The organism is Companilactobacillus mishanensis (assembly GCF_003946505.1).
GTDB classification, from domain to species: domain Bacteria; phylum Bacillota; class Bacilli; order Lactobacillales; family Lactobacillaceae; genus Companilactobacillus; species Companilactobacillus mishanensis.
The window spans coordinates 57,672-104,110 of sequence record NZ_RHON01000007.1; the positions used below are offsets into that span (position 1 = coordinate 57,672).

Annotated in this window: 36 protein-coding genes (1 of these 36 only partly in view); 5 read left to right on the forward strand and 31 right to left on the reverse strand. The window is 36.9% G+C overall.

Going from position 1 to position 46,439, the window contains the following annotated elements; translation table 11 throughout:
• The 25 genes from EKM63_RS08695 to EKM63_RS08815 form a co-directional block, all read right to left on the reverse strand.
• A protein-coding gene (locus tag EKM63_RS08695; protein ID WP_125705737.1) for a VOC family protein crosses the window boundary here: on the reverse strand, positions 1-344 show its 5' portion. Its footprint begins 121 nt before the window's first position; only the first 344 of its 465 coding nucleotides appear in the window; its start codon is at positions 342-344; its stop codon lies off the left edge, out of view.
• Between the two features lie 75 nt (positions 345-419).
• The gene (locus EKM63_RS08700) at positions 420-2,054 is read right to left on the reverse strand and encodes an SWIM zinc finger family protein (RefSeq protein WP_164504937.1); all 1,635 of its coding nucleotides are present in this window, start codon (positions 2,052-2,054) and stop codon (positions 420-422) included.
• A gap of 33 nt (positions 2,055-2,087) precedes the next feature.
• Complete coding sequence (locus EKM63_RS08705) at positions 2,088-2,417, reverse strand: helix-turn-helix transcriptional regulator (RefSeq protein ID WP_125705741.1); 330 nt, start codon at positions 2,415-2,417, stop codon at positions 2,088-2,090.
• Positions 2,418-2,537: 120 nt separating this feature from the next.
• Entirely contained in the window at positions 2,538-2,771 is a 234-nt protein-coding gene (locus EKM63_RS08710; RefSeq protein ID WP_318530637.1) for a type II toxin-antitoxin system HicA family toxin, read from the reverse strand.
• An 84-nt stretch (positions 2,772-2,855) separates the two neighbouring features.
• Complete coding sequence (gene ppsA / locus EKM63_RS08715) at positions 2,856-5,258, reverse strand: phosphoenolpyruvate synthase (protein ID WP_125705743.1); 2,403 nt, start codon at positions 5,256-5,258, stop codon at positions 2,856-2,858.
• 481 nt (positions 5,259-5,739) lie between these two features.
• Positions 5,740-6,429 carry a 2,3-diphosphoglycerate-dependent phosphoglycerate mutase gene (locus EKM63_RS08720; RefSeq protein ID WP_125705745.1) on the reverse strand — a complete coding sequence of 230 codons (690 nt, stop codon included), beginning with the start codon at positions 6,427-6,429 and terminating at the stop codon, positions 5,740-5,742.
• A 162-nt stretch (positions 6,430-6,591) separates the two neighbouring features.
• Entirely contained in the window at positions 6,592-8,076 is a 1,485-nt protein-coding gene (locus EKM63_RS08725; RefSeq protein WP_125705747.1) for a hypothetical protein, read from the reverse strand.
• 80 nt (positions 8,077-8,156) lie between these two features.
• A complete protein-coding gene (locus EKM63_RS08730; protein ID WP_125705749.1) occupies positions 8,157-9,209 on the reverse strand; it encodes an AI-2E family transporter in 1,053 nt (350 codons plus the stop codon).
• A gap of 12 nt (positions 9,210-9,221) precedes the next feature.
• On the reverse strand, positions 9,222-10,037 hold the full coding sequence (locus EKM63_RS08735) for a YdcF family protein (RefSeq protein WP_125705751.1): 816 nt from the start codon (positions 10,035-10,037) through the stop codon (positions 9,222-9,224).
• Positions 10,038-10,243: 206 nt separating this feature from the next.
• On the reverse strand, positions 10,244-11,194 hold the full coding sequence (locus tag EKM63_RS08740; RefSeq protein ID WP_125705753.1) for a peptidoglycan recognition protein family protein: 951 nt from the start codon (positions 11,192-11,194) through the stop codon (positions 10,244-10,246).
• Positions 11,195-11,515: 321 nt separating this feature from the next.
• Positions 11,516-12,466 (reverse strand): peptidoglycan recognition protein family protein, encoded by a 951-nt coding sequence (locus EKM63_RS08745; protein ID WP_125705755.1) that lies wholly within the window; start codon positions 12,464-12,466, stop codon positions 11,516-11,518.
• A gap of 416 nt (positions 12,467-12,882) precedes the next feature.
• The gene (locus tag EKM63_RS08750; protein WP_125705757.1) at positions 12,883-13,869 is read right to left on the reverse strand and encodes a peptidoglycan recognition protein family protein; all 987 of its coding nucleotides are present in this window, start codon (positions 13,867-13,869) and stop codon (positions 12,883-12,885) included.
• A gap of 115 nt (positions 13,870-13,984) precedes the next feature.
• Entirely contained in the window at positions 13,985-14,473 is a 489-nt protein-coding gene (locus EKM63_RS08755; protein WP_125705759.1) for a sigma-70 RNA polymerase sigma factor region 4 domain-containing protein, read from the reverse strand.
• Positions 14,474-14,912: 439 nt separating this feature from the next.
• On the reverse strand, positions 14,913-15,368 hold the full coding sequence (locus tag EKM63_RS08760; protein WP_164504938.1) for a competence protein ComK: 456 nt from the start codon (positions 15,366-15,368) through the stop codon (positions 14,913-14,915).
• Between the two features lie 152 nt (positions 15,369-15,520).
• Positions 15,521-17,572: a glucosaminidase domain-containing protein gene (locus tag EKM63_RS08765; protein ID WP_125705763.1), complete on the reverse strand. Its 2,052-nt coding sequence runs from the start codon at positions 17,570-17,572 to the stop codon at positions 15,521-15,523.
• Positions 17,573-17,754: 182 nt separating this feature from the next.
• A complete protein-coding gene (locus EKM63_RS08770) occupies positions 17,755-17,994 on the reverse strand; it encodes a hypothetical protein (RefSeq protein WP_125705765.1) in 240 nt (79 codons plus the stop codon).
• 101 nt (positions 17,995-18,095) lie between these two features.
• Positions 18,096-19,694, reverse strand: a complete 1,599-nt coding sequence (locus EKM63_RS08775) for a hypothetical protein (protein ID WP_125705767.1) — start codon at positions 19,692-19,694, stop codon at positions 18,096-18,098.
• 144 nt (positions 19,695-19,838) lie between these two features.
• Complete coding sequence (locus EKM63_RS08780) at positions 19,839-21,443, reverse strand: hypothetical protein (RefSeq protein WP_125705769.1); 1,605 nt, start codon at positions 21,441-21,443, stop codon at positions 19,839-19,841.
• A gap of 157 nt (positions 21,444-21,600) precedes the next feature.
• Entirely contained in the window at positions 21,601-22,266 is a 666-nt protein-coding gene (locus tag EKM63_RS08785; protein WP_125705771.1) for a Fic family protein, read from the reverse strand.
• A gap of 141 nt (positions 22,267-22,407) precedes the next feature.
• Positions 22,408-23,970 (reverse strand): hypothetical protein, encoded by a 1,563-nt coding sequence (locus EKM63_RS08790; RefSeq protein WP_125705773.1) that lies wholly within the window; start codon positions 23,968-23,970, stop codon positions 22,408-22,410.
• Between the two features lie 191 nt (positions 23,971-24,161).
• A complete protein-coding gene (locus tag EKM63_RS08795; protein ID WP_125705775.1) occupies positions 24,162-25,613 on the reverse strand; it encodes a hypothetical protein in 1,452 nt (483 codons plus the stop codon).
• A 228-nt stretch (positions 25,614-25,841) separates the two neighbouring features.
• On the reverse strand, positions 25,842-27,254 hold the full coding sequence (locus tag EKM63_RS08800; protein ID WP_125705777.1) for a hypothetical protein: 1,413 nt from the start codon (positions 27,252-27,254) through the stop codon (positions 25,842-25,844).
• Between the two features lie 42 nt (positions 27,255-27,296).
• Positions 27,297-27,644 carry a hypothetical protein gene (locus EKM63_RS08805; protein ID WP_125705779.1) on the reverse strand — a complete coding sequence of 116 codons (348 nt, stop codon included), beginning with the start codon at positions 27,642-27,644 and terminating at the stop codon, positions 27,297-27,299.
• 380 nt (positions 27,645-28,024) lie between these two features.
• Positions 28,025-28,237, reverse strand: a complete 213-nt coding sequence (locus EKM63_RS08810; protein ID WP_125705781.1) for a DUF2922 domain-containing protein — start codon at positions 28,235-28,237, stop codon at positions 28,025-28,027.
• A gap of 18 nt (positions 28,238-28,255) precedes the next feature.
• Positions 28,256-28,465: a DUF1659 domain-containing protein gene (locus EKM63_RS08815; protein WP_125705783.1), complete on the reverse strand. Its 210-nt coding sequence runs from the start codon at positions 28,463-28,465 to the stop codon at positions 28,256-28,258.
• 312 nt (positions 28,466-28,777) lie between these two features.
• On the opposite strand from EKM63_RS08815, the gene EKM63_RS08820 reads away from it, so the two are divergent.
• Positions 28,778-29,638 carry an outer membrane protein assembly factor BamD gene (locus EKM63_RS08820; protein ID WP_125705785.1) on the forward strand — a complete coding sequence of 287 codons (861 nt, stop codon included), beginning with the start codon at positions 28,778-28,780 and terminating at the stop codon, positions 29,636-29,638.
• Positions 29,639-29,775: 137 nt separating this feature from the next.
• Positions 29,776-30,555, forward strand: a complete 780-nt coding sequence (locus tag EKM63_RS08825) for a hypothetical protein (protein WP_125705787.1) — start codon at positions 29,776-29,778, stop codon at positions 30,553-30,555.
• A 1,050-nt stretch (positions 30,556-31,605) separates the two neighbouring features.
• Here EKM63_RS08825 and EKM63_RS08830 read toward each other — a convergent pair.
• The 3 genes from EKM63_RS08830 to EKM63_RS08840 all read right to left on the reverse strand — a co-directional run bounded on the left by EKM63_RS08830 (position 31,606) and on the right by EKM63_RS08840 (position 36,435).
• Positions 31,606-33,114 carry an APC family permease gene (locus EKM63_RS08830; protein ID WP_125705790.1) on the reverse strand — a complete coding sequence of 503 codons (1,509 nt, stop codon included), beginning with the start codon at positions 33,112-33,114 and terminating at the stop codon, positions 31,606-31,608.
• Between the two features lie 45 nt (positions 33,115-33,159).
• Positions 33,160-34,530 (reverse strand): aspartate aminotransferase family protein, encoded by a 1,371-nt coding sequence (locus EKM63_RS08835; RefSeq protein WP_125705792.1) that lies wholly within the window; start codon positions 34,528-34,530, stop codon positions 33,160-33,162.
• A 180-nt stretch (positions 34,531-34,710) separates the two neighbouring features.
• Complete coding sequence (locus EKM63_RS08840; RefSeq protein ID WP_125705795.1) at positions 34,711-36,435, reverse strand: pyruvate oxidase; 1,725 nt, start codon at positions 36,433-36,435, stop codon at positions 34,711-34,713.
• Positions 36,436-36,634: 199 nt separating this feature from the next.
• Between EKM63_RS08840 and EKM63_RS08845 the strand changes: the two genes are divergently transcribed.
• On the forward strand, positions 36,635-37,162 hold the full coding sequence (locus EKM63_RS08845; protein ID WP_125705797.1) for a DUF308 domain-containing protein: 528 nt from the start codon (positions 36,635-36,637) through the stop codon (positions 37,160-37,162).
• A gap of 6 nt (positions 37,163-37,168) precedes the next feature.
• On the opposite strand, the gene EKM63_RS08850 is transcribed toward EKM63_RS08845, so the two are convergent.
• Positions 37,169-37,543 carry a PaaI family thioesterase gene (locus tag EKM63_RS08850; RefSeq protein ID WP_125705798.1) on the reverse strand — a complete coding sequence of 125 codons (375 nt, stop codon included), beginning with the start codon at positions 37,541-37,543 and terminating at the stop codon, positions 37,169-37,171.
• A gap of 25 nt (positions 37,544-37,568) precedes the next feature.
• Between EKM63_RS08850 and menB the strand changes: the two genes are divergently transcribed.
• Complete coding sequence (gene menB, locus EKM63_RS08855) at positions 37,569-38,384, forward strand: 1,4-dihydroxy-2-naphthoyl-CoA synthase (protein WP_125705800.1); 816 nt, start codon at positions 37,569-37,571, stop codon at positions 38,382-38,384.
• Between the two features lie 34 nt (positions 38,385-38,418).
• Positions 38,419-39,876 carry an o-succinylbenzoate--CoA ligase gene (locus EKM63_RS08860; protein WP_125705802.1) on the forward strand — a complete coding sequence of 486 codons (1,458 nt, stop codon included), beginning with the start codon at positions 38,419-38,421 and terminating at the stop codon, positions 39,874-39,876.
• 1,588 nt (positions 39,877-41,464) lie between these two features.
• On the opposite strand, the gene EKM63_RS08865 is transcribed toward EKM63_RS08860, so the two are convergent.
• Both EKM63_RS08865 and EKM63_RS08870 read right to left on the reverse strand, forming a co-directional pair.
• The gene (locus EKM63_RS08865; protein WP_125705804.1) at positions 41,465-42,217 is read right to left on the reverse strand and encodes an alpha/beta fold hydrolase; all 753 of its coding nucleotides are present in this window, start codon (positions 42,215-42,217) and stop codon (positions 41,465-41,467) included.
• A gap of 950 nt (positions 42,218-43,167) precedes the next feature.
• On the reverse strand, positions 43,168-45,432 hold the full coding sequence (locus EKM63_RS08870) for a M13-type metalloendopeptidase (RefSeq protein ID WP_164504939.1): 2,265 nt from the start codon (positions 45,430-45,432) through the stop codon (positions 43,168-43,170).
• Between the last annotated feature and the right edge of the window lie 1,007 nt (positions 45,433-46,439).

Here is a 46,439-nt window from a genome sequence, read left to right on the forward strand (position 1 = left end):
AATCTATCTTTAGCCCAACCACATTGTTCAGATTCAGCGACGTGAGAAAGTTTTTCCCAGTAATAGTCGATTTCATCTTGATCTGCGCATTCGATCGTAAATGAAATAGCTTCGTTGAAGCGGAAATATGGTCCACCATCAAGTGCCATGAATTTTTGACCATTCAAATGGAAAACAGCAGTCAAAATCTTGCCAGCCATCTCTTCAAAATGTTCATCTAATTTTTCATCAGGATAGTAATTAATTTCATCAATCTTTGAGTTTGGAAATACATCAATATAGTAGTTAATAGCTTCCTCACAGTTGTTATCAGCAAACCAAAGACTAGGTACGATTTTGTTCATAATGAAAGCCCTCCTGTTTTTATGAAATAATCATAACTCAAAACAAAAAAATAACTACACAAATTTGTGTAGTCACTAAAATTTATTCAATTCATCCATCATAGCCGGGCGCATCTTGTACTCCTCTCGCCACTTTTCAATCAATTTTTCAGCGGCAGCATTACCACCGGGATAATTAAGCATTTCTTTTAATACTTTCACAATCTTTCGATAATGTTGTCTCGTACCAGAATCGGTCGCCATATCAGATGCAACCTGAACATACTTTTGAAGCAGCTTGGCAGAATACAGTGGCCTCAGTGTTGAACCATATCTTTGTACTCCATATAGCCCTCGCTCTGATAAAACCGATTCCAACAACTTATCAAGTAACTTGTCTTCTAAATATATCTCCTGAAGGTCAGATCCTTTCGGCATATCAGCAAGAAGCTTTTCTCGTACTGATGGCCACTTCTTATCAGTAAATACTGATTTAAGCTCTCGGTACAATTTAATATCAGGGGAACTAGTTTTGGTCAATAATTCCCAAAGCTCGTTTCGATAATCTTCATCATATCCAATTTTTTTATACAAATCTTTTAATTGAATACTGAATTGATTAACAATACCACTCAAATCACTAAACAATCTTTTACCTTCAATCAATGATCGGATTGCTTCCGAATAATCTTCATGCTCAATACAATATGTTACATAGGACCTACGTATATCCCAATCATCACTATTTTCAAATAGAAAATCACGTATCATATCCGTAGGATAATTTAATTTCTTGAGCATATCAACGTAATGCAATGCCATTGATTTTGCTCGATACTCATCTGTATACGAATCATGATTATCTTTTAACTCGACGAACCTTTGTTTAGTCCAAGTTAGTTTTTTCTCCAGAAATTCTTGTTCATTAAATTCTGAAAATAAAATATTATCAATTGTATCATCGAAAGGTTCCAACTTATCGATTTTCGTTTGGAACCACTTAAACATTTTTCGCTTTAACTTCATATCAGCTGTCAAAGAAATAATTTGTGTCCAAATATCATCACAACATTCCATTAATTCTATGATTTCACCATCAGAATCATCAATATTGAGTTTTGAAATTTTAACAGCAATATAGTTTATCAATTTATAAGCAATTTCTAACTGACCACTGTCGACAAGCGATTGAACTGTTTCGTTAATGAATATTTCTAAATCGTTTTCAAATCCACCAGCATTATAGTAATCAATGTAGCCATATCTATCTTTATAGGCATTAAAAATATTGTTAATATTGCTTTTCAAAGAAGCAAATTCATCCTTAGACATTTTAGAATATCGTATCTTAAATAGATTAAATAAAGTTGAATCTAGTTTAAGTGTTTCAATTACAAACTCACGAATGTCTTTATCGGAAACTTCCTCAACAATATTTTCTACATTTTGATTATCACTTTCTGACTCAGTTGCGACTTTCTCATCATTGACAGCAAAATAGACGGCAGCCATATGCTTACAAAGTCTATTACCGCTTGCATATGAGCAATCACAACTAGCAGATATAGGTTGACCATCTTTTATCTTCATTGAAACTCTATAAATACTTGAACCACTGACGTCCGCTTTGATTATATTTCCAGATTTTTTAATATTGCTGACCAACCCACGCTGAAAATAATCGTATCCTCGATCCAATATTGTTTCATCAAATTTATTTTCCCAGTCCATATGTTGACTCTCCATATTGTATTTCATTATTGATCAATCATTCCAGAATCCATAATCTATACTCTTTTGCTTTGATTTCCCTTCTTCTAGTCTAGAATCTTTCTCAATTTCTTCTTTTGTTTTTAAGAATTTATCATTAAGATTTTTCCACAAACTGTTAGAGGTTCCTAAAGCTAAAGAAAGTTTTTCAATTAATTGATTATCCAACTCAATTCTTCCATTAAGCAGAAGACTTATTTGCTTTTCATTGGTATTCATTCGGTCAGCCAATTCTCGTTGATTCATATTTTCCTCTTCAAGATATTCTTTAATGTAATATCCCGGATGAATCGCAAGCAAACTATCATTACTAATTTTAAGCATAATTATTAAATACCTCCTCAATATCACGGTTTTAATGCCATTATAAAAACTACTCAAATTTGAATTATTATCAATGGAAATTACTTCATGATTGATACCTTATTAAGAGCTGTTTACCCATTATTTTTGTCGAATCCCGGCTTGCTTCAAAATCTTACTCTCAATACCATGTTCCAATTCTTTATCATTATGAATCGGCACTGGTACGGTAACGTTAGTCTTAGGATTATACATTTTCAAATGTGAGCCGTTCTGTGATTTACGAACGAATCCATTTTGCTTTAACAACTTAACTAACCTATGTGGTTTCAATGCCATAATTTTTACTAGCTTCTTCCCTTTTCTACTATACATAAGTATCTCATAGATTAACTCTGCAACAAAAAATAACCTCCGCATATTACGGAGGTTATTTTCTTTTAAAAATTCTATAATAATTTATTCCCAATCGTAGTCTGTTGGATCTTCCAAACCACGACCTGTTGCTTTATCTAACATGATTCTTTGCTCAAAGTGTGCAACATTACGTTTTGTTTCTTTGACCATATCTGGGTTAACAGATACATAGTCGATACCACTTTGAATCAAGAAGTTTGTAAAGTCAGGGAACTCTGATGGTGCTTGTCCGCAAATTGAAACTGTCTTTCCATCTTTGTGTGCAGCTTTGATCAAATGACGAATTGCACGTTTAACTGCAAGGTTACGTTCGTCAAACAATCCTGAAACTGTATCATTGTTACGATCACAACCAAGAAGTAGCATTGTTAAATCGTTTGATCCAATTGAGTATCCATCAATATACTCATTAAATTTATCTGCCAAAATAATATTTGAAGGAATTTCTGCCATCATGTAAACTTTGAAGTCTGCACCTCTTTCAAGACCTTGTGCTCTCATGATTTCAGTAACTTTTTTAGCTTCATCAACTTTACGTACGAATGGAATCATTACGTTCAAGTTCTTCAATCCAAATTCATTACGTACTTTCTTAACAGCTTCCAATTCAAGCTTGAAGGCATTGATGTATTTAGGATCGTAGTAACGTGAAGCACCACGCCAACCTAGTAAATCAGCTGGTTCATGTGGCTCGTAGTCTTCACCACCTTTAAGGTTACGATATTCGCTTGACTTGAAGTCTGATAGACGTAGAACAACTGGACGAGGAGCCATTGCACGGGCAACTTTAGAAACACCGTCAGCTAACATATCAACAACTTTTTCTGGATGTCCTTGGTCGATCAAGTATAGAGGATGTTCATGGATATATGATGTCCAGATGAACTCTTCACGCATTAAACCAATTCCGTCTGCTGGAAGTGATGAGTATTTGTCAGCTAAGTCTGGATCACCTAAGTTCATCATGACACCTGTTCCTGTTGGAGCAAATGTTTCAGCAGCAACAACTTGTCCTGCAACTGGTGCTTCAGCAGCTGGTTTCTTCAAAAGACTTTCAACCTTACCTGCATATACAACACCATTCTTAGAATCAACAGTTACTACATCACCATCTTTAAGTGCATCTGTAGCAGCAACTTGGCGGCTTTCTGTACCAACGATACATGGAATCTGCATTTCACGAGAAACGATAGCAGCGTGACAAGTCATACCACCATTATTTGTAACGATGGCTGCAGCCTTCTTCATAGCTGGAACCCAGTCAGGAGAAGTCATCAATGTAACTAGAACTTCGCCGGCTTTAAATTGATCAATATCTTTCGGATCATCAATAACGTGAACTGTACCACTTGCTATACCAGGGCTGGCTGGTAATCCACGAACAACGACCTTAGCATCTGATTGAGCAACCACGTTATCATCTCCTGAGTCATTTTTATGTTCTTTATTATGTTGTGACCATACAGTTTCTGGACGAGCCTGAACGATCCATAGACGATCTGTGTTGACGTCCAAAGCATATTCCATATCCATGTAACAGCCGTAATGCTCTTCAATTTTCTTAGCATAACCGGCCAATTCGAGAATCTGGTCATCTGTTAAAACTTGTTTCTCTTGTAAGTCTGCTGGCACAGCATCTTCAACCGTTCCACCATCAGAAATACGATTTAATTGAATAGTTTGTTTAACAACAGTTTTATCAACGATCTTCATTGTTTTCTTATCGATGATAAAGTGATTTGGAGTAACTTTACCTAAAACAATATACTCTCCTAAACCACGAATTCCATCAATAGTAATCTTAGTATCATCACCATTGGCAACATCAACTGAGAACATGATTCCTGATGCCTTTGAAAAGACCATCATTTGAACCGCAGCTGATAGAGCAACTTTTTCATAAGGGAATTGTTGCTTGTGACGGTAATATGTAGCACGATCAGTAAATAGTGAAGAATAACATTCTTGAACTCTATTAACTACGTCGTCAGCACCCTTGATGTTGAGGTATGATTCCTGTTGACCAGCAAATGATGCATCTGGTAAATCTTCAGCAGTAGCAGAAGATCTAATAGCAACAAATGGATCCTTTTGACCAACCTTTTCTGAGAGTTCAGCGTAAGATTTTTTAATGTTCTCTGCTAAATCGTCTGGCATTTTAGCGCCAACAATCAAATCACGGATCTTCTTGCACATAACTCGAAGTTCATCGGAATCCTCGTAATCTTTCATTCCGTTAAGCAAGTCATTTACTTTATCATTTAGACCCGTTGCATCCATAAAATAACGATATGCATGGGCAGTGGTTGCAAAACCATAAGGTACAGGGACATCCATTGACGATGTCATTTCACCTAATGATGAAGACTTCCCACCAACCAAATTCACATCTTCTCGATGTAATTCGTTAAACCATAAAACATTTGCTTCGTCGCGACTACTCATGATGCTACCTCCTGAAATGTTAAATAAAATAAACAGATTTGTGAAAACGTTTCCACTCACAACTTAATTGTAGAGCATATACTCGTTAAGTGTAAAGATGTAATTTGGTTATTATGTATTATTTATTATATATAACGTGTTATATCAATAAAGTAAACGGCAATGATTTGGTTAACGATAATCAGGAGTAAAAAAGTGTAGATTTCTTATGAAAAAATTAAGAATTAGAATTCGATTCTAATGTAAATTTAATTAAAATTGCCCCCAATATTCTTCGTTAGATTTAACAAATTGATCAGTCTCAGATTCCACAATATCGTCCTCCATTCTGCTAACTCCTTGTATTCCTATTTATACTAAAAAAAGTCGTTGAATGAAATATATTTCATTCAACGACTTTTATGTTTGAAGTGCTTTAAGGAATACGGTCGCCTAGGTGACCCCATAAATTATTCTAAGTGGCGGTAGCCACGAAGAATAATTAGTTAAGCTTCTTCTTACTTACAACATTCAAATTGTCATCCATGTCATAAACAACTGGTTCACCAGTTGCCATTTCAACGTCCATGATGTCAGCATCTGAAATGTTTTCGATGTATTTTGTTAGGGCACGTAGTGAGTTACCATGTGCTGCAATGATAACGTTCTTGCCGTCTAACAATTTAGGAGCGATTTCGTCTTCCCAGAAAGGAATAACACGTTCCAAAGTAACTTTAAGGTTTTCTCCACCTGGAATGATCTTTGGATCCAAGTTTGCGTAACGACGGTCTTTTGCTGCTGAACCTTCGTCTGTAGCTTTCAATAATGGTGGCAATGTATCGTATGAACGTCTCCAAATATGTACTTGTTCATCACCATATTTTTCAGCTGTTTCCGCTTTGTTCAAGCCTTGGAGTGCGCCATAATGACGTTCGTTCAATCTCCATGTCTTTGTTTCTGGAATCCAAAGTTGGTCACAGCCTTCAAGAGCATAGTGCAATGTCTTGATAGCACGTGTCAATACTGAAGTATAAGCTTGGTCAAAAAGGATACCTTCTTCTTTAAGAAGTTTACCAGCGTTTTGAGCTTGCTTTACGCCTTCTTCACTAAGGTCAACGTCGACCCATCCAGTAAATTGGTTAGATAAATTCCATTGACTTTGTCCGTGACGAATGAAAACTAATTTTGCCATTTGATTTCCTCTTTTCATATCTTTAACAAGTTACATTTTACACGAATTCCCAGCGAAAAAAAAGTGAATAGAGTCACTCATTACGCTAACCTGTCAATTGACATACGCTTTCATTAAAAAAATCCATATGCAGCTGAATCAAATTCAGTCACATAAGGATTTTTAGTGTTTATAAATTGGAGTTTCGACATCGTTCAATGTTGAAATATCCATCTTAACTTTGGCATTCTTGTTCAAATAGCCATTAACATTTTTGTTACCAGCAAATACTGCAGTAACCTTGTCGGTACCATCAAGTAAGTTCGTTACAACACCGGCATTTTGATCCTGTGTCATAACTATTGGAATTATTTCGACACTATATTTTCTCAAACCTAATAGTCGTTTGTAGAAATGAGAATCGATCGATACGAAGATTGTAGCTTGCATATTACGCAGGGCTTGGTTCTTCAACCACCAGAAAATCAAATCTTCATCACTGGCAAATGTACTGATCAAGACGTTTCCACGTGAAAATAATTGGATAAATGGTTCATCCTCTGTATAACTCTTGATCAGAACTAATGTACCGTCTTGGCGATAAAAGTTTTCACGGATTACTCGATTAGGATTTTGTGGATCATAGAATTGTGTGGCCGAGTTAACACCGTTAACGTCAAAAATATCACGACTCAATAACTTACGGTCATCATAATGACGAATGATCTTAAGTTGATTCTTGTTATCACGAGCAACTTCCATAATCAAATTGTCATCATCATAAACTTTGTCGATATTCTTTTCGTTATCATGCTCAATACGATAGTTATCTTCAAAAGGAATTTCAGCTGGTGAGACTGCCACGTTTTGATTGCGGCCTTGCAAATCATTGTACATATTTAATAAGTAAGAATTAGGATTTACCAGACCAGAATTCTGATAATCAGCCCAAGTTTGGTTTGCCATATCATCATATGAAACAGTGATTGTATTTGCTAAAAATCCGTGGTCATTGAAAGTATCTGTCAATTGGCGCCACATTTGGCTTTCGCCATCATCAGGATTGATATCAAGATGGTCGTGGAAAATAAAGTAATTACGATTTGGATCTAAGAAAATCTCATTTGCCATCTCATCAGAATCAAACCACTTCTTCAAGGAAGTATTGATCTTGTCGATTTGGTCGTTAGTTTGGGCACGTGCATTATCTTGATCATCGCCCAAACTACGCAAGACGTAATTATAATAACTACGTGATGAAAGCAATTCATGACGTAATTGATTCTTCAAAGTTGTTTCCTGACTCTTTAAACTGTCTAACTGGCTTTCAGTACCTTCCCAGTCGTTATTGTTCTTAGCTGGAACAGTTTGTTCCTCGTAATAATAACCGTTCAGCTCAGGACCGTCAGGACGAACAGAAGCATTATCATCAGGCATATCTGCATCAGTAATATGATCAACAGGTGGTGTAGCTTGTGCTGACATATGTACATCTGGATCAGCTTGTTGCTGTTGCTGAAGGTGATCCGGAGTCGAATTATCATCCTGCGGATAAGGTGGCACACTACTAAAGTGGCTTTGATCATTATTTAGCTGTGATGCATTATTAAAATTAGATTGATTACCAGCAGTTTCACTGGACTTTTTATCTCTATCAAAAAATGACATACCCTAATCTCCTCTATTTAACAAATCAATTACTAACATTATATAAAACAAAAGCACCCAATAGGGTACTTTTTTATTTTTTAAGATTTTTTCAGTCTAAATTTGTGCCTCTTCGGTTTCTTTGGTCCTCCAATTTGATGCACCCCTAATATATCTAATAGGAAGACAAAAATTGGAATACCGATGATCAATCCCCAAGTTCCAATTAATTCTTCAGAAACAATCAAAACAACAAAGGTGAAGAATATTGGTAAATGAGTCATGCTGGACATAAATTGTGGATTCAAGAAATATGTTTCGATCAAGTGAATCACGATGACCATGATAATTATGTAGATAACGTATTTCAACCCATCAACTGAATATGCGACGAAACTCAACGGTATCAACGAAATAATTACACCAGCAACTGGAATCAACGAAAGTATAAAGACCATCGCGGCTAGTGCGATAACACCAGGCATCTTCATGAATATCAGAGTTATTGTTGTCAAAACAGTATTTACTACGGCAATCATCAATTGTGCTTCAATTACAACACCAAAAGTATTGATGAACTTTTGACCATAGTATCTAACATCATCGAATAACCAGCTGAAGTTACTATTCAAGAATTGACGTCCAAATGAGTTCATATCCTCGATTTGAGTCGTATAAAAGAAACTCAATAGGAAGGAAATGAAGATATTGAATCCGACCGCACCAACACTAGTGATGTAATTTACCACCTGACTGGCAGCAGTTTTGATTTGGTTATCCAAATTGATCTGTTGCAAGTATTGATAAATGTAGTTCAAATATTGATTATCTCGAACTTCTTTACTGTGATAAAACTTAGTCAACGAATCGAATATTTTGACAGATTGACTGACGAGCTGTGGAACATAATTGGTAATTGCAAAAACCAATAAAGCAATAATCAATATGTAAACAGGTGCGATTATCCAAATCGGCTTGACGTTAAAGTGTTTCTGCACTGCACGAACCAATTGAACAGACAAAAAAGTAAATATGAAAGTCAGCAAGAAGAGACTTAACATACTGCGCAATAGATAGAACAATAAAATCACTACAAGTAGTAAGACTGCCCTTCTCAAGCGTTTGTTAGCAACGAACTTATCGTATACGCTCATACAAAATACTCCTTAGGGAACAAAAGTACATATCAAGATAACTATTATCATCATCATAACAGTTTCGATAGTGTATCTATAATACCAGATTATAGCCGTGAACTCACGAAACATAGCAGGCCATTTAAAAATCGGCATCGTGATAGATGGAATAAAGTTAGCTTTCACCCCAATGCTTTGAGCAAAACGTTTTGCCCTGGGGATATGAAACTCACTCGTCACTATCAAAATCTTAGGTAACTTATTTTCCCGCCAATGTTTCTTGATTTTAATAGAGCAAAACTCCAAATTCTCCGTCGTGTTTATTGATTTATCTTCTATAATAATTCTTTCGTCGGGGATCCCCGCTTCCACAAGGTATCGATGCATAATGCTGGCTTCAGTCCGGTCAGTTCCGATACTCTTTCCCCCACTTACTATAATGAAAGGTTTATCTTTTAATTCGTTGTAAGTTTGGACAGTTTTTTCCAACCTGGACATCATAATTGGAGGAATCCTGTCAGTCATGAATTTGGATCCAAGCACAATAATATAATCGGCTTGAGATTGTTTTTCATCACGAGAGTAATAACGGACATAAAAATAATAAATTCCCATGATAATTAAAAACATTAAGTCGACTGAAAAAATAAACGCTGTATAAATTGTGAAAAAGTGCGATAGATGAGGCTCGCTGTGCATTTTTATAATTGGTGGAATAAGACAGAACAAAAAAATTATAACTGCTACTAAAGTTGGCAATGGATGTTTGCTGAACAAATAACGAACATTCAAAACCAAAGCGATCTCAAGTAAAGTGATGATAATAACGTATATATAGTACGGCATTTGAAATCCCTCACTCAATAAAACTAAGTTTAGTTTATTGATTACTTCAAAATCTTTAAATAATTATCCCTATTTATTAACATTATAACCCGAAATAATAAATTGCGAATAGAAACCTTTAGGGCACACGTAAGAAAAGACCAGTCATACGACTGATCTTTTTAATATTTATTTTTTAATTTATATGTAGTATATAAATTAATTTATTATTTAGCTGTGTATGTTGCGTAACTATCCATTACCCATTCGTTTGTAGAAACACGATAGTAAGTATGACCGTTGTAAGTCTTTTGTTGATCAGTATACCAACCAGAGTTGTTTGCTAAACCACGGTTAGATTTCTTGGTAGAACCGTCATTTTGGAAAGCAACAAGTGGAGTTGCATAGCTAGAAGGATTGTTAACAAGAACAGATCCCACAGCGCCGTTGTCTACGCCACCATTATTACCAGTGTTATTACCACCAGCATTTGTACCGCTCTTCATCTGGTTGTAATAAGTATTAACTAAAGCAACAAATTGATCCATACCATAGTTCCATTTAGCAAAGTAGCCAGTTGGATCAGTATGGTTTGTTTCACCGTACATCTTAGATGTTTGATCATGTGATACAACAGTCTTTCCATATTCAACTGGAAGACCATATTGAATCAACTTAGATGCAACATAGTAGGCATCATTTGAAACCGAACGTGCAAATTGATCAGTTGTACTTACTTCGCAAAGCTCAACTTGGATGTATTTTGCGTTAGCAGTTGGACCAGCACCCCATACACCATAGTCAGCACTATGAATATTCAAAATTTGTGTATCATCAACAAAGGCGTGAACGTAAGTTTGAATCGTTGGCCAGTTGTTATTGAAATATGATACTTCATCAGCAGCGGTTGCTCCTGGTGTGGCAGTTTCGTGAACAACAACACCTTCTGGTTTACCAACACCATTTTCATAAGGGATCCATTTGTTGAATGTACCTTCTGTATAAGTGATTGATACCGGTTTGATGTTATTATCAGCTATATAATTGTTGATCCATGAGTCAGCTTTTGCTTCTTGGATGAATGTCTGAGGTGTAGCTTGTGTTGTAGCAACAAAGCCAACTCCAGTCAAAGCAGCCGCAGTAGCAAGGCTAGCTATAAATTTTTTATTTAAAAACATAAATAAACCCTTCCCACAGTTAATTTTCCTAACTAATTCAGTTTAACAAGTTTTTTTCTATTTATGCTAAAAGTAATTAAATTGTAATAATAAGGTAACTTGGAGGTATCACAACGCCGAGTAACTTAATCAAAAGTCGTTAGGCAACTAACCATAGTCAACAAAAGCCGTAATAGTGGGGTTTAAAAAAATCAAATCAGGATTATCTTAATCAATATTTCAATACGATATATTATGATTGAATCGCCGTAACGGTTGTAAACGTATACACCTAGATGAAAACGCAAAAAAAAAAGACAGCCAAATCGGCTGTCAAATTTTTTAATATCCTGCAAATGTTGAATAAGTATCTTCAACCCATTCGTTAGTAGAAACACGATAGTAAGTGTGACCATTGTATGATTTTTGTTGATCAGTATACCAACCAGAATTGTTAGCCAATCCACGGTTAGATCTCTTAGTAGTTCCATCATTTTGGAAAGCAACAAGAGGAACAGCATAACTATTAGGATTCTTAACAGTAACAGAACCCTCACTACCAGATACTCCACCGTTATTGTTAGTGCCAGGAGTACTATTAGTAGCACCACCATCATTCTTCAATTGATTGTAATACTTAGCAACCAAATCGTTGAACTGGTTCATGTCATAACCCCATTTAGCAAAATAGCCATCAGGATCAACGTGATCAGTACCACCAAATTTTTGACTAACTTGATGATGAGAAATTACAGTTTCGCCAGGAATATCAGGCAAACCATATTGAACCAAACGATAAGCAGTATAGTAAGCCTGGTTAGCCATAGAACGAGCAAATTGATCAGTAGTACCTACCTCACAAACCTCAACTTGGATAAATTTGGCATTACCGTAAGGACCGCAACCCCAAACACCGTAATCAGCACTAGAAATATTGATAATCTCAGTATCATCAACAAAAGCATGAACATAAGATTGAATATTCTTCCACTCACGATTGAAGAAAGTAACCTCATTTTCAGCAGTAGCACCAGGATCAGCAGTCTCATGGATGACAACACCCTCAGGCTTACCAACACCATTTTCATATGGGAATTGTTGGTCAAAAGTACCAGTACGATACTGAATAGACACCGGTTGAATACCATTATTAGCAATATAATTATTAATAGCAGAATCAGCCTTAACCACTTGAACACCAGCAGGTGAAACAATCGAAGAAGTCACAAACCCAGCCCCAACAAGAGCCAAAGAAGTAACCAAACCAGTTAACCATTTATTTTTAGAAAACATATTCTCCCCCTATTACAAATCATTGTAATAAGCCTAACAAAAATATTTCCATAATAACCACAGTAATATTTTTGTAACGGAAAATTAAACATTAAGTATTAAAAAACAAGAGAGAGCTTACGATTCTCTTACCATTAAGATGTAAAAAAAATGGCAAGAGGGAGTTATACGACCTCGAGCCATTTGCATTACCACTATAAATAATTACAAAAAAAACTAAAAAAAGAAATTTACAATCCAAGCAGGATCTAGGTGCAGGAATCAAATCGGTTTCGGCTCAGTGTTGAGATTATTCTTAGTGTGCGAAGCACGCTTAGAATAAGGCTAAGTTTCAAGACTTACGAAGTAAGGCTCGAAATTATGCCCAACACGTTCCAGCCGAAGAAACCGATTTGATTCCGGAACCGGAAAGACTCCTACTTGCTAGCTGTAAATTTTGCATAATAATCGGAAACCCACTCGTTCGTCGACACCCGATAATAAGTATGCCCCTTATACTGCTTCTGTTGATCAGTAGCCCAAGGAGTCTTATCAGCCAAACCGCGAGTTGGCACAAAAGCACTACCATCAGCTCTAAAACTCAATAGTTGAACGTAATCACCCTCAGGATCAGTAACGTCAACGATACCCTTATATGGGTTAGAAGCTTCTACCTTGTTATTGTTATCAGAACCAGCATCTGTACTAGGCTTTGTAGCTGCACCATTGACACTACCAGTTGCTTTTAAATTGTTGTAATACTTACCAATCAATTCATTGAATTGATTCATATCGTAGCCCCATTTTGAGAAGTAACCATCTGGGTCTGTATGATTCGTTTCATGCCACATTGTACCTGTTTGCTTGTGTGACACTACAGTCTTACCCGGTTCCATTGGCAAGCCATATTGAAGCAATTTAGATGCAATATAGTATGCATCGTTTGAAATTGAACGTGCAAACTGATCAGTTGTTCCTACTTCACACAATTCGACTTGAACGTATTTTGCGTTGGCTGTTGGACCAGCGCCCCAAACTCCATAATCTGAACTGTGAATATTGATGATTGAATTTGCATCTACGAAAGCATGCACGTATGTATATAATTTTTTCCAATTGTTATTGAAATATGCGACTTCGTTTTCTGCAGTAGCACCAGGAGTTGCTGTTTCGTGAACTACTATTCCTTCTGGTCTACCAACACCATTTTCATATGGAATCCAACGATTGAATGTTCCTTGACGATATTGAATTCCCACTGGCGTAATATTATTAGCCTCGATATAACTGTTGACCCACGCATAAGAAGCCTTAACTTCTGATGTCCCAATCAGTGAATCTACTTGTGATGTTGCAACAAAACCTATACCTGTTAATGCGACACTTGTTGCCAAACTCGCAATTAATTTCTTCTTTGAAAACATAATAATCCCCCACTGTTTTATGTTGCAATAAAAGTTTAGCAAATAAAATATACCCAATTCACAAAGTCACACGTTTGTAACCTTAAAGTAAACTATAAGACTTAAAAAACTAAATTCATGAAAACCTTTTTCGTAGCTTAGCCTTGATATTATCGCGATGGTAACGTAAATTACGATCACTACATTCGTACTTATCTGCTAACTTAGATAAAGGAATCTGTTGTATAAAACAGTCGAAAAATAATCCACGTTCAAAGTCCGTTAAACAATCCAAATCAAAATCTTCAAAGAAGTCTTCAGAAGTAACCTGCTCAACTCGTTCGAAATCGAACACTTCTAATGAATGAATATCAAAAAACTTTTTTTCACTTCGTAATAAATCAGTCATCCGCCAAACTAATTTTTGGAAAATATAGACGTTGAACTTCTCAACATTCCTTTCCTCAGCCAAATAATCAACGTACGCCTTAGCATAGATTATCATCGCCTCCTGGACGTAATCCTGATAGTTGTCGTTCATCTGGTAGATATGTACCCGCTTCATAACCCCGTGAATCAATTGCTCGTTCTCAATAGCTTTGGCAAATCCAGTCGTCAGATCCATTGTGAGTCTCCAATATTTTTAACTCACAAGCGCTTGTGGTAATAACAATATATCCAATAATGAAATGTAATAATAATTGCCAAGTCGTCACGCAACATCCTGATAAAACTGAATTCTCTTTTTAGCAGAAATCACCAATCGCTATCTATCAACCTTCAGAAAATAAATACAACTAGATAGATTTCATTTTCGATAATCTGCGTAATTTAACTTTGTAGCTTTCCACGAACGACACTTCGACGTCATCCTTGGAAAATTCTTTTAGAACTCTCAACGTGATACTATCGGTAAAAATAGTCACGTCTGCAAATTTCTTCGGCAACGTCAAATGAGTGGCACAGTTACATCCAACAAACTGTCTCACCAACCCAGCGTGTGCCGAAAACACAGCCGTTCCGTGCATGGATTCAGTTGAAATGATCCAGGCATCTATATGAAACTAACTAAAGTAACAAGCATCATGTAATCTTCCACTTAAATTCCCTTGTGGAAAATCCAGATTGATCTTTTCGCCAAATATCGTTGTGAAATTGGCGATTTTTTGTGTCTGTTTGAATTCTTCAATCATATGAAGACCAATCCAATCAGCACTGAACTTGGAACTCCCTGTCATGGGCATGTAAAGTGTGGTGCCATTGACCAATGGAATATTCCTCTTGATCAATGAAATTTCAGCCACAACTTTTGAGTATAAAATTCCTCCACGGTTTATTTTGTTGAAAGTGTTCATCAATTGCTTCGTAGTTCTATCAATCAAGAAGACACCTTGCTCAGCATGGATAATTATCGAACGGCCATATTGAGCGTATTTCTTATCTAGGGAAATAACGGCAATCATCTTCTCATCAATTTCAAAAGTCTCATGCAGATAAAGGCACTCGATATTCTTGATCAAGTATTCTCTATCCAGACATTGCCCTTCAAATTGATTGAAAATTTTATAATTAGTAATTTCTTTAACCTCCTGTATTTGATTCTTCTGCCATAACCCCACGTTTTTAAATAACAAAAAAACCGTTCCCATTCGGGAACGGCTCAAAGAAACTATTAGTTTGTAGGTGTAAATAAACAATATTTTCCGTTGACCCAGCCAGCTGGTACTTCATACCAAGTTTGACCATCAACGATTTGTTTTGAAGTAACTTTCCAAGTAGTACCATCTGCTAAACGGGTTCCGATAAACTTGTTGTTTGCGGCTGGACTATTGTAAACATTAACACCATATCCAGGAATGTAATTGATTTTTACAGTACCTTCAACAGTCTTGATGTAGTTTGATCCGAGTACTTGCACATCGTTGGCATTTACCCATTGATCAGTTGAAACTCTATACCAAACAGACCCATCTGAATGAGTTGATTTTTTATCGGTTCTCCAATCAGTTCCGTTAACCAAACTCATAGTCAATAAATTATGTTTTGCATTATAAAGTTTCGCACTTGGAGTAGCAGTTACACGTAAGATATCAGGATAATTTACCACAACATCTTCAGCTGAATCGTCAGTATCAGGCATTTCTGATTTTTGAACAACATCAGCAGCGGCAACATAAGCATCTTTTCCAACGACAAAGAACTTGTTACCTTTTTCATCCAAGATATAAGCCTTAGTCTTCCATTCAGAAGAATATGGCAAAATCTTGCTTGTAGGTGAATTGCTATTAGCAGCACTATAAACGACTGCACCTGCATCGCTTGTAACGACCAACGTGTCATCAATTGGCTGTGGAGGTTGAGTCTCAGTTCCACCTTCTGATTGAAGTTGGATATCTGTTGCTAAAACATATTCACTATTTGATACCTGGTAGAAAACATTTCCACTAGGATCAACAACTTTGGAAACAACTTTCCAAGCTGTACCGTAACCTAAAGCGCGAGCTGAAGGTCTGTCGATAAAGGCACTGTCATAAATTTGCGCATTGTCGAGGTTAGTAACCACTGCGACATCTTTCACGCTAGTTTGTACACCATTGACGACACCAACGTTACCGTCATTAGTATCACCTGAACCTGAATTACCATTATCAGTTGAACCAGTATCTGTATCAAATCTAGTTAAATTGTATTGTGCGATTATATTATTTAATGATGAGGCATAGTTTGGTGCAGTAGCATATCTGCCTTGTAACCAAGCTGTCGCATCTTTATATGAAGAAGTATTCTCTTTCCATGTACCACTGTAATAGCTTGTGTTCCACTGCAAACCATTACGTAACTTGTCACCATTATCCAAGAATGATTCGTAGAAACTTGGATATTTTCTGAAGTTGGCATAAATTTGATACCAACCTTGATCAGCACTCCATTCACTCGTTGGCATTGAAACGTAGGCACCATTGTAGTCACCTTTGATACCAAACAAGTTATTAGCGTCAGTTGCCAAATCAGATTGACCCCAGCCACTTTCTAGGATAGCTTGTGCCATCATTACTGAAGCGTACAAGTTATATTCACCAGCAGCTTTTTGAGCCATTGGACCAGCCATAGCTATAAAGTTGTCTTGTTGTGAATTAGTTGCAGCTTGTGTAACTGATCCATCTGAAGTAGCACTACGTTCGAGAACTGTACCAGAGTTAGTAGGCAATTGGCGGGCATTTGTTTCAGGTGAACTAGCAATAGCTTGTTGAGCTTCGCTAGCCTGTGCTTGAGTCTCTGAAGGAGCTTGAGCAGTGCTTGAACTATCTGTAGCAGTCTCATCAGAAGCTGGAGCAGTAGCTGAAAAGGCCTCAACTGCGCTATCAGTTTCTCCTGATTCAGCAGTCGTGCTATCTGTTGGCATATTATTTTCATTTACTCCGTAAGGTGTTGTACTTCTGCCTTGTACAGCCGAAGTGTCATCTTGAGTATTTGTATCTGTCGAAGCGCTTGGAGCCTCTGCAATGGATGATTCGGTCACTGGAGCGCCTTGAGCGTCCATAACACTGGCAACTGTTGGATCCTTAACTGAGTTCTCAGCGTTGGTATCTTGTTCAGTATCACCATTATTTGTGTCTTTATCATTTGTAGAAACAGCGGCATTGGCGTGGGATGTGGTTGATGAAACTCCAATAGCAGCAAGGAAACTTGCGAATGCTGTTGAAGCTACCCATTTTTTATTCATAGTTCGTTTCCCCCAATTGTTATTCTATAAGTTAGCCTACTATGGATTATTTTTAGCTTCAATAATAACGCGATAAATGTAACTTTATCTAAACAATTACCATATAAAATCTTAATAATTTTTGGAAAATTTGGCCTTAGAAAAAAATGCAACGTCCCTAATACAGACATTGCATTCGTAGATTAATCGTTAGTTTCAATAAAATCAACGTATTCAGCTTCGATCCACTCGTTATCTTGAGCAATACGGTAGAAAACTTTTCCATCTTCGCCAGTACCCTTAGCATCTGTGTACCAAGAAGATTGACCTTTAACGAATTTATCCTGTAGCATTTTGCGGTTTGCTTCATAAGTATCGAATAGGAAAACAACATAGCGTTCATCTTGATTTACTTTTACAATACCTTGTACATTTTCAAGCATTGTTATACCACCCTTTACAACTTCTGTTATTGTTCATTATACATTAAGACATAAAAAAAAGACCCGCACAAACGAGTCTTAGTAAAGTTTTAAAGTTGTTGTTATTTTACTGTAACACCGGCACCATCAGGGACCCACTCGTCAGTTGAAACACGATAGTAAGTCTTGCCATCTTTGCCAGTAGCAGTCATGTCAGTAGCCCAGTTAGAATTACCAGCTAAACCACGTTGAACACGACTACCATTTTTGCCAAATAGATCGTAAACAAATCCATCAGGACCAGCCAATTTAACAGTAGCGTAGCCACCAGCGATGGAAGTGAAGTTAGTCAAACCAGGAGTTGAGTTTCTGAAAGTAACATCAGAAGCATTTACCCATTCGTGAGTAGAAACACGATATTGTTTGACACCAGTCTTAGTATTGACACGGAATTTGTCAGTAGCCCAGTTAGTATTTGGAGCCAAAGCACGAGTACTGTCGCTAGTTTCGTCGTTAGTTAAACGAGAAACCGAGCTGTTAGTGATTACATAACCAGGTTGGTCAGTTTCTTTCCATACACCGATTGTGTAGTCAGGATCTGGGTTTGGATTGTTTGTATCTGGATTTGGTGTGTTTGTGTCAGGTTTTGTTGTTGGTTTTTCGTTTGGATCATTAACTTTGATTTGACGTACGAAGGTAATTGAATTGTTTTCTGGATGAACGGCATTTCCATAGATTTTATTACCATTTACAGAAATTATTTGTGAACCATTTTGATTCATATTTGAATATATATCCCAAACTTTTATAGCCTTATCAAAAGTTAGAGTTACGGGCTGGTAAACTGATGCACCTTTCAATTGGAAAGTAGGTCCAACTTCGATCTCATTCTTACCATTGATGGCATCGTCAGAGTTTGCATAAAACTTCCCACTTGGTTGTGCAATATACGAAACATTATTACCATTCTTATCTTTGACACTTGTTCCATTTGTTGCACTTGAAGTATGTTTAACGTCAACTGTCTTATCACCAACATTTACGTTAACGGGATCTTTATATGTGATAATCATATTATTAGCAGGGACAACATCTTTACTATTGTTTATATAATTAATTTGTCTATTTATCATAAATTTGTCGTTTTGGGCGGAATCCGTAACTATAAGATCAATGCTAAAACTATTTCCGTTACCATATTTAACCATATTATTGATATCTGCCTGTAAGTCGGATTTTGTTCCACCTGGACTTGCAGTTGTAACCTTGTATCGTAATGAATCTACAGAACTTATTGTCGATTGACCTTCTTTATCAATTGTATTTTTGACATTTTCTGGTAACTCATCATATTTCAGTGTTGAATCATAACTATTTACAATATCAGAGAAATCAGGCAATGGATTATTGGAATATATTTTATTTGGAATTGCATTTACGGCCATAATCGCCATATCCATTGGTTTTGGAGAATCCGGTGTTGTACTTGTATCTTTACCACCTGCTATTTTCCCAAAAAAGTTTCCAATTTGACCAGCAATATCCTTGACTTTGTCAAAAAGACTCGTTAATTGTGACAAATCAGGCAAACTTGCCCCCACTCCCTGTGTTGTCTTGATCGATTCAACGTTCAATGATGCGGCGTTGGTAGTTGTGGTAGTTACTGGAGTTAGCGCCAATAGAACGGCCACAGCAATCCCAGCATATTTTGTTTTTTTCATTCCCCTATCCCCCAGAGTAATTTTTTAAAAACATCTATTCATTAAGATTTTATTAAATATACACATACTAATCAATGATTATTTAAATTTAACTTGAATTATATCCAAAAAAATAGACCCACATTTCTGTGAGTCTAAATAGTATTAATTAAATGTAACACCTGAACCAGCTTGTACCCATTCGTCAGTTGATACACGGTAGAATGTATTTCCTTCTGAATCTGTTGCTGATTTGTCAGTGTACCATGCTGAATTGCCGGCTAAGCCACGATTTGAGCGACCACCATTAATTCCAAACAAAGCATAAACGAATCCGTCTGGACCAGCTAAGCTGATTGTGTGATGTCCTGTAAGATCAGATACATTTGAAAGGCCAGAACCATTTGAAGTTGTGCCACCAAATGTAACATAGTCAGAACTTACCCATTCATGTGATGAAACACGATATTGTTTTTCACCAGTCTTAGAATTTACACGATATTGATCAGTTTGCCATGCAGAGTTTGCGCCCAATGAACGAGTAGTAACGTCGTTATCATCGTTGTGCAATGGTGCAAGAGAACCGTTAACTGTAACAATACCTGAGTTTGGTGTCATGCTCCATGTTTCGTCTGGAGTTGTGTCAGTATCAGTATCTGTGTTGTTGTCATTGTCATTGTCATTAGGTTGTGTACCGACGGCTAATTCACGTACGTATGTGATTGAGTTAGTTGTTGCACCAGTTGCTAGTCCATCTTTTTGATTGACCTGATATTGAAGGGCTTTATTTCCATTAATGTTTAACTCTGAACCCCGTGCATGTTGCATTGAATTATAAATACTACCAATATTTACTACCTCGGGATCAAAATTCAAAGTAACACGTTGATAATATTTTGCACCATCTTGTGTGAAAGTTGTACCAGTGTTAGCTATGCCACTTTTACCACCGGCATTTGCAGCGTCTTCAGAAGTATACAAATTAGGATCAACATAAGCTGATGTATAAGCAACATTAGTTCCACTTTCATTTGTAACTGTTGCAGTCACACTGTCAGTCAATTTCTGATTAACCACTTTTGTGTTAAGTCCGATAGCAATAGGATTAGTGAATTGAACATTTAGTCCATTTGCGGCAGTTGTAACAGTTTTATTGTTAGTAAATGTTACTTGTTTTGTGTTGATAGCAGTAGTTTTACTCTTAGATGTATCGTATGAAGTAAAGGTTACAGAAACTGATTCGCCATTTCCATTTTTAACCATGTTGTCAACAAGTACGTTAAAGTCATTGTCATCGCCACCAGAAATTTTGTACGTAATATTGTCGGTTTTTTTAATAGTTGCAGCATCAGTATCATTAACCAATTTTAATTGGGTCATCAAATCAGAGAAATCCGAAGCACTAAACTCTTTATTATTGTCAGCTTTTAAAAAATCAAAAGTTGGAATCTCAGAATCATTGTTATAAGTTTGGTTAGAAATCTTATTAACAATATCCGTAGCTGTTGCTTCTTTAGTGCCTTCTTCTGGCTTGTTAACAACTTGATTCATAATTTTGTTCAAGAGGTCTTTAACGCCAGGAATAATTTTATCAGCTTGTTCTTTGAGTTCATCCCAACCCTTTGTAAGCCAATCTGGTAATTTAGTTGCAGCTGCGGTTGTTGCAGTGTTAGTTGTAGCAGCATTTACTGTTGTAGCACTTGTAGCTACTGGAGCGACTGCAAGTAAAGTAGCAGCCACAACACCAGCGTATTTAATATTTTTCTTCATAAATATCCTCCCCAGGATGTCTGAATTTGTAGTCCCCATTAAATGAACCACGTAATACCAGATTATATAAAATTGATATTATATTCAATCAAAATATTTTTATTTTATACAAACTTAAATTAAACTCCACAAAATAAGGACCCTCTTTCGAGGATCCTTATTTAGTTATCCCATAAATACAGTTTTCATAAGTCCACTTCAATAAATCATCGACATCATCAGTCTCATAATATTTAGAAAGCATTTCATTGAAGACGTCCATTTGTTTCTCATTGATATTTAAAACACCAATGCCATTTCTAATCATTAAATAGTTGGCAAAAAGGATTGCGGTTCTTTTATTACCATCCCAAAAATATTGTTTTCTCATCATAGAATACATTAAGTGGATGATTGACTCGGTGGAAGACATCGATTGGTTGTTTTTAAACATATCAATATCATTCCTGAGCTGCTTCTCTGTTGGGATAACTGGCTCATAATCAACGCCACCAATTTGAACATTACCAGTACGGATTTCTCCCGGAATCAGTGCATCATCCCTTGCAACAATTTCATTTATCTTTTTTGCAATTTCAATCGGTGAGGAGTCGGTTGAAGTTATAACATAATCCCAAGCTCGTTTTAAATTAACGATGACTTGGATATCCTCAATTTTTACACCTGCAACACTCATCCCATCTACAATCGTTTGAGTTTGTGGAAGAGTAGTATTTACGCCTTCAAATCTAGAATTAGAGTGAATTAATTGAACAAAATTTTTCTTGGCAACAAATTTATTTTCTTTTTCAGTTAAATTGAATTTATCTGTATATTTTGTCATCAATGTCATCCCTTTTTGTTGTATTATGTCTTAATTTTAAACTAAAAGTTTACGGTTTGTATACTTTGACATCAAAAGTTTAGGAACCGTACACTCAAACACAAAAAAAGAACCCTCTTTCGAGGATCCTTTACAATCTAATTATTTAAATGAAACGCCTGCTTCAAGTCTTACCCATTCATCAGTTGAAACTCGATATACTGTGTTTCCCTCTGAATCAGTCGCTTGCTTATCTGTTTGCCAAGCTGAGCCTTGACCTAAGTTACGTGTTAATTTTTTACCATTTGTATTATATAGAGGATAAACTTTATCTTTGTCTGCTCCACTTAAACTGATTACGTGATGTCCTTGTAAATCTGTAATGTTTGTCATAGCAGTTTCAGATGTTGCTTCGTTAGCTTCTGTTTGAACAAAATCGACCATGTCTGAATTTACCCATTCATGTGTTGAAACTCGGTATTGAATTTCGCCACTTTCATTGTTGATACGGTACTTATCTGTTTGCCAGCCAGTGTGCGCATCGATTGAACGAGAAGTAATCTTGTTATCATCATTGTATAAAGGACCAGCTTCGCCCTTAACAGTTACAACACCGTGCAGATTGTTGATACTCCAACCATCGTTAACTTCATCTGGACGATCGATTGTAGTTGGTTCTTCCCCAACGGTAACTACACGAATGTATGTAATTGTTTTGTTGGTTGTATCTACATTTGTTGATGTAGCAGTATTACCGTTGAATGTAATCAAGTTGCTCTTGTCATTTACCATCTTATTGTAAATCGCATTAACATCAACGTCAGCATTCTTAAATGAAATCGTAACTGGTTGATAGAATTTGTCACCTTTATTATTGAAAGTTGAACTAGTTACAATATTTCCGGTACGAGTTCTTGCACCATCTTCAGTTTGGTAAATTTCACCCGGCACTGCTGAAAATGGCATCATTGTTCCATCTTGATTGGTAACACTAGCGTTTACAGTATTTGAAAGTTTTGCATCAACTGTTTTTGATCCAACTTCAACATTTAATGGACTGTCAAAATTTACATGTAATTCAGTTGCTGGAGCAACGATTGCACGATTATTTGTCACGGTAATTGAAGTTCTTACTATTTCTTTACCATTTTTAGAATCTTTAGCTTTTGGATTTTGATTTTGATAAATAACCTGTAAGCCAAATGTTATTTGAGCACCATTTCCCTTGCGAGAAACTTCGTCATATTTATAACGGAAATCAGATTCTGTTTCACTATCGGCTGGTGTGATTTTATATAAGTAGTTTTTTGAAGATGTATTCGGACTGTTAAGTACTTGCATAGCACCCTTACTTGCAATCGGATCTAACAAGTTGGTCTTCATTAATACATCAAAGGTTACTGGTTTATTAAATTGTGTTGCCATCATGTCATCTAAGGATTCCATGCTTGATTGATTGGTAGTTCCGTCGTAAGTCATACCTTTTAAATTAGGAACTTCTTTTTGAACTTTTCCATCATCAATAGGAATAAACTGTGATAAGTATTTATTTGAAAAATTGTTCCAGAAATCTGCCACAGATTGAAGTGGATTCAACATTCCCGGATTGATTGCTGCCTTAGTGGTAACATTCGTTGCTGCATCTACGGTAGTAGTTTGAAATACGACTGGTGCCACGGCCAGAAGTGTTGCAGTTGCCAAGCCTGCATATTTGATTCGTTTCATGGTATCCTCCCAGGATATATAAATATTTTGTAGTAGTACCCAGCGTGTTAGCACGCACAACCAGCTTATAAAACCTAGGAAGTCTCAACAACGAAATTTTTATCACCTTAAGTTAAACTTAACTTTAAATTTACACAAAATTTACAATAACAAAAAAAGACCCGCAATTATGCGAGTCTAAAAGTAAAAAACTATTTAACTGTAACGCCGCTACCCATACGTACCCATTCGTCTGTAGATACACGATAGTATGTGTTGCCAGCTGCGTCTGAAGCTTTTTTATCAGTTGCCCATGATGACAATCCAGCCAAACCACGTGTTGCGTTTGTACCATCTGTCTTGAACAATGTGTAAACAAATCCAGCAGGTCCATCAAGTGAAAGTGTCTTCATTCCACCGAGATCTTGGACGTTACCTAAGCCGTCACCTGTTACAGTTCCGTCATTAAAGTTAACATCTGCTTCGTTTACCCATTCATGAGTTGAAACACGATATTGTTTGGCACCAGTTTTAGTATTTGTACGTACTTGGTCTGTTTGCCAATCAGTAGCAGGTCCCAATGAACGTGTTGTTAGCTTGTTATCGTCATTGTATAAGTGACCGATTGAAGTCTTAACAGTTACAACACCTTTAGTAGCTGCTGAAGTCCAGTCGCCATTACCAGGATCTGGTGTTGGTGTAGTTGTTTTACCAACTTGGATTGCACGTACGTATGAAATTGAGTTTGCGCCTTGATCGTAGTTAGCGGCAATTGCTTGTTTACCGTTAAATGTGATAGCGTATCCCGCAGTTCCGTTTTCAAAACCTTTTGAGATAGAAGAAACGTCAGCAGTTTTTCTGTTCAAAAGTAATGTAACTTTTTGATAGTAAGTTTGGCCATCTTGGTCAAACGTTTGTGACTTAAGAATGTCAGTTTTACCATCATCTAACAAAGCACTTGCTGAAGAAGTGTAGATGTTACCTGAAGGTTTTACAGTTGAAACAGCGATGTTCTTCTTGTTTTGGTCAAGAACAGTTGAGTCAACACTTGTTGTGTATTTTGGAGCTGATGTTGATGAGTTAACAGCAACATTCAATGGATCAGTATAAGTTACGTTCAAAGCTGTAGGAGCTTGTTCGATAACGTTCTTGTTACTGAATGTAACATTCTTAGTCGCTACTTGTGTCCCCTCAGAATCATAAGCATTGATTTGAAGAATTACATTTCCAGGTTGGCTAGTTGCTTCATTAACACGTGTTAAGTAGTCAGCATAGCTATATGGAGTACCAGTTGCGCTAAGTGCTTGAACAGAGAAAGTAACACCAGCATTGTTGACTGTTTTACGGTCGATACTGATAATTACACCAATCTCAGAATCTTTAATAGGTGATGTTTTTTCAAATGTATCGATACCTTGCTTAGCATTATATCCTGCTTCTGTCATGCCTGTTAAAGATGTCTTAAAAGCATCAGCTGAAGCAAAATCCTTATCAGACATTAGTGCCATGACACGGTCAGTTGCCTCTTGTTGACCTTGTTGAAGATTACCTGATGCGGCTTGAACAGTTTGTACATTTGAAGCATTTAAAACAGGTGCAGCAATAGGAGCAACCATCAATAAAGCGGCTGCAGTAATCCCTGCATATTTGATATTCTTTTTCATTCGTAAATCCTTCCTCAAAATTTATTTTGTTGAAAAAAATTTCCAATATCGTGGTATTAATAATTCCACAAAACTAGCATAGATAATTTTGTTCTAATAATCAACGTAATTATAATAACTTATGATTAATTGAAGTTTTAACTAAAAAAGGCCCGCATAAATGCGAGTCTTTCAGTTTATATTTTATATACTTGTGTTGGAATTATGAGTCGGAATTGAAACTATTTACTATTTAACAGTTACACCGCTGCCCATACGTACCCATTCGTCAGTAGATACACGATAGTAAGTATTTCCGGCTGCATCAGTTGCGGATCTGTCTGTTTGCCATGCTGTTAATCCGGCCAAACCACGAGTAGCATTTGTACCATCAGCCTTGAACAATGTGTAAACAAATCCAGCAGGACCGTCTAATGTAAGAATCTTCATATCGAAGTTTTGGAAGTTACCAAGACCGTCACCTGTTACGGTACCGTCATCAAATGTAACGTCAGTATCGTTAACCCATTCATGAGTTGATACGTGCCATTGTTTTTGACCCGTCTTAGAATTTGTACGGTATGAATCTGTTTGCCAACCTGAAGCTGGAGCTAATGAACGTGTAGTCATCTTGTTGTCATCGTTGTATAGATGTGCAAGTGATGATTTAACAGTTACAACACCTTTAGATGGAGTTGTTACCCAGTCACCGTCAGTAACAGCTTTACCAACAACGATTGAACGTACATATGTAAGTGTGTTATCTTTTGCGCTATAGTTAGAAGCAATTGCTTGTTGGCCATTCAATGTGATTGTGTAGCCATCTTTACCTGATTGCATTCCTGTAGCAATATTACCAACTAATGTATCTTTAAGAGTTACAGTAACTGCTTGATAGTATGTGTTTCCTGCAGTCTTAAATGTTGAGTCAGTAAATGTATTTTCGTTAGTTGCATTCAAAGCATCTGTTTTGTTTGTGTAAAGTGTGTCTGAAGGAGTTGAACTTGCAATTTCAACTTCATTTCCGTTTTGATCTTCGATAGCAGGATCAACACTTGTTGAGTATTTAGGAGCTGAAGTTGATGAGTTAACGTCAACGTTCATTGGATCTGTGTATGACAAGTTAAGAGCAGTAGGATCTTCTGTAACTTGGTTAGCATTTGTAAATGTAATAACTTTTTGATTTACTTGATTGCCATTTGCGTCAAAGGCAGTAATTTGAAGACCCATTGATGCTGTGCCTTTTTGAAGATCACCAACGCTCAACTTGAAGTCATTAACGTTCTTTTGGACGTTATTATTCTTGTAACCAGTAACAGAAAATGTAAAATTACCGTCAGTGATGTTTTTAGCATCTTTATCAAGTAAGTTTGCACCAGTTACATCTCCCATAAAGTCGTATCCAGAGAGAGTACTGTAATCTACTTTTTTACCATAATTAGAAATAACATCAGCAAATGTTGATACTTCAGAGCTCTTATCATAAGATACACTGCTCATCATATTGAAATATTTGTTAAGTGATGTAGTTTGTGCTGAAGTTGGACCATCTGCAGCTTGTGCAACTTGTGTATTTGTTGTAGTTAAAACCGGTGCTGCGATTGGTGCAACAGCTAGTAAAGCAGCTGCAGCAATTCCGGCATATTTAATATTATTCTTCATTTTAAAAATCCTCCCCAGGATCTAAATTTTTGAATTTATTTTTTATTTAGTGGCATCCCACAAAAACAAGAATGATTGATATTGTGGGTGCAATGGTTTGATAACACCGTCAAGTTTTTGACCAGTGTATGTGTAACGGTTGTTTGTTTGTAGTGGACCTACAGTAGCAAATGCAGCAGCGTATGTGAAGTCAAGCTTTGTAGCATTGTTGTAGTCCTTAAAAGTTGAATCGAATGCGTTGTATGCATCCTCTTCAGTAGCATTGTCAAAAGTAGCTTTGGCAGTGTTTGAAGTTGTAGGTGCTGACAAGTTAAAAGCAGGTGCAGCAACTGGTGCAACCATCAATAATGTGGCAGCAGCAACTCCAGCGTATTTAATAGATTTTTTCATGTGGTATTCCTCCTCAAAATTCTCATAATTCTTAGGTAGTACAATTATAAACTAACATTCAAATGATTAATTTTCAAATATAAATGACATTATGAAATATTATCGTGATAGGAAATAATATTTGTAATGGATAAAAAACTAATTATTGCATTAATTTGTAAATGTTCGATACCTAAATACCAACGAGGAAATATTACAACAAATTTCATGTTTTGGAAAGCATAAATTCATACTTTTTTATTTTTTGTGAAATTTTTGTGAACAAATAAAAAAGTGTCAACTCTCGTAAACGTTGAGAGTCAACACTTTGCGGTTACCTTTTCGATTCAATTATCAGTTTATAAAGAAATATTACAATTTGATGAATTTTTCGAAATTGATTAAAAGATAGCCTTTTCAGTACGTTCCACATATTTTGCACCAAGTGTTTCTGAAAAAAGTTGAACAGTATCTTTCTCAAAAATCTTACTCGATACGATTTTTTCCATTGCACTGTGTGTAACTGCTTCCTCAAGATCCTCGTTAATATAATTTAACACAAGATCACGTTTCTTGCCTTCAGCAGTTTTGAATCTCATTTGTAGTTTTTTCATATTATTCTCCTATTAATATTATTGTGTAATATATTTATTGTGTAATACCACTTCTGCTTTTTGGAATTTATCCCCTTTTGAGATCAATTCCAGTGCTTCACCCAACAAATTAATTTGTTCTTGGGTCGGATTTGGGACAATATTATTAAAAGTTCGCACAATATATCCCTTTTCATAATTTTTATCGTTTGCCATTGTTACTCTAATAGATGTTTTTTCCCAGTCCATCAAAACTACCTCATTCCCTGATTTAGTAAGCTTTTGTTCAAGCCGGCTGAATTAACTTACACAAGTAATAACGTAAATAATTAAGGATTCGGAAATATTTCTTTATTAATACTATTTAAAAATATTAAGATTAGTTGTATATTAAGTACTGGTACTCGTTCCTAACAAATTTCTCATCGAAGTTTGTTCTAATTTGTCAATTCCTACGAATTACAATTTAGTAAGAAGAGCAGGCGTCCAACGCGCCTGCTCTTTTTGTGTCTAATGGGACATGATATAATACAAGTTAGTTCTTTTATTGGAGGGTAATACATGAAAAAATCAATCACGGTTTTAGTAACCATTGCTGCATCAGCTTTATTACTTGCTGGTTGTAGTTCAAGTTCCAACGGAGGAAACAGCGATCTTTACAACACAGCTATGGATAATGGTAATAGTGCTGTTAACAACAAGAATTATTCTGAAGCACTTGCGTATTACAAGTCTGCCGATGAAGCTAAGAGCGATAAATCCGCAAAAGCTAACGAGGAACAAGCCAAGGGTTTGGTAAAGGCACAAAACCTAATGGACAAGCACAGCCTTTCAACAGCAAAATCGACTTTGGAAGATGTACGTGATCAATCAAATGGTAGTTCTAAAATGAAAGATCGCGCCAAAGATATGTTGAAACAAGTTAAGAAAATCAAATCTAATAGAAGTGATTTGAACAAAGACATCAAAAATGCTTCTGACATGATCGACAGTGGAAGCACAGATTCAGCTATGAGTTTATTGAAGACAGTCTTCGACTTTAAAGGTATTGAAGGAAAATATTATTCAGATATCTATAAGAAGGCCGTTGACTTGATGTCACAAAATGCATCTGGTTCAGCTTCTTCAAACTCAAGCAACTCTGCAAATGACAAATCAAGCGACAATAACTCATCATCAAGCAACTCATCTTCATCAGCAGACAGTAATAATCCTGCTGCCAAAGGTGACTTCGATGTTGAGACACGTAAAGTTAATGGAAAGAATATTTCCGACAGTGACATCACAAAGGCTAGACAAGATTTAACTGATCAAGGTGTCAAAAACGTTGCTGCTTGGAGCGATAACGATATTGTTAAAGCTATCAAGAACGCGGCCAAAGACGGACGTTCTACTATTAAAGCTTCAGATATTAAAAACTAAACATTGATTCTAAACATCAAGAAGGCAGAATTCCAAACGGAGTTCTGCCTTTTTTTATTTATTTTATTGTATTGAAGCTTAAAGTCTAATATTCTTGAGTATGAAAACATTTATGTTAGAAATATGGGAGGATATCTATGAAAAATACAAAAATCGCAGGAATCGCGGCGGTTACATTGCTTGCAGTTTCACCTGTTATTACAAGTGCCGTATCAACAGATTGCGCTCAAGCTAGTGTTCTAGGTGACTTATTTCCAAGTCCCTCAGATACTATTGCACATACAACGGCACTAACAAATACTATCAATGGATTACCTGATCAAATATATAGTGAAGCTAATCCAATGCCAGCCACAACAGATTTCAACGCCATTGAAGGCTTGGCAGAATCTGGTAAAGGTGTTGCACCTGTCAACTTTTCATCATTCTTTGCTGGAATTAATCTAGGAATGAACTCTGATGCCATAAAGGCACTATCAGATACTAAAGTTCAAAAATTAAGAATTTATGTTAGTGGCAACTCATTAAAACAATCAGTTCAAAATGCTTACGATCATGGAAATGGTGCTTCATTCTCATTCACGATCACAGTTAAGAACGGTGACAATACAATTGCTACTAAAACATTAACTTATACCAACAATACAGGTAAAACACCTGCTGGAAATGAGACTTCTACAACAAAAGGTTTGTCAAATGTTACTGATTTAACTGGTCATCACACAGTATCACTTGCTGGTCCATCCGGATTTGTTTACTCACTATTTAGTCTTAGTGGTAAGAAATCTAATCGTGGTTTAGCAGGAGAAACTGCTTGGTATACTGACAAAACAGCTACTGACGCACAAGGTAATACCTACTATCGAGTTTCGACAGATGAATGGGTCGAAGCAAGCGGTAATGTATCTTTCAACTAATCAAAAATATCTAACCGGATTACATCAATGGATGTGATCCTTTTTTATTTCTGAGAAACAAAAAAAAGCTACTGGCATATGCCAGTAGCAAAAGTGACGGAGCGGGCGAATTATCCTAATCATCCAAATTAGTGGTAGTCCTATCAATAAATTGAATTCTCCGCCAATTAGTTTAAAGGGTTAGCTTAGAATAAGCGACCTAGTAAACTGAAAATACCATCTGTAAGAAAACTTACGATGTTGTTAATGTGACCAAATAAAATTGAAAACATGTTTGTATCCTCCTCTAATTTCTTTCTTATCGAAAGGTAAAACTTACCATCCCCATCCGATAAATCAATATTACCATAATGAGAGGAACTGAGTATTAAGATAAGGTTACGAACATGTTACCGTTTTAATAAGGAAACGGTTTGATTAAATTATTTGTATTTTATTTGTCATTCTTGGATCTGTGTATAAAAAAAACCACCGACATAAGTCGATGGTCTCAAAGCATTATTAGAAGACATCTCTAGAAGATGTTGCTAAGTGTGCTCCAGATTGTATCGTTGAAGTTACTGATAACGTTGTCCAATGTACCGATTAATGTTCTAAACATGTATAAATCCTCCTCTGGTTTGTTTTTTTCGATAGGTAAATGATATTCGCCCTAATCGATACGTATATACTACCACAATATCGAAAAAAGATAAAAATTAATTTATATCTCAAAAAATTATTAACATAAATCGATATACTAATCGGTTATAAATACTGATTTATAGGCAATATCAGCAATAATCAGATCCTTGTTAAAATTTAATTACCATCCGAGTGCAAGTTCACACTTTCTTCACATTTAGGCGATATATTGCAGTCGTAAATAAGAAAAGGAAATCTTATTTACGACCTAAACCTTAATTAAACCAAAATATAAATGATTTTTTATAATATAGCATTCCTCCCTCCCTCAAGAATTAAACGTCACTTCTCCCCTGAAGTGACGTTTTTATTTTATCTGATACAAAAATAAGCCGTGACTTACGTCACGGCTTATTTACTATCTATCTAATCTTCTTTTTCTTCATAATCCACTGCATCGACCTTCTCAGCGGCTTTTTCAGCAGATTTTTTTACATCTGTCACGTTCTTCTTATTCAAGTAAGAATGGCGCATTCCATAACCAAAGTAAATTATTAAGCCAATTGCGAACCATATTCCGGCATATGTCTTGGCTTGAATATCAAGTCCCCAGAATACGGCTAGTGCACCTAAGAAGGCTACTGCTGGCAATACTGGGTACAATGGCATTTTGAAGCCTGGCATTGGGATATCTTTTCCTTCACGTGGTCTGATGGCGTAAATTCCCAACGAAACGAACATAAAGGCGATCAATGTACCTGCGGAAATCAATTGTGCTAGAAAGGCGAATGGGCAAACTGCTCCTACGACGATTCCAACAACTGTCAATACGATCAAGGCATTATTAGGCAAATTATGTTTGTTCAACTTTCCTAACCAACCTGATAACATTCCATCACGTCCGAATGAGTATAACAAACGTGATCCGGCCATCATCATACCAATCAAGGCAGTGAACATACCAATAACGGCAATGGCTTGGACGATACTTGCAACTGTTCCGTGTCCGGCATGTCTCAAGGCCCAACCAACTGGTTCGGCGTTATTTGCATATAGTGAGTAGTGGAACATACCTACTAGAACTAATGCTACGGCAACGAAAAGTAATACGGCAATAATAAGTGATCCGATGATACCTCTTGGCATAGTCTTCTCAGGATTCTTTGCTTCAGCGGCATTAGCTGCGATTGAATCAAATCCGATATATGCTAAGAAAATTTCTGAAACTCCGGCGTAAATTCCTTGCCAGCCACCAAAGGCTGATCCGTCAGGATTTACATGATACTCAGGAATAAATGGTACGTAGTTTTGTGGATGAATTGCTGTTAATCCAACAACAATAAATGTTAGTACGGCTAAAACTTTCAATACAACTAGGACATTTTCAACACGGGCAGCATTGGAAACTCCATATGATAGTAGAAACGCAACTAATCCGATAACGACAACGGCAGTAATATCAAGAATTCCGCCATGTGATCCTAGTGTATTAGCAAGTGCATTGGGAAATTTGAGTCCTATTGGTGCTATCAGTCCTCTGAAATTCGCCGATAGCCCCGATCCAACGAACGCGACGGCAATAAAGTACTCGGCTAGTAATGCCCAGCCGGAGATCCAGCCCCAAAATTCTCCAAAGACAACGTTGATCCATGAATAGGCTGACCCGGCAAACGGCATGGCTGATGACATTTCAGCATATGCGAAAGCCACCATACCAGCAACGATAGCGGCTGCCAAGAATGACAGTGATACAGCTGCTCCAGCATGTTGTGCGGCAACGACACCTGGCAAAGTGAAAATTGAGGTCGAAACGATGGTTCCAACTCCTAATGCCAAGAAATCCTTAACTGTTAAGACACGATTTAAATGCGCATCCTTATCTTCATAGATGCCCGGGCTTTCTCGTCGGGACATCTTACTCCATAAACTACTCATAAAAACTCCTCCAATTTAACGTACTAACATATTCATCTAATTTAATTACCAGCCGATTTTTTCATCGGTAGCTGGTACAACTACTTCCCCGTTCTCAGCTGCTGTAAAAGCATCATCAAGCACATTTAGAGCGGTATCTAATTCGTCTCGTGTAATTACCAATGGTGGTTGAAAACGCAAGATATTTCCTCTCAATGTGATAATAACCACCCCATGCTCAAATGCATAATAGATAACTTTGGTAGCAAAATCTGGATCAGCCTCTTTTGATTCTTTATCTTTGACCAATTCGATTCCACCATTTAGTCCAAACATTCTGACATCCCCAATATTAGGGTGACGTGTCTGCATTTCTTCAAAACGTTCTTTAGCATATTCACCGTCAACTTTGGACTTTTCAATCAAATTATCTTTGTCCAAAACTTCCAATGTGGCAAGCGATGCAGCACAACATACAGGGTTTCCTGCTGTGGTAAATGTGTGTGCTGGTGAACCAAGGCTTTCCATTATATCATGTTTCCCGATTACTGCACTAAGTGGCATTCCAGAAGCAATCGATTTTCCTACTGAAATCAAGTCTGGTTCGATATCGTGATAATTTTCAATACCCCACATGTGACCTGTTCTGCCCATTCCTTGATTGACTTCATCGACCGCAAACAAGATTCCATTATCGTGACAGAACTTGTAAACCATCTGCATATACTCTTCTGGAGCTTTGACGAGACCGCCATCTCCTTGGATGGGTTCGATCAAGACACATGCGACCTCTTCTGCAGGCAAGTATGACTTGAATGGTTCCAAGAATTCATTGAAAAATCTAACTGAGACGTCATGCTCAGATTCACCTGGTAGACGGCGATACAAATCTGGATATGGAACGTGTGTGACGCCAGGCATGAATGGTCCCATTTTTCTGGTCATATTCAAGCTGACACCTGATAATGCTATCGAACCATAAGTTGATCCGTGGTAAGACTGCATATATGAAACAATATAAGGTCTATCCGTATAAGCTCTGGCGTATTTGATAATTGCATCATTTGCGTCTGAGCCCGAATTTCCGAATGCAACTTCTTTTGGAGTTGGTCCGGGTGCCAATTTGGCAAGCTTTTCTGCCAGCTGTTGTTCTGGCCGATGATGGAAATACGATGGTGTGTAATGAATCAATTTCTCCGCCTGATCCTTAATCGCTTGGACCACCAATTCATTCGTATGTCCAACGTTGATTGCGGATGCTGAAGCGAGGAGATCGATATACTCGTTCCCATCAACATCTTTTAAAATCGAACCATGAGCTGAATCAATTACTAAATCGTAGTAATTGATTCGTGTTGCGCTTGAGTAATATTCATTCTCACGTTGAATGAGACGCTTCGCCTCCACATAATCATGGTCTACTTTACTAGCTGCCATAATGACACCCCCTTAAGTTATTTTTTTGGTAAATAAGGATATTTTAATCTTTTTCTAATTTAGACGCAATGAAAATTAGTGATTTGTAACAAATTTGTTTTAGAAAAGGCATACAAAAAGGGCAATCACACGGAAAATGTGGTTGCCCTATTCTTAAATTTATATTAATTAAAACTTATTTTAGAGGAATGAACGCATGATTTCTCTCATTGGAGGTAGTGTTGGCATTGAGTGTTGATCCTTCAAGTGGTCAAATCCAAATTTAGCATAACCCTTTGCTTCATCCATCATAATTTTACCAGGAAGTGGAGCTTCATCAGTAACAGCAACATCCAAAAGTGTTGGACGTGTTGGGATACGATACTTGTCGATAGCTTCCTTAAATTGCTTGTCAGTAGTGATACGTTCACCGATACCACCAGCAGCTTCAGCAAATTTGGCAAAGTCGATCTCAGGCAAAGCAATACCAAAGTTTTGTTGACCAGCTGATTGTTGTTCGTATTCGATGAAAGCCAACAACTTGTTGTTCAAGACGATCATCAACATTGGCAAGTCATTCTTAACGGCAGTAGCGAAGTCTTGCATGACCATTGAGAAAGCACCATCACCGGCGATTGCATAAACTGGACGTTCTGGCATAGCAATTTTACTTGCGATAGCACCAGGAAGTGCACAGCCCATGGTACCTAACCAAGCTGAGATAGTATATTTCTGTGTATGTTTAGCTTCGATAAATCTAGCACCGAAGGCTGTTGATGTACCAACATCAATTGACCAAACTGTATCTGCAGGAGCGTTATCACTGATATTGTGGAACATCAATGAAGGCAATACACCCTTGTGGTCTTTTGAGTAAACATCTTTGAGCCAGCTACGCCATAATTTAGCCTTGGCTTCAGCAGTATCGAAGAATGGACGGCTTTCAACAGCCTTACCCAATTTGTTGAATTCTTCAAGAACAACTTTAGTGTCACCTTGGATAGCAACAGTCACATTACGACGTTTACCAAGTTTGTCACCATCGTTGTCGACTTGAATTGCGTCAACTTTTTTATTCAAATATGGTGCATATGGATAATCTGTACCCAGCATAATAACAAGGTCAGCTTTTCTCATCATTTCGAAAGCAGGCTTTGTACCTAACTTACCTAGTTGACCAAGATTATATGGTGCATCATCGTCGATCAAACCTTTGGCAGGCATAGTTTGGATAACTGGAATCTTGTATTTTTCAGCGAATTCTTTGGCTTCTGCTTGTGCAGTTTCGATACCACGTCCAGCCAAAATGATTGGGTTAGAATGTGTTTCGATCAAGTGCATAGCCTTTTGAACAGAATCGTCGTCGATCTTGTAATCTTCCAACTTAAATGTATCAACATTAGGTTGGTAATTATCTTCGATCATGTGATTAGGAACATCATCAGGAATTGTTAGTACGGCAACACCTCGTTTTGAGATGGCAGTTCTAATAGCTTCGTCGACTATTCTTGGTAATGATTGAGGATCCATAACGATCTTATTATAAACCGCAACATTATCGAACAAAACATGAGTGTCAACTTCTTGGAAAAAGTCAGTATTGATCAATTTTGATTGAACTGAACCTAGAATTGCAAGAACTGGAGCATGATCCATCTTGGCATCATACAAACCGTTCAACAAGTGAATGGCACCAGGACCACCAATTGATAAACAAGCACTGATTTCGCCTGTCAATTTAGCGTGTGCGGCAGCTGATAATGCAGCCACCTCTTCATGCAAAACATGTGTGAAGTTAATTTTGTTTTGAGCGCGATACATTGCGTCAATCGTTGTATCAACGGAATCCCCGGGTAAACCAAAAATATTATCTATGCCCCATTTGGACATAATATCAACCATCTTATCAGATGCGCGTACTTTCATAATGTGCCTCCTATTTCTATAAACACTATATACTTTACCACTTTTATTTCACAATAAAAGAATTCTGATTAAGTTATTTCGTGGTGGGACTGGTTTGCTGAAATTTATACCATTGTGAAAATTCTATCTTTTAAATAAGAAATATTTTCATGTGATATCTGATATTATAGATATATGAATATTTAGGGGAAGTGAAATAATGGTCAAGCAGTTCCAACTTTACCGTTGGTTGAGGTTTATCTTTCTTGCTACGGCAGGAATATTAATTGTCCTCGAACCAACAAATAGTTTGAATTATATTATCTACATCGTTTCTGCCTATATCGCTTTTTACGGGATCCTCTCACTTTGGGACGGATGGAGTATTAAGCGAAAGACTGGCGAAAGTAACATTGCCATCGGATTTGGATTTCTCGCATTGATTGTCGCAGTTCTGGTCCTTTTGGTGGCAAAGTTCTTAGTACAACTAGTTCCACCCCTTTTGGGGATCATCCTGTTAGTCAATGGAGTTAACCAATTCCGTGATTCGCATGAAACTCGTAAGCAAGTTAAATTCATGCCCTGGCTGGATTATTTATACTCAGCATTACTGATTTTAGCCGGCGTAGTCTTCATTTTGAATCCGTCAAAAACGATTATCTTCCTATATCAATTGTTTGGTGTCGCACTGATCGTGCTGGCGTTTTTCGAAATTGTTAATTCAAGTATCTACTCACGTAAAAAATAGCTATAATTATTTCAGAGCTACTTTTTTCAATGTAACCGTACTCAAGCTTGTCGGAATGGCATGATTTTCAAGATGAGTCGTAACAGTCCAAGTTTGGATCGTGTTACCAACTCTGACTGGAGTAGCTTCAGTAACGAGAACTCCATCTTTCACGGAGTTTAAATGGTGAGTCATAATATCGACTCCTACTGCAACGCTGTTTTCGTCATCGATATTGAGATTAGCTCCGATACTTGCGGCTGTCTCGGCGAGTACTGCGTTGATGCCGCCATGCATGATTTTATGCGGTTGCATATGTTTATCTTCAATTTTCATTTTTAGGACAACGCGGGTCTTTCCTTGATCTATCACGTCTATTCCTAAATTTTCTAACAAATTCATTTTTACACCTCGGAGGTTTTTATTTATGAGTCAATGGGAATCTATTAAAGAGTACAAAGAGATTTTATTCGAACGAATGGATAAGGTTGCAAAAATCACTATCAATCGTCCCGAAAAAAGAAATGCCTTTACACCTGATACTGTACAAGAAATGATTGACGCTTTCAATTACTGTCGTGACGATTCAACTATCGGTGTCATCATTTTGACTGGTCAAGGCGACCTCGCATTCTGTTCTGGTGGCGACCAAAGTGTCCGTGGTAACGGTGGTTACGTCGGTTCTGACCATGTTGCCAGACTTAATGTTTTGGACTTACAACATTTAATTAGAATTATTCCTAAGCCTGTCATTGCGATGGTTCGTGGCTGGTCTGTTGGTGGCGGAAACATTCTTCAATTAGTATGTGATTTGACTATCGCTGCTGACAACGCCAAATTCATGCAAACTGGTCCCAAGGTTGGATCATTTGATGCTGGATACGGTTCTGCCTACCTTGCTCGTGTTATCGGCCACAAACGTGCCAAAGAAGTTTGGTTCCTCTGCAAACCATACACAGCCGATGAAGCTTTCCAAATGGGTTGGATCAACAAAGTCGTTCCATTAGCTGACGTTGAGAAAGAAACTCTTGAATGGTGCGACGAGATTTTGAAGAAGTCACCTACCGCAATCCGTTTTATCAAGGCTGCTATGAACGCTGATACTGATGGCTTAGCAGGATTGCAACAACTTGCTGGTGACTCGACAATGATGTTCTACACTAGTGATGAAGGAAAAGAAGGCCGTGACGCTTTCCTAGAAAAACGTGACCCAGACTTCGACAAATTCCCTAAATTTCCATAAAATAGCTTGTTTATTTTAGGAAAGGACGTTGATTTTGGAAAATTGGCTAACAAAAAGAGCGACCCTAGATCCTAACAAGGTCGCTTTAATTTTTGAATATACAGATTTTACATTTACAGAATTGAATTCAACTGTGCAATTATATGCCAGCAAATTGTATCAACACGGCATCCATCAGGGCGACCGCGTAGCAATATTTACCGCAAATTCATTCAACGGATATATTGCGACCCTGGCGCTTCAACAAATCGGTGTGGAAATTGTTTTCTTGAATACTCGCTTATCCGAGTCAGAGTTAAGCTTTCAAATCGCCGACTCTGGCGTGACTGACTGTTTGATCGATGATAATTTGAAACACTCACAACTTGATAACGTTTCTGTTTCGAAAACTATGATGTCCAAGATTCTCTCGATGCCGGCATCTGAAGAATATGAGCCAGTAAAAGAGTTCAAAAATGATGACGTTACTTCCATTATGTATACTTCTGGAACTTCTGGTCGTCCAAAAGGAGTTCTGCAGACTTTTGGCAATCATTTTTATTCAGCAATCGGTATGTCACTGAACTTAGGCATTACAGATGATGATTCATGGGTGTTGTCAGTTCCCCTATTTCATATTTCGGGATTCTCGATCATGATGCGTTCACTGATTTACGGAATGCCCGTGTATTTGATAGAAAAATTTGATGAGACTTATATCAATCGCATTTTGATCAACGAACGTGCTTCGATAATTTCGCTGGTTCCAACGATGTTGAAAAGAATTCTGAATAATTTAAAAACAGGTCAAAATTTCAATGATAATTTCCGCTGCGTTTTTCTAGGTGGCGGACCAATTGATAATTGGACTTTGTTACGTTGCCAAATGTTGGAAATCCCAGTTATACAGTCATACGGAATGACCGAAACGGCTTCAAATGTCGTTGCCTTAAACTTCAAAGATGCCGACAGAAAAGTTGGCTCTTCTGGGCAGGCGCTATTCCCAGTTAATTTGAGAATTACCAATCAGGATGAAGAAGGCATCGGTGATATCGAAATTAAAGCACCAAATGTCGCCAAGGGATATTTGAATCAACCAGATTTGTTCGCCGCAAAGATGACTGATGATGGATTTTATCGTACCGGAGATCTTGGTTACCTCGACAAAGAAAGTTTTCTATTCATCAAAGGTCGCAAGGACGACATGATTATTTCCGGTGGTGAAAATATTTATCCTGAAGAAGTCGAAAATATTTACGGAAAAATCGAAGGACTTGAGAGCATCGCGGTAATTGGTGTTGACGATGACGATTGGGGACAGATTCCCGTTGCCTATGTTACAACTGATAAGGACGCATTCTTGAATGGTCAAGATTTGATTGAATACGGTCGAAATCGATTAGCACATTATAAAGTTCCTCGTGAGTTCAGACTCGTTGAGGCAATGCCACTGACATCTAGTGGAAAATTGTTGCGTCGGAAACTTGGAAATTTAGATTATCAAAAAATTTAATTGTTGTAGCAAAAAAGACTGAAAATTACTTTTCAGTCTTTTTTTGATGGTTGTCTTTTCAACACTGATAATCGAGATCCTAAAATTCAAAGCAAAAAAATAATCATCCATACACTTTAGACGGTCGCGATTAATATACTTGTAAGCCACGATTCTCATCATGTCTCAACTAAAGATTAACACTCCATAAGGTATTCATGACATACAAAGATATTTAATTTTATATAGCTAGATATCGCTATTTAATACTTTTATATTCATATATTTTTAGCCTTAGAAACAATTTATTAGTTTCTTTAATCCATATCTATCCAACGACTTAAAGCGGATAATATTCTAAGACAACTGGTTCACGGCGATGGCTAGCCTGATGAAATGAGGCGATGCCATCTATGGATAATTTTGAATTAATTTTTGACACTACCTCTGAAAGGAGGTAGTTATCTCAACATTTGACTCGTTAATCTTAATGATTGATTTTTCACTGTTAATAATCGAGATCCTAAAATTTAAGTCAAAAAAATAATCGCCTACGAATTTGTATGTGCGTAGCGATTATTTAATCATAATCAGGTTAGCTACCGTCACATGCCGGTTGCCAAGGGGACCGTCTGCAGACGGTCCTTTTTGTTTCACCTTTAGTATACTCTGTTTTAGTTCCAATACTTGTATAAAGATATTTGTATTTTGAAGCGATTTTTAACTATTAAATACTTTTATATTCATGTTTTTTTAGTCTTAGAAACAATATACTAGTTTCAAACATCCATATCTATCCAGACACTCAAGGCGGATAATACTTTAAGACAACTGGTTCACGGCGATGGCTAGCCTGATGGAAATGAGGCGATGCCATGAATAATTCTTTGTTATTTTTTGGCACTACCTCCGAAAGGAGGTAGCTATTTCAACTTTTCATGTTTTAATGTTGATGTTTCTTTTTGCAACATTAGTCATTGAGATTCTGAAATTTAGAGCAAAAAAATAATCGCCTACGAATTTACGCGCGTAGCGATTATTTAACTATAATCATGCTAGCTACCGTCTTATAACAGTTGCCAGGGGACCGTCTGCAGATGGTCCTTTTTTGTTTCATCTTTAGTATACTCTGTTTTCATTTCAATACTTGTATAAAGATATTTGTATTTGATCTCAAAAAAATAACCTCAAAATTTCTTTTGAAGTTATCCTTTCAATTTATAAATTGACGTCATTTTTGTGATGAAACTTTCGCTTTTTTAAGTTTTGGTACAATTTGAAGTATACAGTGTTTTTCAGTTGTCACACTTTTAATTATATAAAAATATTTTTTGTAATTTGATAATTTTGTGTGTTTTGTTTAGTGATATATTTTTCGGTAACTGTTGTGGTTAATATCTGAATTGTTTCCCTGCTTTACCAGTTCCACTTTCCTGCTTTATCCGTTTTGCTTTCCTGCTTTATACGTTTTGCTTTTCCTACCTTTATAGCGGAAACGCCCAAAACAAAACTGCTCCCTATACATAGCTACGACAAGTGGCCTCGCCGACTTCGTCGTCAATTCCATTGTCTAGGCTATGACCGGGAGCAAAGCGTTTTGTTTTTGGCTCTAGTTTAAATAATACTCAAAAAAATTTGCTATCTTATCCATCAATGGTGGTTCTACTAAATGTTTTGCTTTATATCCTGTTATGAAAGCAACTTGTTCGGCATATGGTTTTCCCTGTATGCTATCGAAAAAGCTTTTTGATTCGTCATATGGAATTCTTTCGTCATCTGTCCCATGCCAAAACAACAATGGTCTATTGGCTATTGTTTCTGGATAATTATCTAAATCATAATCATCGATCCAGCTGGTCAATTTGCTCATATCATCTGGTAGATAGATATCACGTTCTTTGGCAGACTCTCTGACCAGTTTTGCATACTCATTCAATTTTGGACTGCCCATTATTATCGCTGCCGCAGTGATTTCGGGATGTTGTGTTAACAACGCACCTGTGGTCATCCCTCCCATTGAATAGCCACCTACTCCGATTTTTCCGTCTTTTATCAAATCTCTTCCTTGATAAAATTCTTTTATTAATGAAAATTCGGCTATATTGCCTTGGATCGTATTCCAGAATGTGAATGACGGTATGGATGAAACATCTTGAATTCTCTTTCCGTGATTCATGGCATCTGGCAGTATTACTCTGATATTTTTCCCTGCTAATTTTCTAGCTTGCGTCAAAACTAGCTCTTTATCTGATCTCCAGCCGTGATAAAAAATCACTATGGGTGCTTTTTCGTAACGATATTTTTCCTCTACTACTTCCAAAATTGGAACGTCCTGTAGCATCCGGCGATAAATTTTTATCATCAACCCACCTCATTTCCTAATCAATATAATAATATCATTTTTAGATAAATATTTATTGTTTGAGAAATTGGGCAAAAAAAATACATCTATCTCTAGATGCATTGTCGTGGCCGTATTGCTAAATAGCCATCTATTTTGAAAACTAACTCTCCGATGCTCTGGTCATGCACATGGTTAGTTTTACGCCCATAATCCTTAAGACTTGCTCTTAAATGGACTAGAGTCGATGCTGTCTCTTGGTGGTGCAATTCGTCAATGTATTTCATTACGAGATTAATCAGATCGCCCTCAGAAGTTATGTTGAATTCCGCCACTGATTGTTCGAGACAGTCTATAATAATGGTTTTATCCATAATATAACTGCTCCACTCCCGGTTTATTCAGCCTAAATTTACACTTTAGAAAAACCGATTTCCTCAAAAACTATTTCATCCTAAACCCTAATAAGGAGATTCTTTTCAGAAACTCCTTATGGGCTAATTGTGCTATAAGTACTTACTGAAAATATTCCAATTTTGAAAAAAACCAATTTCCAATTATGAATTTTAGTTGGGTGGATTATTGGGATTTTATTAGTTATTTGTTATATTTTTGGATTTATATGTTAAAAGAAGCGACCTGGACTTTTGTCTGGTCGCTTCTTTTTTTGTGTTGGTTGGGAACACCTTTACTTTTTTATACCAACGTTTCTATTTTTATAGCCGAAACGCTAAAAACAAAACTGCTCCCTATACATAGCTACGGAAAGCGGCCTTGCCGACTTTGTCGTCAATTCCGTTTCCTAGGCTATGACCGGGAGCAAAACGTTTTGTTTTTGGCTCTTTTCTGAAACGCCAACACAATGGCAGAAGCCTATACATAGCTACGACAAGTGGCCTCGCCGACTTCGTCGTCAATTCCATTGTCTAGGCTATGACCGGCTTCTTACGCCATTGCTTTTGGCTCTGCTTTTACCAAATATTCACTCTTTTATCTTCTGCCAAATACATTCCATCGCCTGGTTGTACATCATATGTATCGTAGAACTGGCTGATGTTTTGTAAGCTGGTATTTACTCTGATGCTATCTGGTGTGTGGACGTCTTCTAGTTGTGACTCATAGGCACTTGGATCATATTTTGATCTCCAGCCTAATGCGTAGTTTTGGAAATACTCGTCCAGGTTATAATTATTTTCCATTTGTAGGGCTGCTAATGAAACGTTTAGTCCTCCGTTATCGGCGATATTCTCGTCTTCGGTTTGCACTCCGTCTACGTAGCCGCCTCCGTATGGGATTCCGTTGAATTCGGCTGCCATATTGTCAACTTTTTGATTGAATCTTGCTCTATCGTCTTTTGACCACCAATCATTCAACTCGCCGTTTCCATCATAAAGTGAACCGGTGGCGTCAAATCCGTGAGTCAATTCGTGTCCGATTACCATTCCTAGTCCACCAAAGTTTTTGGAGTCATCTTGGCTGGTACTGAAGAATGGTGCTGACATGATTCCGGCATTTATCGTAATTGAATTGGTCATTCTATCATATGATGCGTCGGGATCTAGTGCTGAATTGCCTTCTTGCCATGCTCCTCTGTCAACTGGTTGTGTGAAGTCAGCGAAGTTTTGTAAGGCTTGTGATCCGACCACGTTACGATAATTCATATATGGTGAATTGAATCCTTCGATATCTACTCGATTGAAGTAGTCGAAATCACTGCTTGATGGATATCCAATGTTCATTTGGATTCTGCTTAGTTTTCCTAAAGCATTCCGTTTCGTAGCTGTATCGAGCCAATTACTGTTGATGATTTGTGTTGAATAAGCATAAATAACTTTTTTAGCTAAAATTGTTGCTGCATTCTTCGTCGATTGTGTAACAATCTTTGGTCCATAATATTGGCTAAATGCGTCTGTGAACGCTGAGGAAGTTAGATAGTAAGCAAATGTCTTTTGTAACTCAGGTGAAAGATTATCCGGATTATTCATATATTCTTCAGCTTGTTGTGGATCTGTTGATTGCAAGAAGCTTTGGAATCCATCGGTAATATTTGAAATTTCACCACTACGATACAAAATCAAATCTGAAACTAACCATCCCTGCAAATCTTTAAATGTTCCTGTATTTATAAGTTCATTAATATGGTTGAAATATGATGGTGTCATTTCGTAAACACTATCTGGAACTGAGTTTGTCAGTGTCTTTGAAATTCCGTGTAAGTTGACATATTGCATCATGTCACATAAATCTTGGAAATTAACGGATGGATAATCTCTATTATCATCGGTGCTTGCTGCAAGGTCCGTTGCGGTCTCAACATTCATCAACAACTGATCATAATTAACTGTAGCTGTAATGATATCTTGGATCGCATCGTCAGAATAACCTGCTGTCTGCAAGAATGCGACAACGTCATTTTCTTGATCAGAGCCGATTCCTTGTGATGTCAACATGAGTGGTTGGGCACCCATCAGATACATAGCTTTCTTAGTTGGATCATTCTGGTCACGATTGATCAGAATAGTAAATGGTGTTGGTTGGTCTTTCGCTACCATGTTGGTAAATTGATAGGCCAATTGATCAACATTTTTCAAATCTAAAATACTTTGAATTTCATTATTTAAATCTGGTGCTGTCGTCTCAATACTGCTTAAATCATCATTTGAAGTAAGTTGATAGAACCAAGTTGCTTCATTCATCGCCAATCCGGCTGAGTCATCATTACTATTGGAATAATTAATAAAGTCATCTTCAACTTGTTTATTAATATTTCCGGTCATAGTATTCATCGTACCTTGTTCAGGAACAGCTTCATTGACATAAGTATCATTGACCCATGACCCATTTTCATACATATAAAAATTATCTTGAGGTCTACTATATACTGGATCTACATTCCAATCTCCACCATTAGTATTTTCTTCTGTCGTGTTAGTTGAGGTTGCGGCAGAATTGGAGTTTTGGAATCCATTATAAGTATTGCCTGTATTTGTTGCTGAAGTAGCTGTCGTTTGAACGTCTGCTGAAGTTGCTTGAGCGTTAGTTTCAACATTGGCACTCGTTGGTACTGCAAGTGAGGCAGAAGTGGCACTTGGAGCTTGTGTCGTATCTGTGACAGTCACGGCAGGTTGTGATATATCAGTAACGGTATCTGCCTTTGCCGTCTGTGTGGTTGCCAATGCTCCCAAAATAACAGCTGAGAACGTAAACACACCTACTAGACTTTTATTGATTTTCATTGGAGTTCCTCCTAACACAGTCATTGAATTTGACACACTAATAATCCACCCAAAACGTGTTGGTTTGGTCTCTATAAATAACAATATTTTTTTCGATATATGACAAAACTTATAAATAAATATTTGGACAAAAAAAGAAGCTTGTTCAATACCGAAGTATCGATCCAAGCTTCCTTCATGTCTATTAGATTCCTTCTCAACCATTATAAAGGTCTGTGGTAGTCCTTCAAAAAATCATCTGGAACTAATAAGCACATATATTAGTTGTTATCATAAGGAATTAACCAGTTGCCGATCATCTTCACCAAATGAAATTAATACAGGCAGGTATTATATATCCAGGGATAGATGGTTCCAATGATCGACATAATCTTTGGCTTGGCTAACGTGGTAGGCGCCTAACCAAAAAATTATCAACTGACAACATAAAGAATTATATAACCTATATTTCAGAAAATCAATAAATATATTTCAAAGTTATAAAAACATATTATACTAATATAAACGATAAGTAAATATTTAATATAAATTATACAATCATATATGAAGGTTCATATATGACAGATAATGGGGCGTTTTGGTAATCGTTTCCATTAAGATATCACATAATCTTTATATAATCAATTAATTATATTTACCATTAGATTACAGTTATGTTAAAAATAGTTAGATTCATACCTTTTTACTGGAATTTTTGAAGAAGACAATATATAATTTGGTTTGTTCATTAGGAGACGTCCTGATGAATATAACGATTAATTCGTTATGTCTTATGAAGTTAGAAAGTACATCCTCAATGTACACCTTTCAATTCATAATTTTCAGAAGTATTCCTTCTCAACTTTTGTAATAGAGGTTCGTGGTAGTCCCTCAACTTACATATCCCGAGGAGTAGAGGTTTGTGGTAGGCCTCTACTCTTTTTTTTTTGTCTTGAATTTACAAGTCAACTGGAACACTTTTCTTTAAAAACCTCGAAAGTAGATTTCCAACCGAATATCTTTTTTGG

Excerpts from the sequence above, each read along its gene's own strand:
- EKM63_RS08700 (WP_164504937.1), bottom strand. The coding sequence starts at position 2,054 with ATGGACTGGGAAAATAAATTTGATGAAACAATATTGGATCGAGGATAC.
- EKM63_RS08705 (WP_125705741.1), bottom strand. The coding sequence starts at position 2,417 with ATGCTTAAAATTAGTAATGATAGTTTGCTTGCGATTCATCCGGGATAT.
- EKM63_RS08710 (WP_318530637.1), bottom strand. The coding sequence starts at position 2,771 with ATGTATAGTAGAAAAGGGAAGAAGCTAGTAAAAATTATGGCATTGAAA.
- ppsA (WP_125705743.1), bottom strand. The coding sequence starts at position 5,258 with ATGAGTAGTCGCGACGAAGCAAATGTTTTATGGTTTAACGAATTACAT.
- EKM63_RS08720 (WP_125705745.1), bottom strand. The coding sequence starts at position 6,429 with ATGGCAAAATTAGTTTTCATTCGTCACGGACAAAGTCAATGGAATTTA.
- EKM63_RS08725 (WP_125705747.1), bottom strand. The coding sequence starts at position 8,076 with ATGTCATTTTTTGATAGAGATAAAAAGTCCAGTGAAACTGCTGGTAAT.
- EKM63_RS08730 (WP_125705749.1), bottom strand. The coding sequence starts at position 9,209 with ATGAGCGTATACGATAAGTTCGTTGCTAACAAACGCTTGAGAAGGGCA.
- EKM63_RS08735 (WP_125705751.1), bottom strand. The coding sequence starts at position 10,037 with ATGCCGTACTATATATACGTTATTATCATCACTTTACTTGAGATCGCT.
- EKM63_RS08740 (WP_125705753.1), bottom strand. The coding sequence starts at position 11,194 with ATGTTTTTAAATAAAAAATTTATAGCTAGCCTTGCTACTGCGGCTGCT.
- EKM63_RS08745 (WP_125705755.1), bottom strand. The coding sequence starts at position 12,466 with ATGTTTTCTAAAAATAAATGGTTAACTGGTTTGGTTACTTCTTTGGCT.
- EKM63_RS08750 (WP_125705757.1), bottom strand. The coding sequence starts at position 13,869 with ATGTTTTCAAAGAAGAAATTAATTGCGAGTTTGGCAACAAGTGTCGCA.
- EKM63_RS08755 (WP_125705759.1), bottom strand. The coding sequence starts at position 14,473 with ATGGATCTGACGACTGGATTTGCCAAAGCTATTGAGAACGAGCAATTG.
- EKM63_RS08765 (WP_125705763.1), bottom strand. The coding sequence starts at position 17,572 with ATGAATAAAAAATGGGTAGCTTCAACAGCATTCGCAAGTTTCCTTGCT.
- EKM63_RS08770 (WP_125705765.1), bottom strand. The coding sequence starts at position 17,994 with ATGCTTGAAAATGTACAAGGTATTGTAAAAGTAAATCAAGATGAACGC.
- EKM63_RS08775 (WP_125705767.1), bottom strand. The coding sequence starts at position 19,694 with ATGAAAAAAACAAAATATGCTGGGATTGCTGTGGCCGTTCTATTGGCG.
- EKM63_RS08780 (WP_125705769.1), bottom strand. The coding sequence starts at position 21,443 with ATGAAGAAAAATATTAAATACGCTGGTGTTGTGGCTGCTACTTTACTT.
- EKM63_RS08785 (WP_125705771.1), bottom strand. The coding sequence starts at position 22,266 with ATGACAAAATATACAGATAAATTCAATTTAACTGAAAAAGAAAATAAA.
- EKM63_RS08790 (WP_125705773.1), bottom strand. The coding sequence starts at position 23,970 with ATGAAACGAATCAAATATGCAGGCTTGGCAACTGCAACACTTCTGGCC.
- EKM63_RS08795 (WP_125705775.1), bottom strand. The coding sequence starts at position 25,613 with ATGAAAAAGAATATCAAATATGCAGGGATTACTGCAGCCGCTTTATTG.
- EKM63_RS08800 (WP_125705777.1), bottom strand. The coding sequence starts at position 27,254 with ATGAAGAATAATATTAAATATGCCGGAATTGCTGCAGCTGCTTTACTA.
- EKM63_RS08805 (WP_125705779.1), bottom strand. The coding sequence starts at position 27,644 with ATGAAAAAATCTATTAAATACGCTGGAGTTGCTGCTGCCACATTATTG.
- EKM63_RS08810 (WP_125705781.1), bottom strand. The coding sequence starts at position 28,237 with ATGAAAAAACTACAAATGAGATTCAAAACTGCTGAAGGCAAGAAACGT.
- EKM63_RS08815 (WP_125705783.1), bottom strand. The coding sequence starts at position 28,465 with ATGGACTGGGAAAAAACATCTATTAGAGTAACAATGGCAAACGATAAA.
- EKM63_RS08820 (WP_125705785.1), top strand. The coding sequence starts at position 28,778 with ATGAAAAAATCAATCACGGTTTTAGTAACCATTGCTGCATCAGCTTTA.
- EKM63_RS08825 (WP_125705787.1), top strand. The coding sequence starts at position 29,776 with ATGAAAAATACAAAAATCGCAGGAATCGCGGCGGTTACATTGCTTGCA.
- EKM63_RS08830 (WP_125705790.1), bottom strand. The coding sequence starts at position 33,114 with ATGAGTAGTTTATGGAGTAAGATGTCCCGACGAGAAAGCCCGGGCATC.
- EKM63_RS08835 (WP_125705792.1), bottom strand. The coding sequence starts at position 34,530 with ATGGCAGCTAGTAAAGTAGACCATGATTATGTGGAGGCGAAGCGTCTC.
- EKM63_RS08840 (WP_125705795.1), bottom strand. The coding sequence starts at position 36,435 with ATGAAAGTACGCGCATCTGATAAGATGGTTGATATTATGTCCAAATGG.
- EKM63_RS08845 (WP_125705797.1), top strand. The coding sequence starts at position 36,635 with ATGGTCAAGCAGTTCCAACTTTACCGTTGGTTGAGGTTTATCTTTCTT.
- EKM63_RS08850 (WP_125705798.1), bottom strand. The coding sequence starts at position 37,543 with ATGAATTTGTTAGAAAATTTAGGAATAGACGTGATAGATCAAGGAAAG.
- menB (WP_125705800.1), top strand. The coding sequence starts at position 37,569 with ATGAGTCAATGGGAATCTATTAAAGAGTACAAAGAGATTTTATTCGAA.
- EKM63_RS08865 (WP_125705804.1), bottom strand. The coding sequence starts at position 42,217 with ATGATAAAAATTTATCGCCGGATGCTACAGGACGTTCCAATTTTGGAA.
- EKM63_RS08870 (WP_164504939.1), bottom strand. The coding sequence starts at position 45,432 with ATGAAAATCAATAAAAGTCTAGTAGGTGTGTTTACGTTCTCAGCTGTT.